The following is a 54,719-nucleotide window of genomic DNA, read 5'->3' as shown; positions in this document are numbered from 1 at the left end:
GGATTACCACTATTTTGATGAACCGGCTTTGTATCGGCAGCAGGATTAAATGGGCTTTTCCAAAACTCAAGCAACATGCCAATGCGGTGAGGTTGCCTTTCGTTTCGGGCCGAGAGGCACGGATGACATTTTCCAAGCATGGATATTGTTGGCTACAAACTAGACAGGAAGAAAAACTGGGTACGATATACGATTTCCCACTTTTTACCCATTCAAGTGTTTTCAAAATTTTCACCCAAGAAGAAAGTACATAAGTCACTTTTCTCTTTAGAGTACAAAGATGTATTGATGCCACCACTCAAGCAGTGTAATCTGCAGTACATTTGCAGTATTTTGAGGGCATTTGATGGCGGTAACAAAAACGGCAACGCTTACCATTAGGGTCGATCCCGATTTAAAAGAAGCCCTTCGAACTGCAGCTCAAGCAGAACACAGATCTATTGCCAATATGATAGAAGTTATGATTCGAGAGCATTGTCTGAAAAACAAAATAGCCATCGGTCAGCCCAGTGAATCAAATCAACGTAGGGAACGTTAAGCATGATTAAGACAGTAAAACAGGCATGTCGTTTTAATCCTGTCATTCAGGATTACCGGATGAGTCAGGGAATTGAGAACCTGGCTGACCTTATTTATGACGCTGGTGATGGTAGAGATTTCTTCTCTCGTAACTATGTTACTCACGGTATGGAGCAGCTATTCCGCGAAGGTATGCTGCGGCTGTCTGGTAAGTCTGATCAAGCGGTATTTGAACTAACACAAGCAATGGGTGGCGGTAAAACCCACATGATGATCGCGCTTGGCTTATTGGCAAAGCATGCTCATTTGCGCCCTGAAGTGTTGCCAAGTGAGTTGAATCAACGTCTTTCATTTGGCAATGCGCGGATTGCCGCGTTTAACGGTCGTAACAACCCAGATAATTATATTTGGGGTGAAATTGCCTCACAGCTTGGCGAATCTGAAAAAATAAAGCCGCACTGGGTAAATGGCCCTAAAGCTGTTGATCAGCAAAAATGGAAAGAGATTATTGGTGATAAACCAACTCTTATCATGATTGACGAGCTGCCGCCTTATCTGGATGTTGCCAGTACGCAAGTATTGGGTTCTGGCACGCTGGCTAATATGGTGGTTTATAGCTTAAGTAGCTTAATGAGTGCGGCACTGGAATTACCTAACTGCTGTATTGTTATTGCTAACCTTTCCGGCAGTTATAACGCTCAAACTAAAGCACTTAAAGAAGCTATCTCAAATCTTCAGCAAGAGACGCGTAGGCAGTCAATGACCATTACACCGGTACAGTTATCGGGTAATGAAATTTATGAGATCCTGAAAAAGCGGCTGATTGACGAGTTGCCTGATGAGCAAACCATCAGCGACATCGCTGAAGAGTATGCTCAGCAAATTAAAAAAGCGGAAGATAGCGGCTACATCATTGCTTCAAGCATTGAACAAATTGCCGATCAGGTAAGAGAAACCTACCCGTTCCATCCGTCGTTTAAACATTTAGTTGCTTTGTTTAAAGAAAACGAGGGCTTCAGGCAAACTCGTGGCTTAATGCAATTCACCGCCCGTTTGCTAAAAAGCGTGGCGCAACGAAAAGGCGATGATGTATTCCTGATTGGTACTCAGCATCTCGATCTGAACGACGAACAGGTCAAAGATGAAATTGAGCGTATATCATCTAAACTCCTCCCTGCGGTAACTCGTGATATTGCTGACAAAGGCGATGCAATCGCTGAAAATATTGATAGTGAGCTTAGTAACGATGCGGCCAGCCAGTTGATGACGCTTTTGCTGTCATCATCGTTATCTCGAGCTGTAGGTGGCCGAATCGGTTTATCTGAAAGTGAGATAGTCGAGTTTCTTGCTGCGCCCAATCGTAAGCCAGATGAATTTATTGCCGCCTTACAAAAACTGAGAGAGCAGGCGTGGTACCTTCATCGCGAAGATCAGCGTTTTTACATTAAAGAAACAGAGAACCTGTCGCGTCAGATTGAAAGAAACGCAAGGGACATACCTCAGACCAAAATTGATGACGCCCTAAAAAATAGACTCAAAGGCATTCTGCAGCCAGATCGCCGTAATGTGTATCAGGAAGTACAAATTTTACCACGCATTGATGACCTTAAACTGACAGGTCCGCGTGTGCTTATTGTTGTTAAACCTTATGGAAAAGTACCGTCCAGTGAGCTGAGCAACTTCTTCGAGTTCCAACAAGAAAAGAACAACCTTTTGGTACTTACTGGCCAAGACAGCATGATGGCAGATGCTGTAGAAGAACGCTTACGGGAATTATACGCTATTGAGCAGATTGCTGGTCGTTTAAAGCAAGGGGATACCTTGTACGAAGAAGCCAGGGATAGGAAAGAAGAAGCTGAAGGGCGTTTTATAAAAGCGTTATCTGCTGCTTATAACACGATTTGGTTCCCTGGTATCGAACCAATGGATGGATCCGAACGCCTGCTTAAAGTGACCTTGGATCAAGGTTTAAAAGTAGGGCAAGGCGATCAATCGGCAGAAACGCAAATTGAAAAGTTAATGGCAGATCCCAGAGCAAACTATAAACTGGCAGCAGATTTAAAAGATAAATTCAGTGAATATTTCGCGCTGGCTGAGGCTGAATTATGGCCTGAAGGGGCGAACAACCGCAGAATACCCTGGCGTGACGTTGCTAATCGGGCCAAATGCAATCCGGGCTGGCCCTGGATGCCAGGTAGCAGCGGTATGGATACCCTCAAGAATGAAGCCTTAAAACAAGGCCGCTGGCGCCTAGGTGAAGACGGCTACATTGAAAAAGGGCCGTTTCCAAAAGATAAAACTAGCGTCAACGTTACGCTTATCGGCAACAACACTGAATCCGGTGAGACAATCTTAAGCCTTACCCCTCGCAATGCAGGGGAAAGTCCGGTAATTCACTATTCAACTAAATCTGATGTTTTGGATACCGATCCTAAAGTCGATGATTTTGAGAGCTTCACTACAACGGAAGCCACACTGTATTTTAAAGTGGCAGACCCAACCGGTAAGTATGAGGTGGGGCCGGTCACACGCTGGCTTGCTGATTTAAAAATACGACATCAGGTAGAGCCCTCGGCTGATAAACGTAAAGTTACGTTACAATGCACACCTAAAGCTGAAATATATTACACCTTGGATGGCTCCAATCCGAAGGATGGCGAGCTTTATAGTCAGCCGTTTGAAATCGGTTCGGCTGCTACGCGCTTATTGGTATATGCGAAAGCTGGTGAAGCCACAAAAACAGCTGATTTCCAAATTCAGCATAGCGGTGACAAGACGGTCCATATTGACGATACCAAGCCAGCAAGTTTAGCAAGCACCAAGAAAGTGCCACTGGATACCACAGACAAGGTATTTAAGGTGATTAACCGCTTTAAAGACCAGGCTAACACCCATTTTAAAGGTGTACGGATTGAGCTGGGTGAAGGTGAAAACACGGTAAGTATTCGTTTTGGTGAGCGCCAAATTACAGCTGCCATGATTGAAGCAACAATTAACAATTTGCGTGATGTAATAAAAGAAGCCGATGCCAATGTATCTATCGCAATAAAAGATGGTGTCGATTTTGAAAATGGCTTTGAAGCGAGAGAGTTTGCCAAATTAGTGGGTATAGAGCTTAAGCCTGGCGACATTACTCAACATGAGTAACCGCAAAAAACTGAGGACAGAAGTATGGTTAAGCCACAGCACAATACTCCCAATACAGTGAATAAACATCCAACACTGGGTTTCGGTGTGCCTGCTACCAGTGATCCTCATCACTTTAAAGTGATTATTCCAAAGGCTAACTCTGGCAAGGTACAAATTAATGAGTATCTTGGATTGCAAGCGCAAAGCCAAGAATCTGCGGTAATCGAACGTGTGGTATTAGACCGAACACGTTGGACAGAAATCCGTGCCGAAGTGCAACGGGCATTTAATGCTCGGTTAAAAAGCTACAACCTTAAAACCAGTGCATGGCAGGTAGGGGAAAATGTGGTTGACCGTTTACTGGGCAAAGAGCTTTGTGTGCTGGCCTGGGCGGTTGAAGACATGGATGTTGGAAATATCTCTTTAGCTGTTCGCAACTGGCTAGCGCTCAGGCCAGAAGAACGTTGGTGGTTATTCGCCATGACAGCAAAAAGTACTGGTACGGTTGAGGATAGAGACGTTGGTTGGCGTATTGCGTTGCGCCATGCATTAGGCGATATAGTTCAATCTGAACAGCAAGAACTTAGTCAACCTAGCAGTAGCGTTTATATAAAGCACCAGTCCAAGAAGAGTGAGATACAAACGCCGTCAGCTGACTATGGTGCAGAGACACCTGTCAGCGATGAGATAGTATTACCGCAGGAACCCGATACTGAAGAGTCGTTGCTAACGTGTGAAGCTTCCCAGCCTGAACATATAGAAGCGCAGTCTGATAATGAAGCCACTGTATCTATCGAAGCTGATGGTGCCTTATTCCTATTTGAAGCGAAGCTAGCTAAAGCGGTAGGTCTCCCAATTGGTAACAACCATAGTCCGGAATTTCTGGTAAAAAAAGGTTCTACAGCCAATATTGCTCTAGCAAAATCGTTACGACCAGCCATACGAGATTTACGCCAGCAGCTGCTTGAAGATGATGTGCTGATTATAGATGGCGAGGTATACAGCTTCACAAAAGATTATTTATTTAAAAGCCCCAGTGCAGCGGCTTGTGTAATTGCCGGCAACCCACGTAGTGGCATGGATGCTTGGCGTGATTTTCATGGGCGCAGTTTAAAAGAGCTAGGTTACGGCAAAAAGAGCTAGTACCAACTAGTACATATTGCAGAACATCCAGAATACTTACTTAAAGCAGGCTTTGATAAGGAATAATACAAAGCGTGTCGGAGAACATTATAAATGGCAGAACCCATTCCATACGCGCTAAAAGACGCGCCTACACTTATTGAAGCTGCATATCCAGCCCAAAAAATTTCATTCGAAGCCCAAACTGAACGTAAAGCAGTTGGCGCTCAGACATTGACTGGTCTAGGTTCTTATTGGAAAGGGCGTAAGCCACTCATTTTAGTTCGTTCAATTATATTGGGGTGTCTTTTACCGCAGACAGAAGATACTGAAAAGGACCTAGAAATATTTGAAATGCTGATGGGCTTTGATATCGAAAGCCTTGCAAAACGAGCCCTTATCCAAAATGAAATTAAACCAGCAGACATTGCGGCTAGAGTTAATCTACCTAATCCTTGGGATTATTTTAGCCACAACGTAAAAGAGACAGATGAAAACTTTAACGAAATTGATACTCTGAAGTTCCCAATTAACAGCGATGGTCTTGGATTAAAGCTGCGTTGGCGCCGTGATATCAAAGAAACTGAAAAAATTGAAGTTTTTAGAATGTTTTTGGAAACAATAGATGGTTACGAGGCAAAAGCTAAATTATGTAAAAGGCCGGAAGAGGTAGAACAAGACTGGCTTTATCAACACATATGGCCACAAGTAAATGACCATCTGAAAAGATTTGGCATTAAAGCCAGGTCAATTCAAGAAATAATTGAGCAGTTAGGTTTGCTCCGCTATGGACGTCGCCCCAAAATTGGAGACACATTCAGCGGTGGAGGTTCAATACCATTTGAAGCTGCAAGATTGGGATGTGATGCGATAGCCTCTGACTTGAATCCAGTTGCTTGCACATTAACTTGGGGGGCATTTAACATAGTTGGAGGTGGAACAGATGCATTCCAAGAATTATCAAAAGAACAAGAGAGAATCAGCCTAATAATGGAAGAGCGCATCTCCAAATTAGGGTTGGAAAGCGACGCTCACGGCAATAAAGCTAAAGCATATCTATACTGCCTTGAAACGAAATGCCCTGAAACTGGATGGATGGTACCACTTTCACCTTCATGGGTTATTTCAACTAAACGTAATGTTGCAGCAGTGCTAACGCCCAATTATCAAGAAAAAAGATTTAACATTGAAGTTAAATCGGGTTTAACCAATCACCAAATTGAATATGCCAAGAAAGGAACGGTTCAAGATGGCTGCATGGTTTACGAACTGGATGGTAAAGTTTATCGCACACCGATTAAAACAATTCGTGGTGAACACAAAGATAATGAAGGAAATACAAAAAATAACCTCAGGCACTGGAATAAAACAGATGTGGCGCCTCTAAAAGAGGATGTATTTCAAGAGCGACTATACGCAATTCAATGGTTTGATAAAGATTCGCTCGACGAAAGCAGACCATCCAGTTTTTTTGCTAGCGTAACTCAGGCAGATCTAGATAGAGAAAAGATTGCCTTTGATTATGTTCAAAGAAATATTGAACACTGGCAGAGTTCAGGGTTGATGCCAGATATGGAAATTGAAATGGGCATCGAAACAGAGGGACCGATCCGAACCAATGGATGGTGTTACTGGCATCACCTAATGATGCCTAGAGCAATAATCGAAGCTGTCTGGTTGAAAGAAATAGCAGGGAATAGTCGATGGCTTCCATTTTGGTTATTTCGATTTGTCGATAACAACACTAAGTCATGTCGATGGAAAGTTTCTCAGTCTGGTGGTGATGGTGGGGCGCTTTCTACTTACGATGATCAAGCTCTTAATACGTTTTTCAATTGGGCAAATAGATCTTTTAATGTCACCCCTTGGCGGATAAAGCCCGCTAGAATTTCACTTAACACGGGTTCTTCAAAAATAATTTGTAAAAGTGCGCCAGAAGTATCTGAGACTGCCGATTGTTTTATAACTGACCCCCCATATGCCGATGCAGTGCATTATCATGAAATTACTGAGCTTTTTATTTCTTGGTTGAGGACGAATCTACCTGCAGAGTTCGATAGTTGGACTTGGGATTCCCGGCGTGCATTAGCTATCAAAGGTTCTGGTGATGACTTTAGAAAGGGAATGATAGCCGCTTACAAGGCTATGGCAGACCACATGCCGTTTAATGGTATGCAGTGTGTGATGTTTACCCACCAAGATACTGGTGTTTGGTCAGATATGATAGGAATTTTTTGGGCTGCGGGATTACAGGTCGTTGGTGCCTGGTATATAGCGACTGAGACAACAAGAGAACAAAAGAAGGGAGCCTATGTCCAAGGCACGGTAATACTGATGCTGCGCAAGCGACCTGCCGGTGAAAACCAAGGCTTTAAACAGCGTTTGCTGCCTGCAGTGAGGGCCGAGGTAAAACGCCAGATTGAGACCATGATGCACCTTAATGATGAAGTGAAGGACAAGTTAGGCGAGCCTGTCTTTAACGATTCTGACCTGCAAATGGCGGGTTATGCGGCGGCACTTAAGGTGCTGACATCCTATACCCATATTGGCGGTGAGGACGTGACTAGCTTTGCACTTCGGCCACGTACCAAGGGCGAAGTAACAGTTGTTGACGAAATTGTGCAACAAGCCGCTGAGGCTGCAAACAGCCTGTTGGTGCCAGAAGGGTTATCTGCCGACACCTGGCAAAAAATAAACGGCATTCAGCGTTTCTATTTACGCATGATGGATATTGAAACCACCGGTGCTGCTAAGCTCGACAACTACCAAAACTTCGCCAAAGCCTTCCGCGTGGCTGATTATAGCCGGGTTATGGGCAATATGGCGGCGAACAAAGCGCAGCTAAAACAAGTTCGTGAGTTTGCGCCGCGTGATTTAAGCGATAGCACTGAGATTGGGGTTACCTGGCTTGGCCATTTAATTATTGGCTTGCAGCAAATACTCAATGAAAAAGAGCCACAAACTGTGATTAGCCAGTTGCAAGCCGACTTACCGGACTTTATGGAAGTTCGGCCAATCTTGATTGATATGCTTAGCTTTATTGAAAAGAAGGTCCCTGAACAAGCTACACGCGATGCGGCTGAAGTGCTTGGGGCTCGTTTAAAGAATATGCGCGCTTTGGGTGAATGAGCCAGGTGTATCAATGATCAGATCTAGCGCTATTAACTGAGCAATGGCCAAGGATGGAGACCCAACACTAATGAGTATTCGTCGATTTTCATCACGCACTCACAGTCTGGATAGTAGCTTTTTACTGCAGCACCTAAAAGGTGCTCGCAGTTACAAGCGGATTGCGGGGTACTTTACCAGCTCGTTATTTGAAGTTGCCAACGAGCTTATCGAGTCTATTCCTAACGTAAAAATCGTTTGTAATGTTGATATCCACCCAGATGATTTAAAAGTTGCGCAGCTTCGCGAATCTAAAATGATTGGCCGCTGGAATGAGCGGGATATTGAAGCCGAAAGCTTGCTCAACCGTGACCGTTATCGTCGTTTGGATAGCTTCCTGGCAAAGCACGGCCAGGCTATTCGGGTAGCGCCAGATAGTATTTGTGGCTTTTTACACGGCAAAGCAGGGGTTATTGAGCTAGCTGATGGTAAAAAGATTGGTTTTATTGGTTCCATGAATGAAACCAGTAATGGCTGGCAGCGCCATTATGAAATCCTCTGGGAAGACGAATCGCCAGAGGGCGTGCAGTGGATTGAGCAAGAGTTTGATTTTTTGTGGAATGCGGCTAAGCCCTTACCTGAAGCAGTTATCCGAGAGGTAAAACGACGTGGCTACCGTCGCGAAGTGTTGTTTGAAGAGATTATTGAAGATGACGATATCGCGCCAGCTGCACTGATTGAATCTCCACTTTATCGGCAAGGCTTTTCATTACAGCCCTGGCAACAAGGGTTTGTGAGTGAATGTGTGCGGCATTACCATAACCATGGCATCGTGCGCTTATTGATAGCCGATGAAGTGGGGTTAGGTAAAACCCTGGCGATGGCAACGGCTGCCTTATCACTTTGCTTACTAAGTGACAAAGAGCATAAAAAACGTAAACCTGTCATTATTTTTGCCCCTGCAACGCTATGTGAGCAGTGGCAAGTTGAGATGATTGATAAGTTGGGTATTCCCTGTGCCCGCTGGCAAACTCAGAAAAAAGTTTGGCTAGATCCGGAAGAGCGAATTATCTCCCCCGCAGGCCAGGAGCAAATCGCTAAATGTCCGTTGCGAGTGGGAATAGTGTCCACAGGCCTGATGATGCGGGATTCATTGGAAAAACGGCATTTATTGGGCTTACGCTATGGCGTTGCTATCCTTGATGAAGCGCACAAGGCACGCAGCCGGCAAGGTTTTGGCAAAGACGCTGGCACTCATAATGAATTACTCGCTTTTATGCGCGATATTGCCGCATGCTCAGACCACGTTATTTTAGGCACCGCAACCCCAATTCAAACGAAGCCCGAAGACCTATGGGATCTCGTCGGTATTTTGCATCAAGGTGCCGGGAATTTCGTTTTAGGTAACGATTTTTCGAAATGGCACCGTTCAAAAGAAGTGCTGCCTATTCTCTCAGGTGAACAGCGCGTAACGGATCCAGGTTTTGCCTGGGAGTTATTGCGCTCGCCACTGCCAGTAGTTGACTCATCTAACGAAAGATATGCCCGCCGTTTATTTAGCGCTATTCGCCAAGATCTGGAACTAAAAGATCAGAATGGTAGATGGGATATCAAAAACTCACTATCAGACTTATCAGAAGATTCGTTTGAATACCTTGAAGAAGAGCTAGATAGGGACATTGCAGGAGCTAGCTTCTTTCAGCGTGAAAATCCGTTTATTCGTCATATCGTGTTAAGGAAGCGGGTAACCCTGGAAGATGCCGGTTTATTACCACGCATTGGTGTGGATGTTCATCCAGATAGGCAGCTTTCCAGAGTAGAGCACCAGTTTAATAGCTTATTTGAGGGTAAAGCGTTACGTACCAGCGAAGATTTCAGGCAGGCTTACGCAGAGGCTAGGCACTTTGGTAAGGCCCTGGCACAAAGTGGCAAGGGCAGCGGCTTTATGAAAAACTTGATGGAACAACGTATTTGCTCAAGCATCACCGCTGGCTTAAACACGGCTAGAGCGCTCTTGGAAGGGCGTACGGTTGAAGAAGAAAGCGATGATGAACTGATTGAGGTTAAAGCTGAATCATCAGCGGAGAAAGCCGTTTTACAGCGAATGATCGCTAGGCTTGAACATATTGAGGAAGATCCAAAGCTCAATGCCATTATTCATTATCTTGAGAAAGAGCAGTGGTTGAAGTTCGGCGTGATTATCTTTAGCCAATACTACGATACCGCCAAGTGGATTTCAGACTCCTTAGCCGCGCGCTATCCAAATCAGGCAGTAGGGCTTTATGCGGGTGCCGGGCGAAGCCGCCTGTATCAGCAAGGTGAAAGCGTTAATATTGAGCGTGAAACCCTTAAGCGTATGGTTGCAGAGCACCAATTGGAGATCATGGTAGCCACAGATGCAGCATGTGAAGGTTTAAACCTGCAGACATTAGGTACACTGATTAACGTTGATTTGCCTTGGAACCCGACCAAGTTAGAGCAACGCATTGGCCGCATTAAGCGTTTTGGCCAAGTGCGCGATAAAGTCGATATGTTGAATCTTGTAAACGAACAAACCGTTGATGAAAAGGTTTACGAAAAACTCTCAGAGCGGATGCAAGACCGGTATAACTTATTTGGCTCATTGCCTGACACCATTAAAGACGAGTGGATTGAAGATATTGAAACCATGGGCGAAAAAATGGATGAGTACATAAACGCCCAAAAGCAGGCAAATGGCTTTGATTTGCGCTACACCGACACTATGTCACCTTCTGAGAAAGATTGGCGGGATTGCTCCAACGTGCTATCCAGGCGTGACTTTACGCAATTGATGACCACAGGTTGGAGTGAAAACAAATGAGCGCTGGAAAAATGATTACTTATGATCAACTGATGTCGCCGCTACTGAAAGCTCTCTTTAGTTTGGGTGGGTCTGGCAGTATTGACGAAATTTATGAAGCAGTTGTTGAGCAAGAAAACTTTGATGAACAAACATTGGCTGTTCTACATAATCCAGAGAAGAGTAGCCAAACTGAGATCCACTACCGTTTAGCCTGGGCACGAACTTACTTAAAAAAAGCAGGCTACCTGGAAAACTCATCCAGAGGTGTGTGGGCTTTAACAGATAAAGCCAAGCAAATAAGTGAAATTGATAGCCGAGAGATAGTTAACTTTGTTCGCTCGCTGGATAAGCAAAGCCAGCAAATTAAGGCTGATGCAGTTGAACCTGGTAATTCATTTGTTGAACCGCCAGAAGAGGTTTTGGCCTGGCGAGAGCAGTTACATCATATTCTTATTGAAGAAATGAGCCCTGATGCTTTTGAAAGGCTTACCCAGCGGATGTTACGGGAATCAGGTTTTGTGCATGTAGAGGTAACTGGCAGAACTGGAGATGGAGGCATTGATGGTAAGGGTATCGCACGAATAAATGGCCTGATGAGCTTTCATATTGCTTTTCAGTGCAAAAAGTATAAAGGCTCCGTTGGTGCACCTGAAATCAGGAATTTTCGGGGTGCTATTGTTGGGCGAGCAGATCGCGGTATGTTTATCACCACAGGAAGTTTCACCAAGGCAGCCATTGAAGAGGCAAATCGCGATGGTGCCGCGCCTATAGATCTTGTTGATGGCGATCAGCTCGCAGATAAGCTTAAAGAGCTGGCGCTAGGCATCAAAACAGAGCTGGTTGAAAAGGTAACGGTTGAACCTGGCTGGTTTTTGAATTTGTAATTATGGTTTGTTTTGTAAATTTAGCGCACCGAAAAAAGATTATGTAGCGTTTTGAAGAGCCCGGCCACTTTAGTAGTAACTGGCCATGGCTGGTAAATTCTTCCAATCATTTAGGCGTGATTAATTGAATTAAAAAGCTGGATAGATTCAGGGATCGATTTAAATCGATAGGAATTTTTTATCGACTTATTACCCTGATGGTTTTAGGTTGCATTGATATTTATATCTTTATGATATTTTAAGGTTTGGAAGGTTCTGCTTTATTCTTTTGAGTACAATTTAGTTCAGAAGAGCGAATAATTAAATTAAAAAAAGTATTTTTTCATTTTTTGAAATCATTGGGTTTTCCATGCACAGTACTCATGAGTTTAACTGTAAGGAGAATCGTTCAATGAATTTAATTCGTATTAATCAGGTATTACAAATTGTCGGCGTGAGCCGCTCGCACTGGTATGCGTTGATTAAAAATGGTCAGGCGCCAAAACCGGTTAAATTGTCTGAGCGGGTAGCCGTTTGGGTGAGAGAGGAAGTGCTGGATTGGATCCAGAGTAAAGTAGCCGAGCGCGAGCAACGTTAGCCAGCTCGACTCTGCTTTAGGTGTTGCAAAGCAGCAAGAATTCGTTAGTTTTGTAACACCTAAAGCACCACCGAGCCATCTGATTGGCTGCAAGCCTTGCAGGTATTGGCAGTTCGACTGCTGACCTGGAAGTCGAACTGGTTCTGACTGCGAACGATAGTTTGATTCCGTTTTATTGCTGTCTGATACCGATTTACGGTAGATTGATTCTGTTTTGTGAGCTATGATTGCTTTTATTCGGTAATAAAGTTCCGGTGGCAGGGTGAAGAAGCTTACGTTGCAGTTGTTCAATCAGGGACGGTGGTGGGATGCAGCCGAACTCAACTTTCTGGGTGATGATCTCAGCAGTCCTGTTCGGCTGAGCTATCTGAGCGCGTATATTCGTGATGCGGCCAAGTACGACACCGTTGACAGTTGGGCTTGTTCAGTCAACGCACCGGTTAGCATCTTGCCTGTCGATTACCCTGGTTGGCCTTCGTTGCTGGACGACTTGTTGCCGGTTGGCAAATCACGTGACTGGTGGCTGAATTATCTTGATGTCAGCCGACAGAGTATTTTTTCGCAAAACTTCGCTTTACTAACCCATGCCTGCACGGCACCTATTGGTAATCTTCGCATTAAAGAGTCCGTTGCTTTAGCAAGTGGAGTCAACCAAAAAGCCTTTCCTCTCGATGCCGTTGTGGCGCTGCAACACGATTTTTTGGAGTATGCCAATGAGCACGGCGCTGCGGTTGGCGGTGCGACCGGGGCTGTTGGGGTTGCACCAAAGCTGCTGTTAATGGTGAGCGGCCAGTCGGTATACATCGATGCAGATTTTGCTGGCAAACCCCTAAACGCCATTCCATATTTGACCAAGTTTGCCCGCAATCAGCGCACTGCCCGTGATAATCATATTTTACAGGCCGAAGGTGCATTTTACCGCATTCTGGCCGAGGTTTTACAAGGGACTGAGATTGCCAGCCTGGATGCAAGCCGGATGATGATGCTGGAACATGAAGGCCAAACCAGCTTGTGGCTTCCACGCTTTGATGTTGTGGTTGAGGAGGGCAAAACGGTTCGGCTGGGTATGGAAAGCATTTACTCAATGCTGAATGCCGGCCCTGGCAGTTATCAAAACCATTTTGCGGTGATGGACGCTATTTGGTCGAAAATAAGCCACTGTACCAGCATGTCGTCGGTTGATTTTGCCAAACAGTATCTGGCCAGGGATTTTCTGAATGTGATGTTTGGTAATTCCGACAACCATGGTCGCAACATCTCATTTTTGAAATCTCAGGGCGATATCCGGTTTGCTCCCATTTATGATTTTGCGCCGATGAAAGCGGATCCTGAAAACATCACGCGGCTTTTTAAGTGGGGCGAGCATTTTGAAATGGCTGGTGTTGTTCGATTTGACAAAGTGGTCCAGCAGTTAGCGCATTATGGCTCTCCGTCAGAGCTGCTGGATTTTTTAAACATGCTCAGTAAGCCCTTATTGCGTTTACCTGAGTTACTGCAGCAGCATGGGTGCCCATCTGAAATTATCAACTTTCCGGCCCTTGGTTTTTCTCGTGTGCATGAAAAGCTAATTGAATTGGGGGTGCAGCATGACAAGCTCGTCAGCTGAGCAACGGCTGGAGTTAATCCATGACATTGAAACGGCGATTGAGGCTGGGTCCCTTTCGCTGGGTGAGGCCATTCGGCGCATTCGTACCGAGCTGTATGGCATGACTCAAACGCAATACGCAGCGTACACCAAGGTGTCGGATAAAACGCTCAGAGACATTGAAAGAGGTCAGACGGATCCACGTTTGTCCGTACTAGCGAAGCTATTGGCTCCGGGTGGTTTTAAACTAAGCGCCCGCTTTGTGCCACGCAGAGTTGTTTAACCGCTTGAAAAAAGTGATGGTTATGATGAAACATTTGTTGATTGTCGACCTGGAAGCCACTTGCTGGGATGGTGATGTGCCTGGCCTTAATCGTCGTCAAACGGTTGAGGATATGGAAGTCATTGAGTTTGGCTGCGTAGTGGCAGAGCCCGATGGCACGGTGTTGGATGCTCAGTCGTTTCTGGTGCGCCCAGTGTTACGGCCACAGCTCAGTGCCTTTTGCACCCAGTTAACCGGAATTACGCAGCAGCAAGTAGCTGTCGCGCCAGTCTATGCGGAGGTGGTTCAAGCCGTAGATGCATGGCTTGCCGCGTATGAGCCGGTGTGCTGGGCGTCCTGGGGCGATTACGATCGCCATCAGCTGGATGCTGAGCGTCAACACCACGGTTGTGCACCGGCTTTTATGGGATTACCGCACAAAAACCTGAAGCAATTGTGGCGTGAGGGCAGGGCAGCTAAACGCCGCTCTGGTTTGCAAGCTGCATTGGCTTTTCATGGGCTTGCCTTTGAAGGCCGTCATCATCGTGGCATCGACGATGCACGCAATATGGCTCGGTTGCTTCCGTGGATCCCTTGTAATACGTTAGGCTTCAATAACAGTACGGTAAGCGGCATAAGTAAAAAATAGATGTTGGCTATATAGCAAACATTGTTGTTTTTTACTATAATGTTCGCCAATAAGCGAATATTGTGGGGCGGGTATGGCAAGCAGAATTGAAATTGGCAAAGCACTTCGCGCCAAAAGAACTGAGCTTGGTTATACACAACTGGCTTTATCTAAACTTACCGGCATTCACAAATCAACCATATCCGAAATTGAAAATGGCCGCTTTAGCGGATCTTTTGATATCTTTGAGCGTTTGCTTGATGCGTTGGGCTTGACCTTTGAAGTCGAGCATAAAACCCATCGTCTTCCGGATTGGGACGATTTGGATACCTTGTTCAATGAGGATGAAACATGACCAGTCCAGAAAGTACAGCGCTGCAATTGCCCGCGGTTTAAGAGCTTCGATTAAGCACTCTGTTGCAACGGTTCATGCAACCACAGCGGCCAGAAAACCATATCGTCACGATCGCAAGAAAAAATATGAGTAACGGGTTGATATCGGTAGCACTGAAATACCAGTTGAGCGGGGGAGAGCATGAGTGATACCTGGATTGTCGATCTGCGCCACTATCTCAATGAGTATGGCGCCATTGCCATAAGCTCAGGCCCTGGTTTGCGATTGGCAGAGTACTTTACTGCGATCACGCAAGAAACGACGGGAGATCCCTATGGGGAACAACTGTACCCCAAGGTTCCTTGTCGCAGGCGACCCAACCGTAAGCCGTGTGTTGGTGAAATTGCCAGCTATATTGATCCAGACGATCAACAGATTGTTTGGATTTGCCCTGTCTGTGGTGACAATGGCACGATATCAGGCTGGCAGGGCACGCTGTGGGACCTTACCCAAGCTGACACTACTGCACACTAGGTTGGCGTGAACACACAAAAGCCAAACCATCACTTTTTTCGAGCCCGCAGTTTTTCTTGCGAATGAACAGCTAAATGAGTTAAGTGTTGAAGCAATTGGCAACGAATAAAACGTTGCGCGATATTGTAAAAATCCAGACGGTTCCTCGCTTGTTGGTGTTAACGAGGCTATAGGGTTCTCGGTCTTGAGCTGAATGGCGGCTCGAAAATGTGCTCACGCAATATAGTGAAAGTTATAAACTGAGAAGTAGCTTTGTATCATGCAGCGGTTGTTCAACCGCTCGAAAAAAGTGATGGTTTATGGCCCAATACCTGCTGGGCTGTTGATGTGCTTGTCCTGAATCGTCGCCAAAGTGTTATTGGATTTCAAAGGCTTGTTCGCATATTAGCGAACCTATCTACGCTAGCATGAATTAACGCATAGGGAGTGAATGATGGAAAAAATGCTATGGCTTGTCCCATTATTGGTGGCCACTGTAGGCTTAGTTTTATTGCTGCGAAAGCATGTCAAAACCAAGCATGGTGACTAACGGTGCTGGTTGCCGCCTGTGCGGCGCAATAATGCACACTTGATACTTTGTATCCATGACCTGACAAGTTTGTTAGGGCAGGCTGGCTGCAAAGCGGCTGTCATACTTCCCGTGCTCACGAACCTCACTGTTTTAAGGCTGATGCCCATGATCAAAGCCAAACTGGCCTGCTTTATCCCTGTAACTACCATTGCTCTATGGATGCTCTGGTTTTGCTATCTGTCCTGGATAGAGTCAGAGCCAAGCCTCAGTCTGTTGTACCTTAGCCTTGCCAGCACGGGTTTCACCCTGCAAGTTTTAGGGTACTATGCCTACCTGCGCTACTATGTTCCTAAAAACCAACACAGTGTGCTGTATGCCATTTTGTATACTATGGTGTATGGCGTTGTGTTTTTGCGGTCACGTTCTACGAAATAAGCATCACTTTTTCTGAGTTCAGGTCACCAAGGAGGTTGCATGCTGTCATCCATGCTGTGGTTGTTGCCTATGGCATTGCTTACAGTTGGTCTGCTGTGGGTTGTGCAGTCATGTTCTAAAGATAAATAGCAACCAGAAGGCGGCTTCATCCTTTGGTGCCTGTCAGAAAGTGCTTGGTACTTAAAGGCGTTGCCTTAAGCCTTGATGGCAAAGTAAGCCTTGTCACGCTTTAAAACAAGGAGGCTGTTTGCGGGGGCTGCTGCCGGCTAAACTGAAACAAAGACTCCAGAGTTTTAATGCCAATGCCGGGTACTTTTGCCAGCTGGTTGAGCTGGCAAATACTGCCTTCCTCCAGTACGTTCTTTATCGCTTCCAGTCGCTTGATACTAATTGACGTTTGCTGCTTAAGAGCCTGCAGGCTATGGTTCGTAAATAAAGCTGCCAACTGATCGTACAAATCATCTTTAGCGCAAGGGTCGTAGCAATAAATGTGCACTGGGATCTCTGCGGCCATTGGCAGCAAATGTTCTTGCATCTTTTGCAAAACCTGATCTGCTGGCAAGCCGCCTTTATCTGCCCCTAACAAAGGCAGGGCGATGCTGGTAATGCCGCGTTGTCGATAAGAGCTTGCAAGGTTTTCAAGCCCTTGTGTGACATAGGACCAATGCGATGGCTGCTTCCAGCTGTTTTTGGTTGGAAAGTTTAAAACGAAACGCTCCGGCCCCTTGTAAAGCCAGAGCTTACCCGGGGTGAGCAGTCCATCCGAGCACAATTGTTGGTAGCGTGCGAACATCTCGGGGTAGCGAAAGCGGCATTCCAGTGCGATGCCGGCTCCCATTACACCCTCGCAATTGACGGTATTGACCAACGTTTGTGCATTGCTGGTAAAAATATTTCCTGTGATTACATCTAGGCTCATGCGTAGGCTCTCTGGTAGGTTTGATAAAAAAATGCATCCGGGTTCATGTGCGTAGCCAACCCATAATCGGTTTCCAGCTGCGCAAGCAGGTTTGGGTTGGCAACCTCAGCAGCCACAATGGCTTTAAGCGGAATGCGGTTGTGCACTAAAACTTCAGCCCCCCGAGCTACAGAGCCATTCTGAAAGTCTTTCCAATACGTGGCCTGAATCACAGGCCAGTCGATGATAGCAGCACAGACACCAGGCGCAAACCGCTCGCAATTAGCGGCGACATTGTAACGTGACGTGACGCATTGCTTCGGGTCCATCTTGGTTAAATCAATTTTCAGCCAAACCAGTCGGGCATGCTCCATTCGGCGGCAAAACATCATGGGGTTGCGTTGAGTAACAAAAGTAGGCACGAAATCGTGCACAGGCCGGCCCAATACCCGTTTGGCATGGCGGCGCTGTTGCGCCGTCGCCAGCGAAATGTCGGTATAAGCAACCTGCTGTTTGCTCAATTCATTTTTGCATAAAATGCCGTGCCCACCGAAAAAAATGGAGGGTAAATTATCCACCATTGTCAAATGCCAGCTATGGCTCAGTAAAGGCAGCGATTGTGAATGATTGTAGGCTTGCATAGCACCTCCGGCATGACGACGGGTGCTAGGTTAGCCCACCTAAATGCAGCAAGGTGGCTTCACAAGTTTGTATTAAAGTTCGTACAGCTGGTGCAGCTCATTCAAGGCGTGCCGCTGTTTCAAACGGCTTTGCGGATCAAACACCACAACGGTGTTTTGCTTCATCGACATCACCTGGTGCCAGCTGCCTGAAGCTTTGTGTTTTAGCCGTTGTTTAATACTGGGCTGCTGCACGGTTTTCTGTGCATTTTGGGGTGGGTTGTTGTTCGGCTCTGCTGCTTCATCGGCTTGCTCAAACCAGCCAGCTTTTTGTGCATAAAGCCGAAGTGCCGGCAACATGCCCCCCTGAATGGCAGTACCCGAATGTCGTTTTTTTAGAATTTCCGACGCCTCGGCAACAGGCAAATGTTCTGCAATGCTGTTGCTGACAGGCAAAACCACCGCCGTTTCATGTTTGGCACGGGTCATCGCCACATAAAAGTTGCAGCGCTCAGACTCATGCATCGTCGCTGAGCGACCCCAGTGTTCATCGCATAACACCACCACGTAGTCGTACTCCATGCCTTTGTGATAATGAGTGCTGCCAAGTACCAGCTTGTGATTGGCCGAGGCTGTGCTATTGTCATACTTTTCATTCAGCTTTGCTGCCAGGATCGCCAGCGGTTTTCGCATTCGCTGGCACATATGCAATACAACCTGGTAATGCGTGATCAGTTCTTCTGAGCCCTCCTCACTCAAAATGCTGTTTTCCGCAATACGTTCGAATAGCTGTGTTTCCCGGTAGTAAGCGGCAAGGGTTTTGGCACCGCAGGTGGTCTCCACGGGCAACTGCAAGGCCAACTTTACATGACCCAAGACTTTCGCTGCAGGGCCACCTTGTTGGGCAAGCAGCCCATCCACGACTTGGCGCAGTTGCTCTTTCGCAGCATTGGCAAGCATCCTGGCAAGATGCTGCTTGTCTTGCTTCGAAATTGGCTGTTGAGGTTGGCTTAACAGACTGCTCAAATGCTGCTGCCGCTCTTGCTTTGTTAACCGATCCCAATCCTCACTTTGCAGTGCGCTCAAGGCTTGTACCAAAGCAAATGCCTTGTCATTGCTCAGCTTGTAATCCTTCTTAATGTTGTAGGGAATGGCACGAAAGCGAAGGGCCCACTGCAATGGATCCAAATGGCTCCAAAGTCGTGCAATCACAGCAATACGTGCATTTGGATACTTTTTTTGCAAAGCCGTAATTTTATCCAGCACCGTGTTGATTGTGTTTTGAGTGGGATGAAGCAGCAAAGGTGTCGGGGTATCCAGTTGGCTGACGGTGACCATGGAATGGCGGATACAGTTTTTCTGGATCAAGGCTTGTGCCACCATCGCTTGATGGTGGCCAAACCGAAAGGTGTTGCTTAAGGTAAACACCTGGCGTTTTAAATGCGGTATCTCGAAGCTCAATAACGCTTCCGGAACGGCCTCACGCCATTCGTAGAGCGACTGATCAACATCTCCCACCATAATCGCCGTGTGTGCATGCTGGCAAAGTAAGCGAAACAGCTCAAACTGAATGGGGTTTAAATCCTGGGCTTCATCCACCATCACCACACCGTATGCGGGCGCGCCATCCTGACGCAGTTGCTTGGCATAGCAATGCAGCCAGTCCTCATAAAAAAGAACCGACTCTTGCCGGCGAAGCCGTTCAAAAGCATGGTAAGCACGCTTAAGCGGATGATTGGAAGCGACTTCGGTGGCAACCTGAGCTTTGACGCTATCGATTAAACGGCCCAGATCCCGCATATCGGCACTTGAAAGATGGCTCTCTTTCAGGGCTTGTCGCATCATTTTATTTTTCAGAGCAGTATTGTCAGTGCCCGTATCAAGCTGCTCTTGAAGCTCAAATTTCAGAGCCTTGTAAGCCAACGAATGAAAAGTGGCGACATCTACAGCGGGGGTATTTGTCTTTTCCAGCCGCTCTTTAAGCTCAATACTAACGCTGCGATTGAAGCACAGCATTAGTTTTTTTTCACCTGGATTATTGGCCTGTTGCACATACTGCAACAGGGTAGTGGTCTTCCCAGTGCCTGGGCCTGCAAATACCGTAGCAAAGCCATTACGGAATTGAAAAATCGCTTTTTGCTCATCGGTTGGGGTAAACAAGGCAATCACCACTTCAAAAAAATAATGAGCCCACCATATCACGGAGGTTTTAGGAGGCAAACCAACACAAACTTGTTGCCGTCACCGACAAGTTTGTCTACCACCCGTTAATCAACTCAGCAGCCATAATAGCGCCTCCGACCATGATGTTGACACAGGAGCTTTATGACTACTTTTTTTATCAGCCGTCACCCGGGTGCCATTCAATGGGTCAACCAGCAAGGGATCACGATTGATCGCTTTGAAGCCCATCTGCACCTGGACGATGTTGCTGCAGGCGATACCGTGGTGGGTACTTTACCCATTCCAATGGTCTTTGCACTGTCGCAAAAAGGCGTGCGTTATTTGCACCTGAGTGTTGAGCTGCCTTCCAGTTTGCGAGGTCAGGAGCTTAGTGCAGAGCAGATGACGGCACTAGGTGCCAGCCTGCAAGCCTACAATGTTGAGGCTTTGTAGTCATGGCAAGGCTTCGGCAGTATGTGATGGGGTACGATATCGGATGCAACCGCCGAAGACGGCGGGCACTTCGTATCTTGCGACCTTGTGCCGATCTGTACCAGGACTCGGTGTTTGACTGTCGTTTAACCGCTGATGAAGCCGATGCTATCCAACAAAGTCTGACCGAACATTTAGACGAGCAGGATGCATTGTTTTGCATTGCCCTGCCAGAAGCGACCCAAAGTTGGCAACTTGGGACTGGCCTTGAGCCTTTAACCGCAGGGTTGCTGGTCATCGAGTAAGAGAGCGCGTATGAGCACGGTGGTGATTGAAAAATACGACATCAGCTTGGAATACAGCACCGACTGCTTGGTGATCCGCTCACCTGATGCTCCCGTGCGCACCTTGCCGCTTCGGCGGATTAGCAAAGTAGTCTGTTTGCATAATGTTCAGCTTACCACGCAATTGCTTGGGCAGTTGCACCAACGTGGCATCGATTTCATCGTGCTCAATAGCCGTTACGTGAAGCATAGTTTTGCCTTGTATGCTGAAACGCATCAGGCCGCATTTCGCCGTTGCCAGCAATACCATTGGCAACTTGACCCTGGCAGCCGTTTGGTGTTGGCGCAGGCGCTCTGCCGCCATAAATTCATGCAATCTTTGCGGGCCGTGCCGGAGCAGACAGGCTCGTTTCGCGGACAATTTGAAATGGCGCTGGAGCGGCTACCCCTTTGTGGCAATGAAGAGCAGCTCCGGGGGCTGGAGGGCAGTGTGCAGCGTGGTATGTTTCGCTACTGGCGTCAGCAGCTTGATCCCAAATGGGGATTTGAACAGCGTTTACGCCGGCCGCCACCCGATCCGGTCAATGCCTTGTTATCTTTTGCTTACACCCTGGTGCACCATGAAGCTATCCGGCAGGCGAAACGCTTTGGCCTTGATCCGGATCTCGGGTTTTACCACCGGCTGGCTTACAGTCGCCAATCTCTGGCCTGTGATCTTATGGAACCACTTCGCCCGCAAGTGGAAGGCTGGATAGTGAACCTATTGCAGCAGGATGCTTTGACGCTTCGCCATTTTCGAACGAACAAAGACGCGGGCTGCTTGTTGGGCAAAGAAGGGCGCTTGGTATTTTATGACTTGTTTGAACAAAAGCTACCGCAGTGGCGACGATCCCTTGGCGCACATGCCCGCTGGCTTGGCAAAGTGATGCGGCAGCACCCAACCACGGGTTTAGAAGTAGTGGCATGAATAAACCAGAGCATTGGTACCTGATAGCATACGATATCCGCGATAAAAAGCGGCTGCAGCGCCTTTACAAATTTCTGCAGCGGCATTGCCTGGCTTTGCAGGAGTCGGTTTTAATGTTTCATGGCAAAAAAGATCAATGGCAACAGCTTCGTCAAGACATTCGTAAGCGGATAAAAATCAGCGAGGACGATGTACGGGTGTACCGCCTTCCACCAGGGGTTGGCATTGAATTTACCGGGCAACTGCCCTGGGCGGATGATGTCTTTTTTGGCGGCTACCCACCTTTTACACACAAAACACTTCCTGGTAGTTGAACCACTGGGTAGGCATGGTATAGTAGTTTTGCTCTTTGACAATATGCAGGAAAAAGCCAGTTAACTGGTCAAAAATCAATCAATTTTTTTCCTGTTGGAACTGGTTGTTTTTTATAAAGAAAAAAATAGCTTAGAGTCCAACAGTTGCCCCGACTTTTGAGGGGATTAAGACAAAAAGTTCGTGGTACTATGCGCTTGGATCATTGGTCCAACAGTTGCCCCGACTTTTGAGGGGATTAAGACTTTTCAAAGACCTCGGGGCCGAACATGCTGGGTCCAACAGTTGCCCCGACTTTTGAGGGGATTAAGACCTACTACCACGACCATTGCGCGCTAGCCTTGCTGTCCAACAGTTGCCCCGACTTTTGAGGGGATTAAGACCCAGCAGCGATTCCTATTACTAACTTATTCATAACGTCCAACAGTTGCCCCGACTTTTGAGGGGATTAAGACCCTTGCTGGATGAATTTTTCAACGGCCAGCGTGGTCCAACAGTTGCCCCGACTTTTGAGGGGATTAAGACAGACCAACGAGTTCCTTGTTGAACTGGCTTACGCGTCCAACAGTTGCCCCGACTTTTGAGGGGATTAAGACCGTTTGCTGGCATTGAGGGCTGCCTGTTCAGCGTCCAACAGTTGCCCCGACTTTTGAGGGGATTAAGACTATACAAGTCTACTGTATTCTCGATAGCATAGAGTCCAACAGTTGCCCCGACTTTTGAGGGGATTAAGACGAGCTGCTTACGCTTAGCTGCGTTTACAGCAGCGTCCAACAGTTGCCCCGACTTTTGAGGGGATTAAGACCATAGAGGGAGGGCCGCGGCCCTCCCTCTAAACGTCCAACAGTTGCCCCGACTTTTGAGGGGATTAAGACAAAGTAACCAGCTCCGTTGTGCCACTCTTCTTGGTCCAACAGTTGCCCCGACTTTTGAGGGGATTAAGACGGCTTCATACTCAGCCAGGTCGTCGTCGTAAACGTCCAACAGTTGCCCCGACTTTTGAGGGGATTAAGACTCGAGCGTATGCTCGACAGCGAAGAAAGCAGCGTCCAACAGTTGCCCCGACTTTTGAGGGGATTAAGACGCGGGAGCCGTTCCGCAATGGCGTCTTGATAAGTCCAACAGTTGCCCCGACTTTTGAGGGGATTAAGACTCACGGTTACGGACGCCATTTATGTGCTTTATGTCCAACAGTTGCCCCGACTTTTGAGGGGATTAAGACATTTCCACTTCACATCGAATCGATGCCTCTTTGTCCAACAGTTGCCCCGACTTTTGAGGGGATTAAGACTATTAAGATCGTCAAGGGTGGATATACTATCCGTCCAACAGTTGCCCCGACTTTTGAGGGGATTAAGACTACGAAGAGCTTGACGCTGTTCGATAATGTCAGTCCAACAGTTGCCCCGACTTTTGAGGGGATTAAGACTTTACAACTACAACCGTATCAAGATTAACCACGTCCAACAGTTGCCCCGACTTTTGAGGGGATTAAGACATCCAGCACCAAATGGTAGATGCGGGTTTGGTAGTCCAACAGTTGCCCCGACTTTTGAGGGGATTAAGACCTTACTTTGTCCAATACATCGGAGTCGTTTTGAAGTCCAACAGTTGCCCCGACTTTTGAGGGGATTAAGACCTACCGACACCATTACAGCCGTCACTGATTATGTCCAACAGTTGCCCCGACTTTTGAGGGGATTAAGACAAACGTTCTGTGGTGGCTTCGATGTCTTGAGCGTCCAACAGTTGCCCCGACTTTTGAGGGGATTAAGACGTTAAACCCTCGACAGCACTCACCGTTGAACTGTCCAACAGTTGCCCCGACTTTTGAGGGGATTAAGACAACCAAGTGGCTGTTTTGATGTTTGTCCAGCTGGGTCCAACAGTTGCCCCGACTTTTGAGGGGATTAAGACTACGAAGAGCTTGACGCTGTTCGATAATGTCAGTCCAACAGTTGCCCCGACTTTTGAGGGGATTAAGACATCCAGCACCAAATGGTAGATGCGGGTTTGGTAGTCCAACAGTTGCCCCGACTTTTGAGGGGATTAAGACCTTACTTTGTCCAATACATCGGAGTCGTTTTGAAGTCCAACAGTTGCCCCGACTTTTGAGGGGATTAAGACCTACCGACACCATTACAGCCGTCACTGATTATGTCCAACAGTTGCCCCGACTTTTGAGGGGATTAAGACAAACGTTCTGTGGTGGCTTCGATGTCTTGAGCGTCCAACAGTTGCCCCGACTTTTGAGGGGATTAAGACGTTAAACCCTCGACAGCACTCACCGTTGAACTGTCCAACAGTTGCCCCGACTTTTGAGGGGATTAAGACAACCAAGTGGCTGTTTTGATGTTTGTCCAGCTGGGTCCAACAGTTGCCCCGACTTTTGAGGGGATTAAGACCTTTTACTACTGACAGCGTAATGCCAGTGCTAAATAACTGATCCTAACTCTGATACACCCGCTGCAAGCCATGCCCACCACCAGGGAATGGTGCAGCATTGTCCATAAAATGTTCTACCTGCTCCAACAGTGAATCCATCGTTTTGCAACAGTGATTCCGCGTAATGGTCTCATGTAAGGCATGCCACAGCTTTTCAATTTTGTTGACCCAGGGGCTGTATACCGGCTGGAACAACAGTACGAACTTCGGATTCTTGCGCAGCCATGCCGCCGTTTTTTTACTCTTATGGATGATGTAGTTATCCACCACCAATGTAATGGTTTTTGCTCGCCGGTATTGTCGCTTTAACTTTTCCATCAAGCTGATAAACAGCTCTGAGCTTTTACTCGTTGAACCAACATAGCTAATCTGGCCTGTCTTGCTGTGCAAGGCTCCCGCCAGATAGTGCTTCTTGTTTTGGCCTGGCGTTACCACTAAGCGCTGCTTTCCTTTGTAACCCCAGTCCGCCCCGATTTTCGGGTTCAGGTGGATATCCACTTCATCTTCATAAAATACCGGATGATCTGCGCTGCAATTGGCCAAAGCTTCATAAATAGCTGCCATTTTCTCTGCTTTTGCAGGATCTTTAATCCGCAAAGTTGGTGCAGCCCTGCGCCAGACAATACCGGATTTAGGCAGTAAGCGGCGTATTGTTGAGCTGTGAACCACCAAACCAAGAGCTCGTTTTATTACCAGACTTAGCAGCTCTGTACTCCACCGCGAACGCTGATAACCAAGATCTCTGGGTTTGCGTGCAATCAACAACTTCAGTACATCAATAAGCAGTCCCTTTGGCTGAACTGGCGGGCGGCCTGTTCGTTTGCTTATTAAGCCATCAATACCTGCCGACTCATACCACTTAACCCAGCGAATAACCGATGAGCGTCCTGCTTGAAGTAGTCTCGCTACTTCAGATTTCGCTTTACCTTTTAGAACCAGCAACACCGCTGTTGCTCTGCGACAAAGGTCTTTATCTCGAGTCTTATGAATAATTTTCTTCAATCGGCGGGTTTCAGCGCCGTGCAAAAATGCTATTTTGTTCATACTCAATGCGTTTGTGTGGCTTATTTGTTTGGCGACCGATCTGATCGCGCAAACCGCATTGAGTTCCCTTCGTTTAGTGATCTACTGTTTGGAACAGTTATTTAGTGTCCAACAGTTGCCCCGACTTTTGAGGGGATTAAGACCTCACCCTCAACCCACCGCTTATGAGACTTAGTCCAACAGTTGCCCCGACTTTTGAGGGGATTAAGACGATTATGTTTCTGTTACCCTCATCTACGGTTGAGTCCAACAGTTGCCCCGACTTTTGAGGGGATTAAGACGTCTCGGTTTTGATGTAGGATGTGGCGAATGAACGTCCAACAGTTGCCCCGACTTTTGAGGGGATTAAGACTTCTTTGCCTGCTCAACCCGATAGATATGAACGTCCAACAGTTGCCCCGACTATGACTCACACCATCCGTGGTGTTCGGCCCAAGGGCCCAGCCTACGGCTGTTGGTGACTGCTCCGTGCAGTCACGCTGAGGGGATTAAGACACCAAGAGCGTACAGCATTATTTCTAGTTCAGCGTCCAAGAGTTGCCCCGACAACGCTGCAGGAGCAAGCGTTGAACGGCGTCAACTGGCTTTTTTCGTGGCCAGTCAGATTTTTTGATCATGTATTTAGGAGGACTGGTATAACGGATGACTGTAGAAACTTATTCAATTTTGGCGCTTATTGTTGGTTTTGTTGCCGTGGCCATTTCGCTTTGGGCATCCTATAAAGTTGCCAGGAAGAAACTTCTCGCCTCTAAGCCCTAGTTTTTTATCCGTGGGGTGCTGTTTAACCAAGAAGTGCTGTCTGGAAATACTGATAAGTGTGCTTATGCCAGTACTTTACGCGCAGCAAGCTATGCACTGTAGACACCTGTCTACACCTTGTGGTGCAATTTCTGAGCGGAATCCTCATAACACCAAGGCTGCTCAAAGACCTGTTGCAGGGCGCGGATGCCATAAAGTAGCAGCATGTCGTTGAAATCGGTTGGCTTTAACGGCTGGTGCATGGGGAAAAACTGTGGGGTGATAAAGTAATCGCCCGGCAGAGCGGCCTGCATCGCTTTGCTCAAGCCAACATTGCCAACCGCTGGTTTGTGGGTGTCGTGATCGTGGGCAAAATAGACCCGCTCGCGTAAATGCTTACGGCATGGTTGATAATTATGACAGCCAAGCACTGCACGGATCTCTCCAGGCCAAACCAAAGCCAGGCTTAACGCAGTGAAAACGCCTTCGCAAAACAGAATTGGAAAGTACTTCAGCCCACGAACAGCCGCAACCCTGACAAAACTGCCACGCATTGCACCTGAAAAAGCCACATGATTGCGCTTGTTGTCCGTGCTTTTTTGCGGATAAATCAATTGAAAACCAATGACCCGGCCATCCAGCTGCTCAATCGCAACCATCAGTCGGGTATCTACTTGCCGCATAGCACAGCGATCCACTAAGGACGCTGTTGCCAAGCCAGCCAAACGTTTTTGCAGGTAAGGGTGCTTGGCATCAACAGGGCCAGCATGTTCATAGGCTTGCTGCAGCCGTTTGAAATAAAGGGCTCTGGATTTGTCCTCCCGCTCTGCAAGGTTTGAAAGCCTGTGGTGTACTGCCTTGTTGGCAACTATGGCCGTTGGTTTTGTTAAACAAACTCCAGGCTGGCTACGCAGCCAACGTAAACCGTTAAAATCCGCCGTTATGCCGCCATCCTTAAAGGTATGAAATCGCAAAAAAGGCCAGGCTTGTCCGGAAGGGGTCTGATTGATGTAATACAGCACCGAGCAGGTACCCCGGGAGCGTTTATGCAGCACAGGGACCTGACGGCCAGTAAGCCGTATCGAATGTTCAGGCAGCTGAGCCAGCAATGCAATGGCGTCTATCCCAAGTGGCGCAGCAACATCCACAATGGCTTGCTGCGCTTGATGAAGCAGCGCGCTTACCGATGGGTAGTTGCTAAGGCTCTGTGCCATAATGGTTTTCGCTCCTTACAATACACATGCAAATACAGTGAATTGAAGCAAAATATGCGAAAACACGTCCTAGCGGCTGTTTGACAAACTTGCAAGCCATTCCGTCGCCTCACAAGTTTGTCAGCCCCCTACCAGCTAACCATTCTGCAATACTGCCCTCATCGGTTCAGAGTCATCTTTCAGCAAACAACCAGGGGGTATGCCATGACCATGACTTGTCCAAAATGCCAATCAAATAGTGTTGAACAGAAGCGACCAGCGGAAAAGGTCGGTGCTGGGCTTGGCGCCGCCTGCGGTGGCGTGACCGGCTGGCTTGGTGCAGTCAAAGGGGCTGCCGCAGGCGCTAAAATGGGCCTTGCATTTGGCTTAAGTGGCGGCCCGGTCGGATCTGCTGTTGGCATGACGCTGGGCGGTTTTGCCGGCGGCGTTACCGGGGCCCTTACCGGCATTGGGTTGGGAACCGTTCTGGGAAGTGAGGTAGGGCAACGGCTGGACAGCACCGTGCTGAACAACTGCCACTGCCAGGAATGCGGGCACCGGTTTAGCAGTGGGACCAGTGACTCAGGCTAGGGCGTAAATTAGGAGGCGTCTGCTATTCAAATCAGCAGTTGATAAGCTAAGACGTTGACATACGTCAATAATGCAGTAACTTAGAAGTAGATAGGATAGAGCATCGGGCTTTCATAAGCCCGACGATACAACAAAGGGAGTTTGATTACCGCCTAACGTATGTCTGCAATAATTCTCCTTTTACCGTGTCGAACCAAGCGAAGCCGGCATAGCCTGCTGCAAAACTAAAACCTTACAGCCATGAAAGCGAGGTCGTAGTGATACACTCCTACTTATTTGAAGCCAAATCAATTCAGGCGTATTTGTTTCAATCTGGCAAATTAAAAGATGTGATTGCCGCCAGTGAGCGGTTGGATTGCATGGTCGATACCACTGAAAGCAGCTTGGTCGGCCAGGTGCTGCGTGCTTTGTCATTCACGCATGATCTAACCAAGCCGGCAGCCGACCTCGGTGACGTAGATATTAGCTTTTTGCGCTGCAAAGGCGGCGCCCTGTATGCCGGTGCCACCAATAAAGAGCATCTGGTGCAATTTCGCCAGTTGTGGACACTCAGCATCCAACAGCTTTTTCCAAGCCTGGTGTTTACCGATGCGCTGTGCAGCGGTGAAACCCTAGGCCAGGCCATTGAACAAGGCCATCATTTGTTGGCGCAAGGCCGCAACCTGCCGCAGATCACTCTACCTTTTGGCAGTGCCTACAGCGCCAGAGAGCAACGCACCGGCAAGGTTGCTGTGCCAGTTTCAAAGCTGGCTAAAGAAGCGGGCGTAGACAGCGCAGAGATGAAAGGGCTCGACACCGATACAGCGCTGCACCGTCAGGCTTATGGGCTCTTTGAATTAAAAACAGTCTCCAGCCTGCAAGATCGCTTTACGCCCGAAAGCCTGCGGCCTCGTCATTACCCGGTCAATCTAGACAAAGACTTTGAGTTCGATGGGACCAAAGACATTGCACTGATCCACATCGATGGCAATGGGCTTGGCTTGTTGCTACGTCAGTTAAAAAGCGCCATGCAAGGCAAGTCCGATAGCGATTATCGCCAGGCTTTCCGCCAATTTTCCGATACGGTTAATAAAGCCACCGAGCTGGCGGCTCAGGATGCCACTGCCTGGTTGGCTGAGCAGTGCCCCGATGCAACCGATACTTTGCCTATGCGCCCCTTGGTGCTAGGTGGTGACGATGTCACCTTGCTCTGCCATGCCAAGTATGCGCTGCGCTATGCCGAAACCTTCTGCCGGGCCTTTGAGCAGCACGCCGATAACGAGCTGAGGGCGTTAAGCCGTGATCATCAGCTGGATGTCAAACTAACGGCAAGCGGCGGTGTCTTGTTCCATAAAGCCGGGCATCCTTTTGTGCAAAGCCACCACCTGGTGGAATCCTTGTGTGCCAAAGCCAAACAGCTGACCAAATCCAGCGTACCGGCAGGAAAAACCGGCCCGGCTGCGCTGGCTTGTTACCGTGTTAGCCAGGTTATCTTAACGGACTTAGAGCAAGCCGCTCAGCAAGCGCACCGCTATCCGCTGCAACAAGGGGGCACTATCAATCTGATAGAGATGGCTTACCTGGTCGATGATAAAGAGGGTGGCGTCAGCTGGCAGCAGCTGCGACAGCTGATTGCATTGTGCGATAAAGCAAAAGGCACCGATGCCAAAGGCTTTACTTTATCGCGTTGGCGGAAAATGGCGACTGAGCTCGCGGCCGGTGACTTTGTCGAGGCCAAGCGCATCTTTGCTCGTGGGCTGGACATCCTGAAAAAAGGCAACAAAGCCGCGGTGCCTGTGTTTCTTGAGGCATTGGCCAATTTGGGCCTGCAGCAGAACGATTGGTACCGAGAAACCGGCGAAGGCTATGCTGCGCCCTTGGTCGATTTACTGAACCTGGCGCATTTTGAAGAGGAAATCAGCAGCTGGCAGCACAACAATGGGGAGCCGTCATGAACATCCGTTTATCGTGGAATTTTTTAACCGACTGGCAAAGCTCCGGCGGCCAGGAAGCTGGCGCTTACGCCGACCAACTGTGCATTAAAGACAGCCATCAACTGCCTTACTTGCCTGGCAAAAGCATCAAGGGCTTGTTGCGTGATGCCTTCAGTACGGCCATGCACAATCAATGGTTTGCAGATATGCCGTCCAACCTGCTGGCCTTGTTGTTTGGTGATGAAGGCCGTAATGGGCTGGAAAGCCAGGGCTTGTTGCAGTTTAGCAATGCGCATTTGCCTGCTGCTGAACGAGCTTACCTGGCGCAGCAGCCCGGTTTAAGCCGTCACTTATTTCGGGTGCTTCATGCTACTGCCATCAATCCGGATACCGGCGTGGCGCAAAGCAGCAGTCTGCGGGCCATTGAGGTGGCAGTGCCGATGCAGCTGCACAGCGACATCAGCATCAACACCCATCACCCACACCTGGCGGCGATCCCCGATTGGCAGCAACGGCTTCCTGCCTGCATCGATGCGGTCTTGCCACTGATCGATGCGGCCGGCTCGAAAAAGCAGCGCGGCTTAGGCCTGGTGGAAGTCAACCGGCTTGCAGGAGACTAACATGAAACGATTTTTTCAGGTAACACTGAACGACGCCGTGGTCCTGAGCTATCAGGCCGGTTCCAGTCACAATCATCTCTGTTTGGATTACATTCCGGGCACCACCTTGCTGGGCGCGCTGGCGGCGCAGTTTTACAGCCAGCAGCCAAACAATGACCAGGCAGCTTTGGCGATGGACCTGTTTCACAACGGCAGCGTGCGTTTTGGGCCTTGCTATCCGGTTGCGTCATCCTTGCTCAGTTTGCCGATGCCAGCCAGCTGGTATGGCATCAAAGGCCAGCCCGTGATCAGCCAAAAAGACGATCATGCCGAGCTTTGTACCCAGCATGTTAGCAACCAGGCCAGTGCGGATTTTCGCCGTGACGAACTGGTGCAGTACCAGCAATGCCGTGATGGTTTTGTCTCCCCAGATGGTGCATTGGCGCAAGTCAAACAACTCTGGTTTACCAAAACTGCGATAGATGAAACCACCGGCAAGGCCAAAAACAGCCAGCTGTTTAACTATGCAGCTCTGGAAGCCGGCCAGGTTTTCATTGGCTGGATAGACTGCAGCGACGATCACTGGCAACAGTTGGCGCCAATGCTGCAAGGCCAACACCGAATTGGCCGCAGCAAAGGATCTGAGTTTGGGCGCATCAACATTACGCTGCTGCCCGACGCCACCGAGCCAGCACCAGAATGCGCCGGCCGTCAGCTAACCCTGTGGTGTGTCAGTGATTTGCAGGTGCTGGATGCACAAGGGCAGCCGAGCTACACCCCAAAACTAAACGACTTGCTGCCGGAAGCCGATTTGCCAGCGGTCAGTCTGCAGCCAGAATTAAGCTTTGTACGTACCCGGCAACAGAGCCTGTTCAACCAAAAAAGAGCCGGTGCCGACAGCGAGCAGTTGTTTATTCAAAAAGGCTCTGTCCTGGTCTACCGACTGGAGCAGCCATTAAGCGCCCATCAATTGCAGCAGCTTAGTCAGGGCGTTGGCATCAACCAGCAACAGGGGCTGGGCTGGGTGCGGGTCAACCCTGGCTGGGCCACGCAAAGCACCCTGACAGGAGCACTCGACACCCTGCGAATTGCGCCACTTGCCGCGACCAATGCACAGGCCGATAAAGCGCCGGAAACCGCTTTGATCCGCTGGTTGCAAGCCAAGGCCGGCTCCCATGCCGTGGCCGAGCAAAACAATGAACAGGCGTTGCAACTGGTGCGCGAACTGGTGCAGGGCTACCTTATTGCCAGGCGCTACAGTGGTATCTTGCATGCGCAGTCCTATGGGCCCAACCGCACCCAGTGGCAACGGGTGGCTACCCTGCTAAAAGAACAGGACCCCAACTGGCGCGACACCACCTTTGGCACCGGCAGCGGCAGCAAGGGGCACCATATTGCTAAAGCTGAAAACGATGCCTATGGCTGGGGCATTAGCTGGGACAATGGCGAGCGCTTTATCAGCTATGCCAGCTATTGCCAGGCATTGTTTGCCAGCAAAGACGATGCAGCCATATTACGGGCGCTGGAGCTGCTCGGCCGTTACGACGTATCCAATTACGCTGCTCTGAAAAAAGCATGCGAAGCCTTTAATATCATGACGGAGGTGGCTCATGACTAAGGTTCATCTAACCCGCTTGGTGCTGGAAACCACCAGCCCGATGGTAATTAGCTCAGGTGAGCGTGAAACTGGGTTCGATAATGCCCTGGCACGCGATGCCAACGGCTTGCCTTACATTCCGGCCACCGCCATTGCCGGTGTCTGGCGCTCACTCGCCACCCAGCTGGATGCGGCAATGGCCCTGCGCTGGTTTGGCGCGTTGCAGCAGCGCTCCTTGTTGCGACTGCAGCCTGGATTCTTGCACAACTCGGTCAATAAGCCGGTGATGGGTTTGCAAGACCCTGCAGCTTTAGCGGCGGAGCCTCTGTTTGCCCGCTTGCTGATGGCTTCGCCACATCATCGGGATCGGGTTGCCATCAATGACCGGGGCGTTGCCAAGGACACGGCTAAATTCGAACAAATCATGTTGCCGGCAGGTCTGCGCTTTAGCACCACCATTCAGTGGACCTTGACTGATGCTGCCGACAGCGAGGCATTACTGAAACAGTGGGACCAATTGCTGCAGTTGTGGGCCGATCGCCGCATGTCTTTTGGCGCCAGTACCCGCAATGGGCTGGGGCAAATCAAGTTGGTTGGGTTGCAGGAGCAACTGTTTGATTTAGCTGAAGGCCCGTCCGCGGCTAAAGCCTTGCAACAAGCCGCGCGAGCTGTGCCGACCACGCTTTCGAAAACCCTGGCTGCGGCTTCCACAGCCTTGGTCGCTGATATTCCTCTGCAAGCACTGGATAACTGGCGTTGCGGCGCAGGCTCTGTGCTGCTTGGCAAGCCCCCAAAAAGTGGCAGTGTTGCGCTGATAAGTTACAGCGAACCCCGTGTCGAATGGCGGCAGCATCAAGCCAGCTGGCAACCGAAAAGCCCGGTGCTTTGTGGCAGCAGCATCAAAGGCATTTTGGCGCACCGGTTGGCGTTCCATTACCGCCGTCATGCGGGTATTTTTGCCGAGCAGATGGCCGATGAAAGCCATGCCAGCTGGCAAAAACGGCCAGAAGCGCTCGATACGCTGCTTGGCCTGGTGGGCGAAAACCATGAGGATGCCCGGGCAGGCTTGCTGTACGTGGATGACAGCAGCATTGACGTAAAAGCCGAAGATACCGTGCTGCGAACGCACAATGCCATCGACCGCTTTACCGGTGGCGTTATGCAAGGCGCTTTATTTACCGAGGAATTGCTGTACCAACCTAAATTTAGTGTGCGACTGTGGCTGCGCAACACCGAAAGCCTGGACGCGACATTAAAAGCGGCCTTGGCCGATACCTTGCGCGATCTGACCGAAGGCCTGTTGCCGATGGGCGCTGGCAGCGGTCGTGGCATTAGCCTGGTTGCTTTGGATAGCAGCCGTGAACTTTTCATTCATCCCGATTTTCAGACCGCACAGCAGGAGAAAACCGCATGACTCTGCCCGCTTACCAAACACTGGCCAGTGACGAAAACAGGGCCATCATCGGCGCAACATTACCGGCGCTAAAAGCCGGCGATTTGCAGATCCAGAGCGAGCGCCTGCCATACAGTGCGCTGCAGGCCAAAGTGCAGCCTTTTTTAACCGGTCAAGCCTGGGTGATGAGCCGTGGAGATGTGCTGCGCCAAACCGAGTTGCCTGCCGAGCACGATTTGCTGGAAGCCGAGTATTGTCTGGGCGAGCAATCCATGCATATTCGTTTGGAGCAGCCAGGTCTGTACCGCTGTACCTTATATACTGCAAAGCCAGACGGAGCGCTGTTGTACCGCGACCAACTGGTGCATAGCCGCGAGGGCGGCAAGCAGCTTCTTTGTTACCGTCTGTGGTGGCAGCTAGGAACCGAGGCACCGGACGAAGGGCGTTACCGCCCACTTGCACAGCAATTTCTTGGGTTTTCAACGCATTCTGCTGCGGAGGGTTTATGATCCATACTCCTTATCATTTTGTTCCCCTGTCGGATTGGGTCTACATGCCGGATTGGGCGCATCTGGTCAGTCACGATGTGCCGTTCGAAGACGGCTATTCCGGCAGCATTGAATACAGCCTGACCAATGCCACCCCGCTGTGTGTCGGTGCAGAGCAGCAGTCGGCGGATGGAAAACCAACCCTGGTGCTGTGGGCGCGGGATCCCAAAGGCAACCCGGTGATCCCGGGGTCCAGCATCAAAGGCATGCTGCGCAGTGTGCTTGAAATTGCCAGCTTTGGGAAATTCCAATCGGTCGACAATCAGCATTTTTCGTATCGGGATATTTCCAGTGCTAATACCACCTATGCGCAAGAATTGCATGAAACCGAAGTGGTGGCTTACTGGGTCAAATACGACGAAACACGGCAAATATGGCAGTTTCGAAAATCGCAATGGTTGCCAGTTTTTAACGATGACCTGACCAAGTTTACCCAGCAGTCATTTAAAAATGATCCTGGCGTGACGGTCAAACAAAAATACCAAAAGTGGCCATTGGCCAGTAAAGCCATCTCTTTTGCGCCTGGCAATCGCACGATGATGGGAACCCGTGGTAAAGAAGTGACCGTCGCATGTGCTAGTAGTCTGGGGCAGGGCGATCTTTTGGGGTATCCGGTGTTTACAGGCTTTCGCCCCGGCAAAAAAGAGGTTCGTGATGGGCGGCTAGGCTTCAATTACTTATTTCACAGCGTTGACGAGATGGCTCAGGTTTTTGAGCATGGCACCACACTGGTCAATCGGCTGTTTGAAAACCACAACGAGGAGCTGGTGCAGTACTTTAAACAGCATCCGCATCCTGAGTTGGGTATTCCGGTATTTGCCAGAAAAACCAAAAAAGGAGAACTGATCGCACTGGGTTTTGCCAAAATGCCTCGCAAGCTGTATGAAAAATCGGTGCATGACTTGGTGCTGGCCCGTCAAAAGCTGGCGCAGTCAGCGCACATTTTTGACATGGCAGAATTGATCTTTGGTACCTTGCGCGAATTTGGCTTTTCATTAAAAAGCCGGGTGGCGTTTTCCGATGCTGTATGCCGTCAAAAAACGGCACTTAGTTTCTCTAAGCCGGTGATTCTAAGCCAGCCTAAAGCCAGCTTTTTAGCCGCCTATCTGGAGCAAGAGACCGCAGGTACGCTCCTGACCACTTATCAATCACAGGCTAAGCTAAAGGGGTGGAAGCGTTACCCGGTAAAGCCGGAACTGGATACCGAGATCCCAGCCGATCTGCAAAACAAAGTGAATGTGCAGTCACAACTCGAAATGATGGCACCCAAAGCAGAGTTTAGCGGCAAGCTGGTGTTTCATAATTTAAAAAAAGAAGAATTGGCCGCCTTGCTCTGGGCGTTGCAACTACCTGCTGAGTCTGATCTTGCATACCACAGCCTAGGCCATGGCAAACCCTTAGGGGCAGGGGCAGTGCGCTTTCATCAGGTGCAGTTGCAAGGCCGTGGTACTCAGAACCAACCTTTGCCGAGTGTGGAGGAGCTGACTGCGCTCTTTGCAGAGCACATGAGCCAGGCATACCCAACCGATGATCACAGTTGGCGCCAATCACCTCAGCTCACGCACCTGTTGGCTATGGCCGATCTAAAAGACAATGCCGGTAAAAACCTGAGTTATATGGCGCTGGCAGATTACAAAAATTGCCGTGGATTGCCCGATTTTAAGAAGCAGGATCAGGCGCTATCCAGAAAGTCGCCGGCCATGACTACCCAACCCAAGGCTTTTGCCGCTGGGCGCCTGGCCGATTTAATCAAAGCTGCAGGTGGAAAAAGCGAACTGGCGGTTTCCGAAAAGCTGTTACTGCAGCAGCGACAAGAACAAGAAGCGCAAGCGCAACTGGCCAATGCATCCGAAGCTGGCCGCCTCTTCATGGAGTTAAAAGCGAAAATTGAAGGGAGTGAATTGCAAAATGATCCAATGAAGCAAAACCCTCTGTTTCCAGAGTTGGAAAAGTCGATGCGACTTTTTATCGATGAAGGTGGAGAGGAGGCGCTGGCCAAAGAATTGGTGTTGTTGGTTCGCGATACGGCCAGGTGCAATTACCTAAAGCTCAGTACCAAGAAAAAAGAAAACAAACAAAAGCTCAACGAACGCAAAGCATTGATTGTTGAGCTGGCAGCTAAGTTTGGGATCGCCTGAGCGTGAGCTTGTTTTATCAGGCGCTGGCAAATTTCCAGCTTTTACCCCTCACCATCACCCTGCAACTGCAGAGTGATGGTGAGCTGCCTGCTTTTAAAGGCTCCATGTGGCACGGCTGGCTGGGTCATGCGTTAAAGCAGGTCAGCGAGCCGGCGTTTACGGCCTTGTACCAACAGCATGATCACGAACAACCCAAACCCTATGCCATTCAGCCCGGCTGCGATCAAAAAACGCAGTGGCGCCGGGGGGAATGCATTGAGTTTGGTTTAACCTTGTTTGGTCAGGCCACCGAGTTGTGGCCGGTATTGCTCAATGCTTTGCATGCCGGTCAAATTCTGGGTATTGGCCCGGCCCGCCTTAAGCTGCGTCTGCTGACGGTAGCCGTGCGAACCCCAACGGGCAACAGCCTGGACATACAGCCCCACAGCCTGGCGGCTTACCTGCCGCCGTGGGATGGGGGCCGCGAGCCATCGCTTCGTCAGGTGCATCTGCAGCTGCGCACCCCGCTTCGGCTCAAGCACCAAGGCCAACTGGTGCAACACCCCGAAGTGCTGACACCGCAATTGCTGGCAAAACAGACCCGGCGACGCCTGATGCAGCTTACCCGTTACTGGGTGGCGGACGATACGGCTCTATTGCAAGCCATCGATCAGCAACCACTTGGTTGCCAAGGCATTGAGTTGCAGCCATTTGTCTACTACGAAGACTGGCAGCGGTTTTCATTGCGGCAGCAGGAGTTTTTGTCGTTCGGGGGTTTAAAAGGCAGCCTGGCATGTCAGGGCGTTGGGTCCTCATTCTATCGTTGGCTGCAACTGGCGGCTTTGTTGCAGCTTGGCGGCAAAACCACGTTTGGCCTAGGCTGTCTGGATTTGGTAGCGGGCACCTGACAAGTTTGTAACCGAGGTTTTTTTCTGTTGAGTCGTTATGCTAAATCAAACAGGAGGAGTCGCCCATGTCCCACCGCCCTTTGTATCTGCACGATTCGTATGCCGAAGAAGCATGGCCGCAGCTAAGCCAGCCAGAACCGCAAGATATCACCAAGGCTGCATGCCTGGCCTTTGCCAATCAAACAGCGCAGTCTGCTGATCAGGCCATGCCCGAGCCATCACACGGCAACGATGCCCGTCTTAGCTGCAAATTACGAACTTTGTACATTGCAGAGCAAGGCGCGGTGGTCTCGCTCGAGCATGGTCGCATTCAGGTTCGTCACAATCACGAACTATTATTGTCCATCCCCAAGCAACAACTGGATAGCCTGATGACCTTTGGGGCTGTTCACCTAAATCGCTCGGTGTTGTTGCAAGCCTTATCGGGCCAATTGCCGGTGATGCTGATGTCGCAAGGTGCTTTTTTCCAGGGGCTCTTGGGGCCGCAAAACAACCCGTCGGAAGCATTGTTGCAAGCTTGGTTGCAACAGCGCCAGAACGCCATGCCCATTGCCAGCGAATTGGTCAGTGCCAAAATTCACAATCAACTCACCGTGCTTCGCCGCCAGGTGCGCTATCAACCTGAGTGGACAGATGACTTGCAAAAGCTTATTGAAAAAATTGCTGCACTCTTGGTAGCACTAAAGCGCTGCCCGAACCTGGATGCATTGCGTGGCGTGGAAGGCCTTGCGGCCCGCTACTATTTTGAAGCAATGCAGCACATGGTACCGGCACCATGGCGTTTTACAGGGCGTAACCGCCAACCAGCTGAAGATCCGATCAATGCGCTGTTGTCGCTTGGGTACAGCATCCTAACCCACAATGCGGTGGCATTTTGTCGTCGCCGGGGGTTGCCTCTGAATCTTGGCTTTTTGCACAATGCGGATCAGACATACCCGGCACTGGCGCTTGATACCATTGAGCCGTTTCGAGCACCCATTGTGGATGCAACGGTACTTAAGTTGGTTAAACAGCAAAAAATCAGCCCGAATGATTTTAAAGAAACCACTAAGGGGTGCCGGTTAGAAAGCAAGGCGCGCAAGGTATTTATTGGTGCCCTCGAAAAAACCATGCAACAGGAAGTGCAATACCGTGACCAACAGTTAGAAACCGATTATCGGCGCATTATGGATGCACAATTGCTGCTGCTAAAACAAGCGGTGCTTGATGGGAACCAAGATTTTAAGGCTTTTAGGGTACGGTAATGCGCCAACGATACATAGTGGCCTATGACATTGCTTGCCGCAAACGTCGGTATCGTATTGAGCGGTTGCTGTGCGAGTATGGCGATCGACTGCAGTACAGTATTTTTGAAGTGATTGCTACGCCTGCGCAGCAACGCGCCTTGCAGCGAAAATTAAAGGGCATGATGTGCACAAAGAGCGACGCCTTAAATTGTTATACCCTGAGTGAATGGGCCGCCAATAATGCTGTGTTGAAGGGGCAGGCTGCTTGGTCAAGTGAAGTGGAGGGCAGCTGGTGCATTGGTTAGTATGCTTTGATATTTCCGACAACAAAGCCCGACGGGAAGTCGTGAAACTTCTACTGAGTTCGGGTGTTCGGGTACAATACAGCATGTACGAAATTCAGTTAAAACCGCCGGAGTTTACCGCTTTGACTGCCGCGGTAGACGAGTGGCTGGATGATGAAACCGATAGAGTGCATTACGTGCCCTTAAACCCAACCGATCGCGCCAATCGGCGTGCATTTGGCATTGCACCCTTGGTAACCTTTCAAGATTTTTGGGTGCTGTAATGGGGTTTAAACAGTGGTTTTTGCACAGACAGTTGTTTTGTATAAGAAAAATGGCGGAATTTTGATGGAAATGGCAACTTTTGTCCCTAAAATGCTTGTTTTTGCTTGTGGTCCGACCTTTGCACAGCAAAGCCCCTCTGTAGCCCTTGACAGGCAAGGCCTGTAGAGGGTAGGGTATCAACACTGCCCGGTTTAGACGGGATTAAGACAATTGCTCCAGCTCCATTGCATCGGTCTGCCTTCGTATCAACACTGCCCGGTTTAGACGGGATTAAGACAACCAACTCGTCCCGGGTTATCATTGAAAAACTGTATCAACACTGCCCGGTTTAGACGGGATTAAGACAGAAGCAGTTTCCCATCCAAATGCTGAGCATTCGGGTATCAACACTGCCCGGTTTAGACGGGATTAAGACACGCGCTCCAGCGTCCTTAAGCCGGCCATGCCGGTATCAACACTGCCCGGTTTAGACGGGATTAAGACCAAAAAAATTGCCACGCCTAGCCACTGCACCATGTATCAACACTGCCCGGTTTAGACGGGATTAAGACTGCAGCAGCCGTTTCGTCCCACAGCGATGCTTGGTATCAACACTGCCCGGTTTAGACGGGATTAAGACACATGGCGGCCAAGCGTAGTGCGTTTTCTTTTGAGTATCAACACTGCCCGGTTTAGACGGGATTAAGACAACTCCTTCCGGAGTTGAAAGTATGATGCCATGTATCAACACTGCCCGGTTTAGACGGGATTAAGACAAAACATAGGTCATTGCGTCTTGGGTTAATTTGAGTATCAACACTGCCCGGTTTAGACGGGATTAAGACCAACGGGCCTCTTCTTCAGATTTCAAAGAAGCTAAGTATCAACACTGCCCGGTTTAGACGGGATTAAGACTGATGGCGTCTTGGGTTAGTGCTACAGCAAAAGTATCAACACTGCCCGGTTTGATTCGCACCATCCGTGGTGCTCAGCCTAAAGGCCCAGCCTGCGGCTGTTGGTGGTTGCTCCGGGCAACCACGCTGACGGGATTAAGACTTCTCGATATCAACCATCACACTTGTATCAACACTGCCCGACCAGTGTGCAGGAGCACACACTGGAACCGCTTTAGCGGGCCCGAAGGGCGAGCCATAGGACGTGGCGAGTAATTGATTCGCACCCGATTTCTCGGTTTGAATGCTCAGCCTAAAGGCCCAGCCTACGGCTGTTGGTGGTTGCTCCGGGCAACCACGCTGACGGGATCTTTTGGTGGTGAGTGTTGAATGTTGAGTTTTGAGTTGAGAGTGCTCTTTGGCGACAATTAGTTGTTATCGTCATTTGGCGCGCTGTGCCCAGTGTAGAGCAGAAACCCATCGCACAGTAAAACAACAAATAAAATTAACCCTATCATACGCTAATCATCCCATTTTTTAATGGATGTGAGCAATATAAGGTGAACATGACTCTGCATGAAAACCTGGCAATCAGGTTGCTTAGGTATGGCAAGCCTTCACCCCCGATTGTATTGAGTGCTGCTGGCTTTGCGGCTATTTACCTAATGATTTGTAATACGTATAAAAAACGTAGATGGTAGATACGCCTAAGCAAGCTAGGAAAAAAGCGAGTCCTAGAGTCATGTTAATCTCCGCATTTAATTGCCAGTTTGATTATTGCGCTTAACGGCACAGGGCGCAAGCAAGGGCAGCTCGATTTAGCCATCATGCGTTTAACCTGCGTCCGTGGTATCCGCCAGGCCAGCCGCGATGTACTGCAAAGCCAAATCTTCCGGGCTTAGTTGCAGTTGCTCTGCCCGTTGGCGCAACTGAGCCAACAATGGGTTTTCTGGCTCGGTCATTAATACCACGGTATGCCAGCGATTGTTGGTACATTTGCGTAAGCCGTTGGCAATAAAGCACTCGTCCAGGCTGTCAAAATTTGAAATATCCTTTATTTCCGGATGCATATGATCAACGCTCTGGCTGAGTAAGCGCTTGATATACAATTCTGTTGAGATCTGATGGTATTGTGCCGCGCGATCCAGATACTCCGGCGTCATCACACCGTCGCTAAAGGTGATTTGATACGTTCGGCTCATTTCGTTTCCTCGTGCTGTGGGTTAGGAGGGGCGCATGCTTTATCGCGGGATAAATCTGCTTGCCTGATACTGTTCCAGGCAGCGCGATGCACCCAAAAAATCACCAGCAAGGCGGTTGCGGTGCTTAGCCAAAAAAAAAGCTGCCAAAACAGATCGCTATTGCTCATGGGTTGTAAACTCCTTGAAATCCTTGTAAAGAAGGCGGGCAAATGCCAGTAATACCAGCAAGGTAGCGGTGAGAAACGGCCAGTTGAGCCCATCGCCAGAAGTCTTCGCCAGGGCGTAAAAGTGCACAGCCACGATAAGGGCTGCTGCATGTTTAGCCGCTTCAATGCTAATGTCAGGTATCTTTAACCGGTGAACCATGACCACGGTTACTGTCAGGGCGATAACCGATACACTGCAGAGCAGAATCAAGTAGTCGTCGCTTTGCAACCCAGCAAGGGATGGAATTAAGGCCAAGAGCTGCAGGACTTGCCAGTTCTCTTTCAGTGCAAACTGCCCTAAGGTGAGCTTGTTTTTTGTCATGTCTTGTTACCCTTGTTAAAACACATACCCAACACGGAACACAAGGTCCCAACCATCCCAGCTTGCTGTGCCGGCAGGCATGAGCCGGCTGCTCATGCCTATGGCTCCGGTCCAGCCTTTGCGGTCCTGGCAGGTGCTTAGGCCAAGCTCGAAACGTTGGTAGCCTTTGCTCAATGTGGTGGCCTGAAGGTCGGTATCGCTGATGGGAAATAAGTGCATGGCCTCCAGGTAGGCCCACTGCTGGCGCAGAGTGAACCCAACCGCAGGATACCAGGCGCTGGCGCTTTGAATGTTGGCGCAACCAAAACGGCCGGCGATCTCGTCCAGGCACAGGCTATAATGTTCTTGGTAAATCCCCCCATTGAACTGCAACCATGCCGTGAGCGCAAGCCTTGCCTGAATAAAGTTGCCGCGTACATTGCCTGCCAAGGGTTTGCCTTTAGGTTCCAAATAGGAACTGCTGCAGCCTAGCATGCAGTCGCTGCCTAAGGTGACGGCGAAACGATGCAGGGCGGGTTTCGTTGCCGCTGAATCTGTGCCATGCGCGCGTGGCTCAGCTAAAAATGGTTGGCCACGCAATTGCCGGATCTCCCGCTGCAACTGTTGGTTGCGAGCGCTGAATGGATCGTTCAGCTGAAGGGTCAGTTGGTAGTCGCCTTGCCAGTCTACCTGCTTCAGCTGGCTGTTCAATTCGGTGAACTCCATTCGGCCTTGCAACTGCAGGCTGGGTTGCAGCAAACGCCGGTCGATGCCAAGCTCTGCTGCGTGTTGCTGCAGGTAAGGCTGAGCGATCACCTCCTTAAGCAAGGCTTCACACTGGTTGGCCGTGGCCGCCACCCGACAATAGGTGGTATAGCTGCCGCTACCATGGCGGCTTGGTGCAAGGTGCTGTTGCATTCGCTGGTAGGCATGCTGATTGTCGGCCAATTCTTGCTGCAACCTGGCCAGGGTGCTGTCGTGGCCTGCTTGCCTGGCTTGACGCGCTTGCTCTGCCCGATAATGCTGCTGTATGGCATCGGAGTCAAAGCGGTACCGTGCCTGAACCCGGCATTCAATGGTTTGATCGGGCCTGATATGTGCCTGCTCGATGGGTCTGCCTTGCAGCGTTGCCAAGCCATACACGGTTTGCTCTATAAACTCCTGGCGGCTTTGCTGCAACCCGTGTTGGTTTTCGGTCCAGCTGGTTTGCACCACTTGATGAACAAACCCTTCGGCCTGGCGAGCAGCATCGAGCCGGGCAGCACGTTCTGCGTTGCTGCAGGCGACAGAGCGGGCATCGTGCTGTGCTGTTCCTGTACCTTCAAAGTAGGTGTTGGCCAAGGCTGTGGGCGCCATAGGCAATGCCAAAGCGCTCAGGACGAAAGCTGTTAGGGTGGCAGGGCGAGTTGTGGTGTGCATGGTACCTCCAAACTGTTGTCAATGGGCGCATCAGCGATGGGCAGACTGTATCAAAGCCAGCGCAGGGCAAGGTCTTCACAAACTTGTGGTTGTGTTGCGGGCGGTGCTTTTTTCGGCCATGTCCGCAGGGGTACTGAGCCGGATGCAATGCAGTTGCTGCCCTTGAAAGCGGCCTTGCCAATGCGTTTGGTGCAGCCCGGCTGGCACCACGCCAAAACGATTGCGCTGGCTGAGCTGGTGTTGCTGCCATTGGAGCTGCTCTTTGGCATCGTGCTGTTCCAGCTGCCGTTGGCTGTGACTGTGCTGTTGCACCAGATTGCGCTGGCCGAATTGGGCTTGTGCCCGCAACAATGCCAGGGTTTTGCCATCCGGCCCGGCAGGGGCGCAGGCACTGCTGCTATGGCCATCGGACTCCGCCATCGGTTGCTGCACCCAGCTTGGTACGCTGTTTGATGCACAAGCCATGGTGAGCAGGCTGCAGCCAATCAGCAGCCAATTGCGGTTACAAGGGAGCGGGCAGGGCAAACGGTTGTCTCCTGTCTTAAATCGTGACGTTGGGGTTAAAACACATACCCCAGCCGAAGGTTTAAATCGGTGCTGTTCCAGCCTGATTGGCCGGTAGCTGGCATGCTGCGGGTTGCGATACCGAGCTCAAAGGTGAACCTTGAATCGGCCCGCAGGCTGGTCAGCCCAAGCTCATAGCGTTGATAGCCTTGCTCCAGCGTTTGCTCGCCCAGTGCAATAGGCCGCACGTTAAACAGCTGCATCGCTTCGAAATACCACCAGTTGCGGTACAGACTGATGCCCAAAGCTGGCAGAGTAGCGTTCTGCGTGACAATGTCTGCGCATCGGTTGCCGCGCCCCTTTTGCCGGCACTGCACAAAGTTTTCGCCATAAAGCCCGGCATTCAGGCTAAACCAGCGGCCAGTGATGAGCCGCAGGTGCAGGTAGTTGGTGCGTACCAGCTGTGCATCGGTTTTATTCACTGATTTCCAGCTGCTCATGGTGCTGGTAGAGCACGCCAGACAGTCACTGCCATAGGAAACGCCAAAGCGAAGCCACTCCGGCCGCCAGCTGCTGCTCGCTTGCTTGTCTGGCCAGTCTGTCTGTTGGCTGCGCATGTTTTGCCGGGCAATGGCGCGAGCTAGCTGCTGGTTTCGCTCGGCATAAGGATTGCTGAGTGAAAACCGAAGCTGATAACTGCCTTGCCAGTTGGCCTGGTTCAGTTGGCTGTTGATGGCGCTTAGCTCGGTTCGGCCTTGCAAGTCAATGTGGTGTTGCAAAGCACTGCTGTCCAGCCCAAGCTCATCACTCAGTGCTTGCCGGTAAGGTGCGGCAATGCGCTCTCCTATGACCGTTTCACACTGCGCCAAGGGCCAGGTAGCCTGACAAACCTCACGCACGGTGGTGCTGCCCAGATAGGGGGCCGCAGGCATGGCTTGTTGCAGCGCCTTCCAGGCCGCTTGGTTCTCTGCCAGCTCTTGGTGCAGGTTGGCCAGTGCAAGCTCACGCTCTGTCTGGCGCGATACCCGCGCTTGCTCCGCTTCCAGCTGTTGACGGATGGCTGTGGTGTCAATGCGGTAACGGGCTTCAACCTGGCACTCTACATGGTAATTATCCAGCAATACCGTGCGCTCCCTGGCTTCGCCTTGCTTGATGGCTTTGCCGTATACCGTGGTTTCAATAAAGTCACTGCGGCTTTGCTGCAGGCCGTGCTCGTTTTCAAATGCACTGGCCCGCACATGACGCCGGACGTAACTTTCAGCCTGGCGAGCGGCATCCAGGCGCGCAGCGCGCTCAGCGTTCTGGCAGGCGGTGTTGCGTGAATCATGCACCGCGGTACCGGTTCCGGTATAGAGGGTGCTTGCCTGTGCCCATGAGCTTAAACACAAAGCGGCTGCGGCGAAGGTGCGTGCATTGAAAACCATGAAATCTCCTGCAATGTTCGTTCAAAAAGGATTGGGCCGGGTTACTGCGCTAAGGCAGCTTGCTCAGCCCGATAGCGGGCGTTTCGCTCCATGAGCTCGCGATGCGCCCTATCCATAGCGGCTTGAGCCATCCGCTCCTGATCGCGCTCGGCCACGTCCAGGTGCAACAGGATGTAAGCCCGAAAACCATCCCGCTCGCGAATGATTTCTCGGTTCAGCACCGTGCTGCCGGCAACATCCACTTCCGGCAAATAGCGGTCGGCTGTGGTTTCCAGCAGCATGCGGGATTCCCCGGTGAGCAGGTTGTTGCGCCGGTGCATTTTGACCTGCTCAGAAACCAGCGCCTGGGTGTTTCGGGCCAGCTCCAGCTGCGCCATCAGCATGGCGTTATCGACCGCTGCCTGCATGTCGCGAGAAAACGAGGTACCGCGGCCAAGGGTGCCCTGCAGAGTGCTAACTTCGCTTTGCAGGTACCAATCGGGGGCAGCCCGGAAGCTTTGGTTGCGATCTTTCACCCGTTGCTCGTACTCGGCCTGCTGCAGTTTGGCCAGACGTTGCTCGGGGCTGCTGCTGCAGCCACTGGCAAGCAGCGTTGCGATCACAGCAGCAGTCATTGGCAGGGTGGTCAGGGTAAAGCGTGTGTGTTTTTTGTTCATAATGTGTTCCTTATGGATGAGAATCAAAAGCATAACCGGGTTCGGCGCTGTCGCCGATATCACAAAGTTGTCAGTTCAAAAAGCCGCTACATTCGTTTAAAAATGCACACCACTCCGGCTTTGTTGAAATGGATGGGCTGATGAATGTCGCAAAATGCAGCAATCACGCTAATGGGCAATTGTTCATTGCCAAAGCGGGTGGGCTGGAACACAAAACGGTTGCCATCCCGACAGGCGCTGATATCAAAGTTTTGGTCGACCTGACACAGGGTGTTGGCCGCCAATGCCTGTTGCTCGGCAACACTGGTCGACGCCGGAGTGTCCTTGGGTGTCGCCTGGCTCTCACCGTTGCAAGCAGTCATCAGGCAGGCGGCAGTGGCGATAGCGAAAGCAGAGATTTTTTTCATCACAATTTCCTCGTGTTGTTTGATGAGGCTATTGTGCCGTCAAAGGCCAAAAAATTTTGGATGACAAACTTGTGAGTGATGGGTAGTTAGTGCCCGTCCAGAAAGGCGGGCACTAGCGCAGCGCAGGGATGCGTTCCAGAATAAGGGCAGAAGCCCGTTTCTGGATGAAAACTAGTCAACCTTGCACCCTGGTAAGGCCTGCGCAAAACGTCAGCTATGCTGTTTCGGGCAGGCAATTGGTTCGGCGGTCGTAGCCGGTAAAAGCCCTACGGCTTGCTTTTTTTGTTGTTAAACAGTGCCAACAGCTCCGCTTTGCTGCGGCAAAGTCTGACACCGTGGCCTTTGCAGTAGTCGACAAACTGATTGAGGGCTTTCTCGGTGCGGGCCGCTTGGAAAAACAGCGGGCTAAGCAACAGCACCTTATTAAGCCTGCCAAATTGATCGGCCAGACTGCTCAGTTGCTGCACCATCTCGTTGGGGGCCTGGTTGGGTTTGTGCGTGACCTTGGTTTCTATCACGTAGCCTGCTGTTTGGTAAAAGCACACAAAGTCCAGCTCACGCTGGTTGCCTTGCTCACCGGTCGAGGATGGCGACAAGCCACGCAGCAACTGTGTGGGCTCTATGTGCTCTGAAAGCCATTGGTGCACCAGGTCTTCCAGCCATATCCCGCTGAGCCAGCGTTTAAATTGTTGCGCCAGGCTTTTTTTCTGTTTCTGATGTCGAATGATCAGCTGTTTTGGTTTCAGCTGCAACTGGCCTTGTGAGAAATCAGCCAACTGTGCCAGCCATTGCAGCCCATCGGTATCCTGCCTGCGAGTCTCGGGAATGCTGATGCTGAAGCTGCCGCTTTTTGCCTGAGGTTGGTACCAGGGCGATGACGCCAGCTCGGCTGCCAGCCAACTCATTACGGAGTCGGGATCCTGGTACTGCTGCCAAATGCTGTTGGCCATAGCTTGGGCGTTTGGGGCGTCGGAAAAGGCATTGGCCTGGGTCGGCAATGGGTAAGTTTTGCTGGCATACAAGTCCAGGGCGTGCTGAGCCTCGATAAGTTTGTCGAGTTTTTGCTCTTGATAACTGTCGGGGTTACCGGGTTGCCAGCTTTGCAGGTGGTCGTCGAACTGGCCTTTGTAATGCACCCGCTCAATGGGTAGGCAATCCAGCAAGGCCAAAGGGATTACCTTGGTGCCGCCGCTGCCGTTCAGTTCCAGCCGGTGGCTGTGGCTAAGTGGCAATAAATCCTCGCGGGCAAAATTGCACAGTGCTTGGTAGCAATCGGCATTATCGGGCAAGTTTTTGCTATCCACCTGGCTGCTGGGTCTTAGCTTTTGCAGTACCCCAGCAAACCGCTGACGGTGATCCTGGTATTTTTTTGAAGCCAACAAAACAAAACGATGCGCATCGCTGGTCAGGCAGTTGTAGAGCTGCGCAATGTTGTGATCGGAGATTGGGATGATCAACGCTGTTGTGGCAGAATTTAGGTGTTTTTTAGGCATCTGGTATCCAGGCGGCCACTTTTGAATGCAACCCATGGACGCTTGTGGTACTTATCGTATAACTTTAATTTAATTTTTTTTAGTTCCAATGAAAAGGGAATTGCACGCAATGAATATTATTAGTTTGTACGATGGCCTATGTCCTCCTGCCATGCACAAGGCCAATCGGTATTCTTTGTCCGAGGCGCTGTCCGCCAACGATGTTAAGTTTACCGCCATAGCGGGGGTGCATGCCAATTCATTGAACCTGTGGAGCATTGCTAAAGGGCATTTTCCGTCCTTGCCTTGCTACGTTTTGCTGGACGATGGCCAATGGGTAGAGTGGCACTGGCACTTCAGCCTCCCCAAGGATGCAGTTAAAAGCAGCACTCAAGACGCCGACTCTGACAATTTGCCGCCTGCTGCCTTGGCACAGACGGCAGCGTCTAGCAAAGCAATGGCGTCAACAGAGGCATCAGCAGCATCAAAAGAATCAAAAGAATCAGCGCCCTCTGCGTCGGTTGCACCAGTGCCAGAGCCGGCTGCTGCAAGCGCAGCGCCTGTGGCTCCCGCTTCAAGTGATACCCCAGCCAAAGAAGGCGAGCACAAAGTTGACGTTCAGGCTTGCACGCCAAAAGCGAACGACGCCGTCAGCGACAAAGTCATTAACCAACGCGACTTTGAAATTTTCAAAAGATTTAGCTGGGGTGAAAAGGAGTGGCAGCAGGCCGAACGATTTTTCGAGCAGCAGCTGGATTGGGCACAGCAGCAAGGGATTGCCAATCCGGCATTGCTAAAACGCTTTGAAACTGCTCGTCGGCATGGCAAACAGGCAGCCGAGTTGATCGCAGAAATGCGGCAACGGTTGAAAAGCGATGATGAACAAGTTGTGCGTGCTTGGCTGGAAAAGGCCAGAGGCCACATGGCCAACCGGGCCATCAAAGCATCTTTGCTGAAACTGGATAAAGAAGTGGCTTTTATTCAGCGCAAAAAGAAACAGCGGCAAGCATTGAAAAAGCAGCCTTTTGTGGTCGATTTGCCCACGATTTATCATGGCAATGGGGTGCACCCCCACGCCATCCGGCAATTGCAACCTTCGGCCAGCTGGACCATGCTCATCGATGAGGGCGGGGAGCAGTTTGGCTTGGACGCCAGCCAGCTGAGTCTCAGCGATAAAAGTCTGGGACGGGCGGTAGCCTTATTGGTGCCAGAACATGCCACCTTGCCACCACTGGCCATGAAAACACACAGCACCGACCTGGATGCCATGCAGGTGCAAGCCTTGGTCAAAACCATTTTGGCGCAACCTGTTGGTGTCTTTGGGGCGCAGGTAAATGATGATCTGCTTTCTGGCAGCTGGCTGGGATCGATTGAGCAATTGGTGCGCTGGGTATTGCTGCTGTTGCCGGTAAAGGGCCCCACCAAAGTGCAGGTGTTGATTGAACAGCGCGGTGATTACAGTGCACAACAAGCCGACCTGCGCGCTTTGGCTGATGTGATTGAAAGCCAGTTGGTAGCTTTATTGCCTGATCGCTTTGGTGGTTTACGTCTCAGTTTTGCGGTGGTGGACAAACAGCACCCGCACAATGGGTATGTTGATGCCATCGCGCATTTGTGGTCGACACCCACGCGAGAAAAGAAACAAATTCTGGCCCATACCGGTTGGCAGCATCACTGCTTGTTGCAAAACAGCAAAATGCCGGCAATTGAGCGTCTGTACCGCAGGGTGTTGGAGGGTGAATTGCCAGAGCCGGCGGCCTGGCTGGACGCTTGTACCTCTGCCCCTGAGGAAAGCGAAGCCTCCTTGTTGCACGATGTGTTGGCGCAAACAGCACGCCGGGCACAACAACAGCCGGCGGTGCTTTCAGCTTATTTGGCGCAGGTGCAGCAACGCATTCGCGAGCGAACCATTGCACCGGGGCAATTGGTGACGGCGCTGCAGTGGTTGCAGGCGCAACTGCCCAAAGAGCAATGGCCGCTGTCTTTGGCTTGTGTGCTGGAGTCATCCAGCCTGGTCGCAGAAAATCACCTTGGGTTGTTTGATGCCGATAGGGTCGCTGCTTTGCAGCACCAGGCAGAGCAATTGGCCGAGGAAGATGCGCAGTTGGCTTGCCAGCTGATGCTGCGGCTGGCCAGTAGCTGCACCAACAATTATCAGTTTGGCCAAGTCAGTCAGGTGGTCAGTTCCTGGTTGCGACGGCCGGTAGAAACGGTTGGCTTGCTCAATCGGGGCAAGTTGTTATCCACCGAAGGGCAATTGCTGGCGTTTCAGGGGCAGCATGCACTGGCTTTATCGCATTTTGATGATGCCATTGCTACTTTTGAACGTTTGTCCGATCCGGTAGAGCGTCGTCGCCAGGTGCAGCAAAGCTGGCACTACCGCGCGGTAACTTTGCTGGCGCAGGGTGAGCCTCAGGCGGCCAATGAAGTACAGGGTTTGGTGAAGCTGGCACTAGGCGATCAGATGCCCCGCGCGATGAAACAGCTTGCTGAAAGTGGTTTCGAACACCAATACCTGCATTATTTGGTGATGCGGGCTTTGGTGCAGTTTCCGGTTTTGCAGGACATGCGGCAAAGCTACCTGGCCAATCAGGACAGCTGGGATATGGAGCCAACCCACCCATGGATGCTGATCCAGGCTTACCGAGGATGGATGTTGGCCGAAGCCAAGCAAACAGAACAAGCCACTCTGTGTTTTGAGCATGCCATAGCAGCCTGCCAGGCACATACAGCAAGCCCAATATTGCTGTGGATGGGGCATTGCCTTGCGGCATTGGGCCAAAGCCTTGGTCTGGCGATTTCTGTGCCTTCCAGCGCTCAGCCACTGCCTGCTGTGTTCCCACAGGTTAGCTTGCCACAACTGGCCAGAGCCGAAAGCAACAAAGTCCGTTTTGGAGTGCTGGAGCAGTTGCTGCCTTTTAACTTCCACTAAGTGATTGCGCATAGCAACTGGCAAACCTGCCGATTAAAAAAGCCAGGGAAAACATTGTTTTCCCTGGCTTTTATGTAAGAAAAGGCGCAGAGCAGAGGGTTAGGCCAGCAATTGATCCAGAATGTGCTGCAATTTACTCTCTAACCTTGCCTGATCGTTTAGCAGTTGCTGTACATCGGCCTGGGTGCCTTTGTCGCCATGAGCCAGGGCATTGCGTAAGTTCCGAAGCAAAAGGTAGCATTCTCCTTCCGCCGTTTTGCGAAATGGCCTATCGTCATCCAGTGATTTTTGTACTTCTTTGCGAACTTGATAGTTGCTTTCCTGGCCTGGGTGCGCCCCACTTTCCCGAACTTTACGTGTTAAGTAAGCTTCAAAGGCATAAATGGTGGCTCTTAAGTAATCCTTGCGCTGCATGGCATGCGTTGCCTGGGCACTTTGGCGCTGAAAAATGTAGCTTTCATTGACCCAAGCTGTTTTTTGCAGCAGCACGGGTTTTAGCAAGGCGGCAGCACTATTGAGGGATTCGGTTTCCAATGCCTGACGAACCTTCTTTAAAGGGTTGCGCGCTTGATCGGAGCGATGGACACTCATGTAAAAACTGGCTTTGGTCAAATCACTGCCCAGAGTTGAGTTACTTAGCAAGTCCGCTACTTCGGTTAAATCACCGGTATGCTCTGCCAAACTAGCAGCATTAATCCATTGTTGAATGTGCAACAAGCCAGACAAATCAACGTAATGCCCTTGTTTGGTATCATCGTTGTACTCACCATAACACAGTTGTGTCACGCGAACTTCTGGCTTAATAGCTTGCAGGTATTGCATGGCCGCAAGTGCCATCATGGGTAAGTGACGAAAGCTGTGTGTAATATCAAGAACCACTTCTGCCTGATCTGGAATGGCATTGGCGATCACTTGCAGCATGGTTAATTGCTCTGTTTCCGTGCGAGCAAAAGGGATCAGCAATAGTTGATACCGACACGGTGTGTGTGGTTCGATGCTGGCCATCACATGGTCAAGCATTTCCTGGGTAACCCGCTGCTCATCCACGGCCTCCAGCAAGCCTTCAATCAAAGGGTTTTTGATGTCATCCGGGATCGCCATATCATCCAATAAACCATCCCACATGCTGCCACAGGTACCAAGAATCACCATGCTGTCTGGTTGCATGCGCTCTTGCAGCAAATAGCCAAAGTACGCTAAGGGTTGGCTTGGTCCTTCTGGCATTTGATAAACCGTTGTTCGGTAGCTGCCATCATTTTTTGGGGTTCTGCCAAGAAAGCTGATCAAATATTTTTCCATAAGACGGTTACGCTCCAACAAAGGTAATCATATCCGCCATAATAGGCAGCTGGTATGGGTTATTCTGGCCTTTTGTTTGCGGTACCAGCAGGTTGACCGCCGCTTTCGGCAGGTGTTTGCTCAGGTATTTTTGCAGGCTGGTTCGGCGGTCACTGAAGTTGTTTTCGTCGAAGCGGTGATCGCTCACACGCTTTAAAGCATCGACGGTTTTTCCATCCAGGCTGCCTTGGAACTCGAGCTCTTCAAGCGCGTCGATAAGGTTTTCCGAATCAAACCGAATCCCTTCCAGTGTGCACAGCTCTTGCAAGATAGCCAAGGTGAAGTCGGCTGTTTCATTGCGGTACGTTTGGCGGTAAAAGCCGGGTTCATTGTGTTTTTTGGCGCGGGCAAAAGCAGCCAACAGGGCAAAATCGGCTTTGCGGTTTCCAAATTCAATGGTCTTATGGCCAAAGGTAACCTGCGGGTTGGCTTTGTCGAAGTTCAGCGTTAGCTGCACATGCTCAGGGCGCTGCGCCAGTTGGATGGCGTTCACAATCTCGTTGTAGCTAAATTGCTCAAACTCTGCCACCAACTTCGGGTTGAGCATGCGCTGACTAATAAGCGGTATTTCGGCCAGCATGACTTCGGCTTTGCTGCAATCCAATCGGATATTGTCACGGCCATCAATGGTTTTTGATTGCAGGGTGGGGTAGTAAAACTGCGGGTTCGATTCAAATTGCTCGGATACCAGCACATGGCTTAAACGATCAAAGTCCCGGCCAAAAATTGACATGGCATAGCCCAGGAAAAAAGTCATGGTTTTACGTCCGCCCGCAATGGAGGCATGAATACGGACATCGTTATCCAGGCTGCGATTTGCAATTGTTTTTACAATGAAATCGGCCAGGGCTTCCTGATCCTCCAATGTACGGGCATCGGCCACTTCATTGCCTGCCGCATCTGGGATTACGTGGATCAATGACTCGGAAAACTCCGGCAGTTCCAGGTTGTACTCGTCACAAAGTGCTTGCAGTTTGCCATCGGTAATTAAGTTGAGCCGTGCTTGCTCTTTGCCGAACGAAGTTGTCAGGATCTCGATTTTTTGTGGCCATTCCAGCCCTTGTTTGTAAATCCCATACAAGGTTTCGGTAATAACCTGCGGGGTTGCGCCGGTCACGGCAAGCAGCAGGGTCTTGGTTGGTTGGCTCATAGTCAAACTCCGTAATACTAATGTGTGAGTGGGTAGTCTAAGTGGATGAGAGGATTTGGAGCAGATGACAAGTTTGTGATGCTCCTTGGCGCTGGGGCTCCGTCTTTGTATCCTTGACTGGGTATTCAGATCTTCCTGGACAAAAGCTTACCTTGATTGGACTGGAAATCCCAGACACTAGGCCGATGATTTTCCGAAATAAATCATTTTCTGGGAGAAAGGTTTAAGCCTTTACAATGCCAGGTGGTGGGGGTAAGATTTGTTGGCTCTTGGATAAAAAGGTGATGGCTAAAAAATAGCCAATCGATTGATTAAAAATCAATCAATTATTTTCTGTTGGAACTTGCTGTTTTTTATAAAGAAAAAATTAGCTTAGAGTCCAACAGCTGCCCCGACTATTGAGGGGATTAAGACATAGAGTAATGGTCCGCATGGGCCTCTTTATCGTCCAACAGCTGCCCCGACTATTGAGGGGATTAAGACTGCTACTGCTCTGTGCCACGTATCCAACAAGTGTCCAACAGCTGCCCCGACTATTGAGGGGATTAAGACGTTTTGATTACTGCTTCTCGCTCCGCGTCCAGGTCCAACAGCTGCCCCGACTATTGAGGGGATTAAGACCTGTCGTCACAGGCCAGCACAATAGGCTCCACGTCCAACAGCTGCCCCGACTATTGAGGGGATTAAGACTCCTACGGCCCGTCACAAGGTTTTCTCGTCAATTGTCCAACAGCTGCCCCGACTATTGAGGGGATTAAGACACCCCAGGCAATACGCTCACCCATGATAATCAGTCCAACAGCTGCCCCGACTATTGAGGGGATTAAGACTTTGAACGGTCGGTCGTCCTCGTCGAACAAGGCGTCCAACAGCTGCCCCGACTATTGAGGGGATTAAGACATGCTCAGTAACATTGTGTTTTTTACCTATAATGTCCAACAGCTGCCCCGACTATTGAGGGGATTAAGACCGTTATTTAACCTTTACGCGGTTTTTAGGGACGTCCAACAGCTGCCCCGACTATTGAGGGGATTAAGACATTTCTTGTACTGCAGGGCGTTTCATGCTCATAAGTCCAACAGCTGCCCCGACTATTGAGGGGATTAAGACCTGCACCAGGTACGATGCCCCGCCTGACTTAACGTCCAACAGCTGCCCCGACTATTGAGGGGATTAAGACTCACCCTCGTTGTAGCGAGCGATGGTATTTTGTGGTCCAACAGCTGCCCCGACTATTGAGGGGATTAAGACCATTTCCACTAATACCTTGGCATTTTTTCTGGATGTCCAACAGCTGCCCCGACTATTGAGGGGATTAAGACGTGCGTCCTGCTGCGCCCTCGTTCCATATCAGGGTCCAACAGCTGCCCCGACTATTGAGGGGATTAAGACCGGTGGGACACTAGCCAATCAGCCAGCTTATCGGTCCAACAGCTGCCCCGACTATTGAGGGGATTAAGACCTCCCCCTAGTGGTGTCTCCGAGGGGGCATCCGTCCAACAGCTGCCCCGACTATTGAGGGGATTAAGACAACTCTTCGACGTTCTTTGGTCGGTGATATAAGTGTCCAACAGCTGCCCCGACTATTGAGGGGATTAAGACTCGAAGGCCCTGGCTGTGGAAATCCGTCCACTGTCCAACAGCTGCCCCGACTATTGAGGGGATTAAGACGGGATACACATCCCCACTCCATTGCGCCTGCTAGGTCCAACAGCTGCCCCGACTATTGAGGGGATTAAGACACTCGTATATTGTTTCTAGGGATATACATCCCCGTCCAACAGCTGCCCCGACTATTGAGGGGATTAAGACAACCTTAAACCCACT

Annotated in this window: 45 protein-coding genes and 3 CRISPR repeat arrays; of the genes, 30 read left to right on the top strand and 15 right to left on the bottom strand. The window is 50.2% G+C overall.

Going from position 1 to position 54,719, the window contains the following annotated elements; all coding sequences use genetic code 11:
• From QWY20_RS16450 to QWY20_RS16385, 14 genes are all read left to right on the top strand, one after another.
• Positions 1-254, top strand: a 254-nt coding sequence (locus QWY20_RS16450; protein WP_330130099.1) for a hypothetical protein, incomplete at its 5' end; no start/stop codon positions are given.
• A gap of 92 nt (positions 255-346) precedes the next feature.
• Positions 347-538, top strand: coding sequence for a ribbon-helix-helix protein, CopG family (locus tag QWY20_RS16445; protein WP_330130098.1), 192 nt, complete (start codon positions 347-349; stop codon positions 536-538).
• Between the two features lie 2 nt (positions 539-540).
• Positions 541-3,666 (top strand): anti-phage-associated DUF499 domain-containing protein, encoded by a 3,126-nt coding sequence (locus QWY20_RS16440; protein ID WP_330130097.1) that lies wholly within the window; start codon positions 541-543, stop codon positions 3,664-3,666.
• A 24-nt stretch (positions 3,667-3,690) separates the two neighbouring features.
• Positions 3,691-4,791 (top strand): anti-phage-associated DUF3780 domain-containing protein, encoded by a 1,101-nt coding sequence (locus QWY20_RS16435; protein ID WP_330130096.1) that lies wholly within the window; start codon positions 3,691-3,693, stop codon positions 4,789-4,791.
• 93 nt (positions 4,792-4,884) lie between these two features.
• Positions 4,885-7,899 carry an anti-phage-associated DUF1156 domain-containing protein gene (locus tag QWY20_RS16430; RefSeq protein ID WP_330130095.1) on the top strand — a complete coding sequence of 1,005 codons (3,015 nt, stop codon included), beginning with the start codon at positions 4,885-4,887 and terminating at the stop codon, positions 7,897-7,899.
• Positions 7,900-7,969: 70 nt separating this feature from the next.
• Positions 7,970-10,720 (top strand): phospholipase D-like domain-containing anti-phage protein, encoded by a 2,751-nt coding sequence (locus QWY20_RS16425; RefSeq protein ID WP_330130094.1) that lies wholly within the window; start codon positions 7,970-7,972, stop codon positions 10,718-10,720.
• Positions 10,717-11,586, top strand: coding sequence for a restriction endonuclease (locus QWY20_RS16420; protein WP_330130093.1), 870 nt, complete (start codon positions 10,717-10,719; stop codon positions 11,584-11,586). The genes QWY20_RS16425 and QWY20_RS16420 overlap by 4 nt, the downstream gene beginning before the upstream one ends.
• 391 nt (positions 11,587-11,977) lie before the next feature.
• Complete coding sequence (locus QWY20_RS16415) at positions 11,978-12,163, top strand: helix-turn-helix transcriptional regulator (RefSeq protein WP_330130092.1); 186 nt, start codon at positions 11,978-11,980, stop codon at positions 12,161-12,163.
• 262 nt (positions 12,164-12,425) lie between these two features.
• On the top strand, positions 12,426-13,769 hold the full coding sequence (locus QWY20_RS16410) for a type II toxin-antitoxin system HipA family toxin (RefSeq protein ID WP_330130091.1): 1,344 nt from the start codon (positions 12,426-12,428) through the stop codon (positions 13,767-13,769).
• A complete protein-coding gene (locus tag QWY20_RS16405; RefSeq protein ID WP_330089170.1) occupies positions 13,750-14,031 on the top strand; it encodes a helix-turn-helix transcriptional regulator in 282 nt (93 codons plus the stop codon). The genes QWY20_RS16410 and QWY20_RS16405 overlap by 20 nt, the downstream gene beginning before the upstream one ends.
• A 22-nt stretch (positions 14,032-14,053) precedes the next feature.
• Positions 14,054-14,659 (top strand): 3'-5' exonuclease, encoded by a 606-nt coding sequence (locus tag QWY20_RS16400; protein ID WP_330130090.1) that lies wholly within the window; start codon positions 14,054-14,056, stop codon positions 14,657-14,659.
• Positions 14,660-14,732: 73 nt separating this feature from the next.
• Positions 14,733-14,993, top strand: coding sequence for a helix-turn-helix domain-containing protein (locus tag QWY20_RS16395; protein WP_330130089.1), 261 nt, complete (start codon positions 14,733-14,735; stop codon positions 14,991-14,993).
• A 180-nt stretch (positions 14,994-15,173) separates the two neighbouring features.
• On the top strand, positions 15,174-15,506 hold the full coding sequence (locus tag QWY20_RS16390) for a hypothetical protein (protein WP_330130088.1): 333 nt from the start codon (positions 15,174-15,176) through the stop codon (positions 15,504-15,506).
• Positions 15,507-16,182: 676 nt separating this feature from the next.
• Positions 16,183-16,452: a hypothetical protein gene (locus tag QWY20_RS16385; RefSeq protein WP_330130087.1), complete on the top strand. Its 270-nt coding sequence runs from the start codon at positions 16,183-16,185 to the stop codon at positions 16,450-16,452.
• 229 nt (positions 16,453-16,681) lie between these two features.
• Here the strand turns inward: QWY20_RS16385 and QWY20_RS16380 are convergent, their stop codons facing one another.
• The 3 genes from QWY20_RS16380 to QWY20_RS16370 all read right to left on the bottom strand — a co-directional run bounded on the left by QWY20_RS16380 (position 16,682) and on the right by QWY20_RS16370 (position 20,130).
• Complete coding sequence (locus tag QWY20_RS16380; protein ID WP_330130086.1) at positions 16,682-17,371, bottom strand: macro domain-containing protein; 690 nt, start codon at positions 17,369-17,371, stop codon at positions 16,682-16,684.
• A complete protein-coding gene (locus QWY20_RS16375) occupies positions 17,368-17,991 on the bottom strand; it encodes a DUF4433 domain-containing protein (RefSeq protein WP_330130085.1) in 624 nt (207 codons plus the stop codon). The genes QWY20_RS16380 and QWY20_RS16375 overlap by 4 nt, the downstream gene beginning before the upstream one ends.
• A 72-nt stretch (positions 17,992-18,063) precedes the next feature.
• Positions 18,064-20,130 carry an ATP-dependent helicase gene (locus tag QWY20_RS16370; RefSeq protein ID WP_330130084.1) on the bottom strand — a complete coding sequence of 689 codons (2,067 nt, stop codon included), beginning with the start codon at positions 20,128-20,130 and terminating at the stop codon, positions 18,064-18,066.
• Between the two features lie 165 nt (positions 20,131-20,295).
• Here QWY20_RS16370 and csx16 point away from each other — a divergent pair, with 165 nt between their 5' ends.
• The 4 genes from csx16 to cas2 (QWY20_RS16350) are packed head-to-tail and all read left to right on the top strand — an operon-like array spanning position 20,296 to position 22,130.
• Positions 20,296-20,586: a CRISPR-associated protein Csx16 gene (gene csx16, locus QWY20_RS16365; protein ID WP_330130083.1), complete on the top strand. Its 291-nt coding sequence runs from the start codon at positions 20,296-20,298 to the stop codon at positions 20,584-20,586.
• Positions 20,587-20,588: 2 nt separating this feature from the next.
• Positions 20,589-20,870 (top strand): hypothetical protein, encoded by a 282-nt coding sequence (locus tag QWY20_RS16360; RefSeq protein ID WP_330130081.1) that lies wholly within the window; start codon positions 20,589-20,591, stop codon positions 20,868-20,870.
• A gap of 10 nt (positions 20,871-20,880) precedes the next feature.
• Positions 20,881-21,816 carry a CRISPR-associated endonuclease Cas1 gene (gene cas1 / locus QWY20_RS16355; RefSeq protein WP_330130080.1) on the top strand — a complete coding sequence of 312 codons (936 nt, stop codon included), beginning with the start codon at positions 20,881-20,883 and terminating at the stop codon, positions 21,814-21,816.
• A complete protein-coding gene (gene cas2, locus QWY20_RS16350) occupies positions 21,813-22,130 on the top strand; it encodes a CRISPR-associated endonuclease Cas2 (protein WP_330130079.1) in 318 nt (105 codons plus the stop codon). Before cas1 (QWY20_RS16355) ends, cas2 (QWY20_RS16350) begins: the two co-directional genes overlap by 4 nt.
• Positions 22,131-22,265: 135 nt before the next feature.
• Positions 22,266-24,533: direct repeats of the CRISPR family, unit length 37 nt; unit sequence GTCCAACAGTTGCCCCGACTTTTGAGGGGATTAAGAC.
• Between the two features lie 43 nt (positions 24,534-24,576).
• On the opposite strand, the gene QWY20_RS16345 is transcribed toward cas2 (QWY20_RS16350), so the two are convergent.
• Both QWY20_RS16345 and QWY20_RS16340 read right to left on the bottom strand, forming a co-directional pair.
• On the bottom strand, positions 24,577-25,617 hold the full coding sequence (locus QWY20_RS16345) for an IS630 family transposase (RefSeq protein ID WP_330130078.1): 1,041 nt from the start codon (positions 25,615-25,617) through the stop codon (positions 24,577-24,579).
• Positions 25,618-26,486: 869 nt separating this feature from the next.
• Positions 26,487-27,569, bottom strand: coding sequence for a hypothetical protein (locus QWY20_RS16340; protein ID WP_330130077.1), 1,083 nt, complete (start codon positions 27,567-27,569; stop codon positions 26,487-26,489).
• Positions 27,570-27,773: 204 nt separating this feature from the next.
• Between QWY20_RS16340 and QWY20_RS16335 the strand changes: the two genes are divergently transcribed.
• The 11 genes from QWY20_RS16335 (at position 27,774) to cas2 (QWY20_RS16285) (ending at position 39,008) form a co-directional block, all read left to right on the top strand.
• Positions 27,774-28,139, top strand: a complete 366-nt coding sequence (locus QWY20_RS16335) for a hypothetical protein (RefSeq protein ID WP_330130076.1) — start codon at positions 27,774-27,776, stop codon at positions 28,137-28,139.
• 257 nt (positions 28,140-28,396) lie between these two features.
• On the top strand, positions 28,397-30,073 hold the full coding sequence (locus QWY20_RS16330) for a Cas10/Cmr2 second palm domain-containing protein (protein ID WP_330130075.1): 1,677 nt from the start codon (positions 28,397-28,399) through the stop codon (positions 30,071-30,073).
• A complete protein-coding gene (locus tag QWY20_RS16325; RefSeq protein ID WP_330130074.1) occupies positions 30,070-30,672 on the top strand; it encodes an RAMP superfamily CRISPR-associated protein in 603 nt (200 codons plus the stop codon). The genes QWY20_RS16330 and QWY20_RS16325 overlap by 4 nt, the downstream gene beginning before the upstream one ends.
• A 1-nt stretch (position 30,673) precedes the next feature.
• On the top strand, positions 30,674-32,269 hold the full coding sequence (locus tag QWY20_RS16320; protein WP_330130073.1) for a hypothetical protein: 1,596 nt from the start codon (positions 30,674-30,676) through the stop codon (positions 32,267-32,269).
• Positions 32,262-33,662: an RAMP superfamily CRISPR-associated protein gene (locus QWY20_RS16315; protein ID WP_330130072.1), complete on the top strand. Its 1,401-nt coding sequence runs from the start codon at positions 32,262-32,264 to the stop codon at positions 33,660-33,662. Before QWY20_RS16320 ends, QWY20_RS16315 begins: the two co-directional genes overlap by 8 nt.
• Positions 33,659-34,150 (top strand): hypothetical protein, encoded by a 492-nt coding sequence (locus tag QWY20_RS16310; RefSeq protein ID WP_330130071.1) that lies wholly within the window; start codon positions 33,659-33,661, stop codon positions 34,148-34,150. The genes QWY20_RS16315 and QWY20_RS16310 overlap by 4 nt, the downstream gene beginning before the upstream one ends.
• Positions 34,147-36,327 (top strand): TIGR03986 family type III CRISPR-associated RAMP protein, encoded by a 2,181-nt coding sequence (locus QWY20_RS16305; protein ID WP_330130070.1) that lies wholly within the window; start codon positions 34,147-34,149, stop codon positions 36,325-36,327. Before QWY20_RS16310 ends, QWY20_RS16305 begins: the two co-directional genes overlap by 4 nt.
• 2 nt (positions 36,328-36,329) lie before the next feature.
• Complete coding sequence (cas6, locus tag QWY20_RS16300; RefSeq protein WP_330130069.1) at positions 36,330-37,214, top strand: CRISPR system precrRNA processing endoribonuclease RAMP protein Cas6; 885 nt, start codon at positions 36,330-36,332, stop codon at positions 37,212-37,214.
• A gap of 65 nt (positions 37,215-37,279) precedes the next feature.
• Positions 37,280-38,458, top strand: coding sequence for a CRISPR-associated endonuclease Cas1 (cas1, locus tag QWY20_RS16295; RefSeq protein WP_330130068.1), 1,179 nt, complete (start codon positions 37,280-37,282; stop codon positions 38,456-38,458).
• The gene (cas2, locus tag QWY20_RS16290) at positions 38,458-38,745 is read left to right on the top strand and encodes a CRISPR-associated endonuclease Cas2 (RefSeq protein ID WP_330130067.1); all 288 of its coding nucleotides are present in this window, start codon (positions 38,458-38,460) and stop codon (positions 38,743-38,745) included. The genes cas1 (QWY20_RS16295) and cas2 (QWY20_RS16290) overlap by 1 nt, the downstream gene beginning before the upstream one ends.
• Complete coding sequence (gene cas2 / locus QWY20_RS16285; protein ID WP_330130066.1) at positions 38,733-39,008, top strand: CRISPR-associated endonuclease Cas2; 276 nt, start codon at positions 38,733-38,735, stop codon at positions 39,006-39,008. The genes cas2 (QWY20_RS16290) and cas2 (QWY20_RS16285) overlap by 13 nt, the downstream gene beginning before the upstream one ends.
• 174 nt (positions 39,009-39,182) lie before the next feature.
• A CRISPR array of direct repeats spans positions 39,183-39,903; the repeat unit is 35 nt; unit sequence GTATCAACACTGCCCGGTTTAGACGGGATTAAGAC.
• Between the two features lie 811 nt (positions 39,904-40,714).
• On the opposite strand, the gene QWY20_RS16280 is transcribed toward cas2 (QWY20_RS16285), so the two are convergent.
• The 8 genes from QWY20_RS16280 to QWY20_RS16245 all read right to left on the bottom strand — a co-directional run bounded on the left by QWY20_RS16280 (position 40,715) and on the right by QWY20_RS16245 (position 47,493).
• Positions 40,715-41,083, bottom strand: a complete 369-nt coding sequence (locus QWY20_RS16280; protein ID WP_330130065.1) for a hypothetical protein — start codon at positions 41,081-41,083, stop codon at positions 40,715-40,717.
• A gap of 156 nt (positions 41,084-41,239) precedes the next feature.
• On the bottom strand, positions 41,240-41,611 hold the full coding sequence (locus tag QWY20_RS16275) for a hypothetical protein (protein ID WP_330130064.1): 372 nt from the start codon (positions 41,609-41,611) through the stop codon (positions 41,240-41,242).
• Between the two features lie 15 nt (positions 41,612-41,626).
• Positions 41,627-43,009: a hypothetical protein gene (locus QWY20_RS16270; RefSeq protein WP_330130063.1), complete on the bottom strand. Its 1,383-nt coding sequence runs from the start codon at positions 43,007-43,009 to the stop codon at positions 41,627-41,629.
• A 75-nt stretch (positions 43,010-43,084) separates the two neighbouring features.
• Positions 43,085-43,474 carry a hypothetical protein gene (locus QWY20_RS16265; RefSeq protein ID WP_330130062.1) on the bottom strand — a complete coding sequence of 130 codons (390 nt, stop codon included), beginning with the start codon at positions 43,472-43,474 and terminating at the stop codon, positions 43,085-43,087.
• Positions 43,475-43,569: 95 nt separating this feature from the next.
• Entirely contained in the window at positions 43,570-44,937 is a 1,368-nt protein-coding gene (locus tag QWY20_RS16260) for a hypothetical protein (RefSeq protein ID WP_330130061.1), read from the bottom strand.
• A gap of 41 nt (positions 44,938-44,978) precedes the next feature.
• Positions 44,979-45,593 carry a hypothetical protein gene (locus QWY20_RS16255; protein WP_330130060.1) on the bottom strand — a complete coding sequence of 205 codons (615 nt, stop codon included), beginning with the start codon at positions 45,591-45,593 and terminating at the stop codon, positions 44,979-44,981.
• A gap of 86 nt (positions 45,594-45,679) precedes the next feature.
• The gene (locus tag QWY20_RS16250) at positions 45,680-46,000 is read right to left on the bottom strand and encodes a hypothetical protein (RefSeq protein ID WP_330130059.1); all 321 of its coding nucleotides are present in this window, start codon (positions 45,998-46,000) and stop codon (positions 45,680-45,682) included.
• 266 nt (positions 46,001-46,266) lie between these two features.
• Positions 46,267-47,493 (bottom strand): PDDEXK family nuclease, encoded by a 1,227-nt coding sequence (locus tag QWY20_RS16245; RefSeq protein WP_330130058.1) that lies wholly within the window; start codon positions 47,491-47,493, stop codon positions 46,267-46,269.
• A gap of 109 nt (positions 47,494-47,602) precedes the next feature.
• Here QWY20_RS16245 and QWY20_RS16240 point away from each other — a divergent pair, with 109 nt between their 5' ends.
• Positions 47,603-50,404 carry a hypothetical protein gene (locus tag QWY20_RS16240; protein ID WP_330130057.1) on the top strand — a complete coding sequence of 934 codons (2,802 nt, stop codon included), beginning with the start codon at positions 47,603-47,605 and terminating at the stop codon, positions 50,402-50,404.
• Between the two features lie 99 nt (positions 50,405-50,503).
• Here the strand turns inward: QWY20_RS16240 and csx2 are convergent, their stop codons facing one another.
• Positions 50,504-51,703: a TIGR02221 family CRISPR-associated protein gene (gene csx2, locus QWY20_RS16235; RefSeq protein WP_330130056.1), complete on the bottom strand. Its 1,200-nt coding sequence runs from the start codon at positions 51,701-51,703 to the stop codon at positions 50,504-50,506.
• 7 nt (positions 51,704-51,710) lie between these two features.
• Positions 51,711-52,892 (bottom strand): CRISPR-associated ring nuclease Csm6, encoded by a 1,182-nt coding sequence (gene csm6 / locus QWY20_RS16230; RefSeq protein ID WP_330130055.1) that lies wholly within the window; start codon positions 52,890-52,892, stop codon positions 51,711-51,713.
• A gap of 377 nt (positions 52,893-53,269) precedes the next feature.
• Positions 53,270-54,704: direct repeats of the CRISPR family, unit length 37 nt; unit sequence GTCCAACAGCTGCCCCGACTATTGAGGGGATTAAGAC.
• Positions 54,705-54,719: the final 15 nt, after the last annotated feature.

The sequence above is a fragment of the Alkalimonas cellulosilytica genome (assembly GCF_036325985.1).
Classification (GTDB): domain Bacteria; phylum Pseudomonadota; class Gammaproteobacteria; order Enterobacterales; family Alteromonadaceae; genus Alkalimonas; species Alkalimonas cellulosilytica.
This window is presented reverse-complemented; position numbering and strand designations above follow the sequence as displayed.

Coding starts and splice junctions, on each gene's coding strand:
- QWY20_RS16445 (WP_330130098.1), top strand. CDS start 347: ATGGCGGTAACAAAAACGGCAACGCTTACCATTAGGGTCGATCCCGAT.
- QWY20_RS16440 (WP_330130097.1), top strand. CDS start 541: ATGATTAAGACAGTAAAACAGGCATGTCGTTTTAATCCTGTCATTCAG.
- QWY20_RS16435 (WP_330130096.1), top strand. CDS start 3,691: ATGGTTAAGCCACAGCACAATACTCCCAATACAGTGAATAAACATCCA.
- QWY20_RS16430 (WP_330130095.1), top strand. CDS start 4,885: ATGGCAGAACCCATTCCATACGCGCTAAAAGACGCGCCTACACTTATT.
- QWY20_RS16425 (WP_330130094.1), top strand. CDS start 7,970: ATGAGTATTCGTCGATTTTCATCACGCACTCACAGTCTGGATAGTAGC.
- QWY20_RS16420 (WP_330130093.1), top strand. CDS start 10,717: ATGAGCGCTGGAAAAATGATTACTTATGATCAACTGATGTCGCCGCTA.
- QWY20_RS16415 (WP_330130092.1), top strand. CDS start 11,978: ATGAATTTAATTCGTATTAATCAGGTATTACAAATTGTCGGCGTGAGC.
- QWY20_RS16405 (WP_330089170.1), top strand. CDS start 13,750: ATGACAAGCTCGTCAGCTGAGCAACGGCTGGAGTTAATCCATGACATT.
- QWY20_RS16400 (WP_330130090.1), top strand. CDS start 14,054: ATGATGAAACATTTGTTGATTGTCGACCTGGAAGCCACTTGCTGGGAT.
- QWY20_RS16395 (WP_330130089.1), top strand. CDS start 14,733: ATGGCAAGCAGAATTGAAATTGGCAAAGCACTTCGCGCCAAAAGAACT.
- QWY20_RS16390 (WP_330130088.1), top strand. CDS start 15,174: ATGAGTGATACCTGGATTGTCGATCTGCGCCACTATCTCAATGAGTAT.
- QWY20_RS16385 (WP_330130087.1), top strand. CDS start 16,183: ATGATCAAAGCCAAACTGGCCTGCTTTATCCCTGTAACTACCATTGCT.
- QWY20_RS16380 (WP_330130086.1), bottom strand. CDS start 17,371: ATGAGCCTAGATGTAATCACAGGAAATATTTTTACCAGCAATGCACAA.
- QWY20_RS16375 (WP_330130085.1), bottom strand. CDS start 17,991: ATGCAAGCCTACAATCATTCACAATCGCTGCCTTTACTGAGCCATAGC.
- csx16 (WP_330130083.1), top strand. CDS start 20,296: ATGACTACTTTTTTTATCAGCCGTCACCCGGGTGCCATTCAATGGGTC.
- QWY20_RS16360 (WP_330130081.1), top strand. CDS start 20,589: ATGGCAAGGCTTCGGCAGTATGTGATGGGGTACGATATCGGATGCAAC.
- cas1 (WP_330130080.1), top strand. CDS start 20,881: ATGAGCACGGTGGTGATTGAAAAATACGACATCAGCTTGGAATACAGC.
- cas2 (WP_330130079.1), top strand. CDS start 21,813: ATGAATAAACCAGAGCATTGGTACCTGATAGCATACGATATCCGCGAT.
- QWY20_RS16345 (WP_330130078.1), bottom strand. CDS start 25,617: ATGAACAAAATAGCATTTTTGCACGGCGCTGAAACCCGCCGATTGAAG.
- QWY20_RS16340 (WP_330130077.1), bottom strand. CDS start 27,569: ATGGCACAGAGCCTTAGCAACTACCCATCGGTAAGCGCGCTGCTTCAT.
- QWY20_RS16335 (WP_330130076.1), top strand. CDS start 27,774: ATGACCATGACTTGTCCAAAATGCCAATCAAATAGTGTTGAACAGAAG.
- QWY20_RS16325 (WP_330130074.1), top strand. CDS start 30,070: ATGAACATCCGTTTATCGTGGAATTTTTTAACCGACTGGCAAAGCTCC.
- QWY20_RS16320 (WP_330130073.1), top strand. CDS start 30,674: ATGAAACGATTTTTTCAGGTAACACTGAACGACGCCGTGGTCCTGAGC.
- QWY20_RS16315 (WP_330130072.1), top strand. CDS start 32,262: ATGACTAAGGTTCATCTAACCCGCTTGGTGCTGGAAACCACCAGCCCG.
- QWY20_RS16310 (WP_330130071.1), top strand. CDS start 33,659: ATGACTCTGCCCGCTTACCAAACACTGGCCAGTGACGAAAACAGGGCC.
- QWY20_RS16305 (WP_330130070.1), top strand. CDS start 34,147: ATGATCCATACTCCTTATCATTTTGTTCCCCTGTCGGATTGGGTCTAC.
- cas1 (WP_330130068.1), top strand. CDS start 37,280: ATGTCCCACCGCCCTTTGTATCTGCACGATTCGTATGCCGAAGAAGCA.
- cas2 (WP_330130067.1), top strand. CDS start 38,458: ATGCGCCAACGATACATAGTGGCCTATGACATTGCTTGCCGCAAACGT.
- QWY20_RS16280 (WP_330130065.1), bottom strand. CDS start 41,083: ATGAGCCGAACGTATCAAATCACCTTTAGCGACGGTGTGATGACGCCG.
- QWY20_RS16275 (WP_330130064.1), bottom strand. CDS start 41,611: ATGACAAAAAACAAGCTCACCTTAGGGCAGTTTGCACTGAAAGAGAAC.
- QWY20_RS16270 (WP_330130063.1), bottom strand. CDS start 43,009: ATGCACACCACAACTCGCCCTGCCACCCTAACAGCTTTCGTCCTGAGC.
- QWY20_RS16265 (WP_330130062.1), bottom strand. CDS start 43,474: ATGGCTTGTGCATCAAACAGCGTACCAAGCTGGGTGCAGCAACCGATG.
- QWY20_RS16260 (WP_330130061.1), bottom strand. CDS start 44,937: ATGGTTTTCAATGCACGCACCTTCGCCGCAGCCGCTTTGTGTTTAAGC.
- QWY20_RS16255 (WP_330130060.1), bottom strand. CDS start 45,593: ATGAACAAAAAACACACACGCTTTACCCTGACCACCCTGCCAATGACT.
- QWY20_RS16250 (WP_330130059.1), bottom strand. CDS start 46,000: ATGAAAAAAATCTCTGCTTTCGCTATCGCCACTGCCGCCTGCCTGATG.
- QWY20_RS16245 (WP_330130058.1), bottom strand. CDS start 47,493: ATGCCTAAAAAACACCTAAATTCTGCCACAACAGCGTTGATCATCCCA.
- QWY20_RS16240 (WP_330130057.1), top strand. CDS start 47,603: ATGAATATTATTAGTTTGTACGATGGCCTATGTCCTCCTGCCATGCAC.
- csx2 (WP_330130056.1), bottom strand. CDS start 51,703: ATGGAAAAATATTTGATCAGCTTTCTTGGCAGAACCCCAAAAAATGAT.
- csm6 (WP_330130055.1), bottom strand. CDS start 52,892: ATGAGCCAACCAACCAAGACCCTGCTGCTTGCCGTGACCGGCGCAACC.